Origin of the sequence: Myxococcus sp. AM009 (genome assembly GCF_013372605.1) — a bacterium.
GTDB classification, from domain to species: domain Bacteria; phylum Myxococcota; class Myxococcia; order Myxococcales; family Myxococcaceae; genus Myxococcus; species Myxococcus vastator.
The window spans coordinates 1-55,799 of record NZ_JABXEP010000036.1 but is presented as its reverse complement, the minus strand read 5'-3'; the positions used below and the strand labels follow the sequence as shown (position 1 = coordinate 55,799).

The 55,799-nt window shown below is 70.4% G+C and carries 52 protein-coding genes (1 of these 52 running past the window's edge); 26 read left to right on the top strand and 26 right to left on the bottom strand.

Going from position 1 to position 55,799, the window contains the following annotated elements; translation table 11 throughout:
- From HV824_RS11925 to HV824_RS11895, 7 genes are all read left to right on the top strand, one after another.
- On the top strand, positions 1-636 hold the 3' portion of the coding sequence (locus HV824_RS11925) for a MotA/TolQ/ExbB proton channel family protein (protein ID WP_176423309.1). The gene continues 117 nt to the left of window position 1, outside the view; only the last 636 of its 753 coding nucleotides appear in the window; the start codon falls outside the window, past its left edge; its stop codon occupies positions 634-636.
- On the top strand, positions 620-1,027 hold the full coding sequence (locus HV824_RS11920; RefSeq protein ID WP_163784468.1) for a biopolymer transporter ExbD: 408 nt from the start codon (positions 620-622) through the stop codon (positions 1,025-1,027). Before HV824_RS11925 ends, HV824_RS11920 begins: the two co-directional genes overlap by 17 nt.
- A gap of 11 nt (positions 1,028-1,038) precedes the next feature.
- On the top strand, positions 1,039-1,464 hold the full coding sequence (locus tag HV824_RS11915; protein WP_176423308.1) for a biopolymer transporter ExbD: 426 nt from the start codon (positions 1,039-1,041) through the stop codon (positions 1,462-1,464).
- Positions 1,465-1,541: 77 nt separating this feature from the next.
- Entirely contained in the window at positions 1,542-4,559 is a 3,018-nt protein-coding gene (locus tag HV824_RS11910) for a TonB-dependent receptor (RefSeq protein WP_176423307.1), read from the top strand.
- Positions 4,560-4,579: 20 nt separating this feature from the next.
- Positions 4,580-5,959 carry a hypothetical protein gene (locus tag HV824_RS11905; protein ID WP_176423306.1) on the top strand — a complete coding sequence of 460 codons (1,380 nt, stop codon included), beginning with the start codon at positions 4,580-4,582 and terminating at the stop codon, positions 5,957-5,959.
- Between the two features lie 269 nt (positions 5,960-6,228).
- On the top strand, positions 6,229-7,038 hold the full coding sequence (locus HV824_RS11900; protein WP_176418720.1) for an SRPBCC family protein: 810 nt from the start codon (positions 6,229-6,231) through the stop codon (positions 7,036-7,038).
- An 11-nt stretch (positions 7,039-7,049) separates the two neighbouring features.
- Positions 7,050-8,222 carry a zinc-dependent alcohol dehydrogenase gene (locus HV824_RS11895; protein ID WP_176418719.1) on the top strand — a complete coding sequence of 391 codons (1,173 nt, stop codon included), beginning with the start codon at positions 7,050-7,052 and terminating at the stop codon, positions 8,220-8,222.
- A 69-nt stretch (positions 8,223-8,291) separates the two neighbouring features.
- On the opposite strand, the gene HV824_RS11890 is transcribed toward HV824_RS11895, so the two are convergent.
- The 3 genes from HV824_RS11890 to HV824_RS11880 form a co-directional block, all read right to left on the bottom strand.
- Positions 8,292-8,816 (bottom strand): hypothetical protein, encoded by a 525-nt coding sequence (locus HV824_RS11890; RefSeq protein WP_176410720.1) that lies wholly within the window; start codon positions 8,814-8,816, stop codon positions 8,292-8,294.
- A 97-nt stretch (positions 8,817-8,913) separates the two neighbouring features.
- Positions 8,914-10,026, bottom strand: a complete 1,113-nt coding sequence (locus HV824_RS11885; RefSeq protein WP_176418717.1) for a metallophosphoesterase — start codon at positions 10,024-10,026, stop codon at positions 8,914-8,916.
- Positions 10,026-11,201 carry a hypothetical protein gene (locus HV824_RS11880; protein WP_255207964.1) on the bottom strand — a complete coding sequence of 392 codons (1,176 nt, stop codon included), beginning with the start codon at positions 11,199-11,201 and terminating at the stop codon, positions 10,026-10,028. The genes HV824_RS11885 and HV824_RS11880 overlap by 1 nt, the downstream gene beginning before the upstream one ends.
- Before the next feature lie 211 nt (positions 11,202-11,412).
- Between HV824_RS11880 and HV824_RS11875 the strand changes: the two genes are divergently transcribed.
- Positions 11,413-14,307: a protein kinase gene (locus tag HV824_RS11875; RefSeq protein WP_176423304.1), complete on the top strand. Its 2,895-nt coding sequence runs from the start codon at positions 11,413-11,415 to the stop codon at positions 14,305-14,307.
- 93 nt (positions 14,308-14,400) lie between these two features.
- Here the strand turns inward: HV824_RS11875 and gyrB are convergent, their stop codons facing one another.
- A complete protein-coding gene (gene gyrB, locus HV824_RS11870; protein WP_176418714.1) occupies positions 14,401-16,848 on the bottom strand; it encodes a DNA topoisomerase (ATP-hydrolyzing) subunit B in 2,448 nt (815 codons plus the stop codon).
- Positions 16,849-17,005: 157 nt separating this feature from the next.
- Entirely contained in the window at positions 17,006-17,464 is a 459-nt protein-coding gene (locus HV824_RS11865) for a hypothetical protein (protein WP_176418713.1), read from the bottom strand.
- Positions 17,465-17,565: 101 nt separating this feature from the next.
- Between HV824_RS11865 and HV824_RS11860 the strand changes: the two genes are divergently transcribed.
- Positions 17,566-18,351, top strand: coding sequence for a GNAT family N-acetyltransferase (locus HV824_RS11860; protein WP_217917325.1), 786 nt, complete (start codon positions 17,566-17,568; stop codon positions 18,349-18,351).
- On the opposite strand, the gene HV824_RS11855 is transcribed toward HV824_RS11860, so the two are convergent.
- The 4 genes from HV824_RS11855 to HV824_RS11840 form a co-directional block, all read right to left on the bottom strand.
- Positions 18,329-18,697 carry a response regulator gene (locus HV824_RS11855; protein WP_176418711.1) on the bottom strand — a complete coding sequence of 123 codons (369 nt, stop codon included), beginning with the start codon at positions 18,695-18,697 and terminating at the stop codon, positions 18,329-18,331. The genes HV824_RS11860 and HV824_RS11855 overlap by 23 nt on opposite strands.
- A gap of 207 nt (positions 18,698-18,904) precedes the next feature.
- Positions 18,905-19,516: a DUF2378 family protein gene (locus tag HV824_RS11850; protein WP_176418733.1), complete on the bottom strand. Its 612-nt coding sequence runs from the start codon at positions 19,514-19,516 to the stop codon at positions 18,905-18,907.
- A 212-nt stretch (positions 19,517-19,728) separates the two neighbouring features.
- Positions 19,729-20,889, bottom strand: coding sequence for an alanine--glyoxylate aminotransferase family protein (locus HV824_RS11845; RefSeq protein ID WP_176423302.1), 1,161 nt, complete (start codon positions 20,887-20,889; stop codon positions 19,729-19,731).
- 104 nt (positions 20,890-20,993) lie between these two features.
- Positions 20,994-22,289, bottom strand: coding sequence for a M20/M25/M40 family metallo-hydrolase (locus HV824_RS11840; RefSeq protein ID WP_176418709.1), 1,296 nt, complete (start codon positions 22,287-22,289; stop codon positions 20,994-20,996).
- A 175-nt stretch (positions 22,290-22,464) separates the two neighbouring features.
- Here HV824_RS11840 and HV824_RS11835 point away from each other — a divergent pair, with 175 nt between their 5' ends.
- Complete coding sequence (locus HV824_RS11835; RefSeq protein ID WP_176418708.1) at positions 22,465-22,617, top strand: hypothetical protein; 153 nt, start codon at positions 22,465-22,467, stop codon at positions 22,615-22,617.
- An 8-nt stretch (positions 22,618-22,625) separates the two neighbouring features.
- Entirely contained in the window at positions 22,626-23,567 is a 942-nt protein-coding gene (locus tag HV824_RS11830; protein WP_368738048.1) for a RimK family alpha-L-glutamate ligase, read from the top strand.
- Position 23,568: 1 nt separating this feature from the next.
- Here HV824_RS11830 and HV824_RS11825 read toward each other — a convergent pair whose 3' ends face one another.
- Entirely contained in the window at positions 23,569-24,945 is a 1,377-nt protein-coding gene (locus HV824_RS11825; protein WP_176418707.1) for a glycosyltransferase family 39 protein, read from the bottom strand.
- A 201-nt stretch (positions 24,946-25,146) separates the two neighbouring features.
- On the opposite strand from HV824_RS11825, the gene HV824_RS11820 reads away from it, so the two are divergent.
- On the top strand, positions 25,147-25,875 hold the full coding sequence (locus HV824_RS11820) for a double-CXXCG motif protein (protein ID WP_176418706.1): 729 nt from the start codon (positions 25,147-25,149) through the stop codon (positions 25,873-25,875).
- Here HV824_RS11820 and HV824_RS11815 read toward each other — a convergent pair.
- Genes HV824_RS11815 through HV824_RS11800 form a run of 4 tightly spaced genes read right to left on the bottom strand, consistent with a single transcriptional unit; the run spans position 25,872 to position 29,211 of the window.
- Positions 25,872-27,035 carry an MlaD family protein gene (locus HV824_RS11815; RefSeq protein WP_176418705.1) on the bottom strand — a complete coding sequence of 388 codons (1,164 nt, stop codon included), beginning with the start codon at positions 27,033-27,035 and terminating at the stop codon, positions 25,872-25,874. The genes HV824_RS11820 and HV824_RS11815 overlap by 4 nt on opposite strands.
- Positions 27,032-27,850, bottom strand: coding sequence for an ABC transporter ATP-binding protein (locus HV824_RS11810; protein WP_176423301.1), 819 nt, complete (start codon positions 27,848-27,850; stop codon positions 27,032-27,034). The genes HV824_RS11815 and HV824_RS11810 overlap by 4 nt, the downstream gene beginning before the upstream one ends.
- Before the next feature lie 6 nt (positions 27,851-27,856).
- Entirely contained in the window at positions 27,857-28,666 is an 810-nt protein-coding gene (locus tag HV824_RS11805; RefSeq protein ID WP_163780390.1) for an ABC transporter permease, read from the bottom strand.
- The gene (locus HV824_RS11800) at positions 28,663-29,211 is read right to left on the bottom strand and encodes a hypothetical protein (RefSeq protein WP_255207963.1); all 549 of its coding nucleotides are present in this window, start codon (positions 29,209-29,211) and stop codon (positions 28,663-28,665) included. The genes HV824_RS11805 and HV824_RS11800 overlap by 4 nt, the downstream gene beginning before the upstream one ends.
- A 271-nt stretch (positions 29,212-29,482) precedes the next feature.
- On the opposite strand from HV824_RS11800, the gene HV824_RS11795 reads away from it, so the two are divergent.
- Entirely contained in the window at positions 29,483-29,872 is a 390-nt protein-coding gene (locus tag HV824_RS11795) for a hypothetical protein (protein ID WP_176418702.1), read from the top strand.
- Position 29,873: 1 nt separating this feature from the next.
- On the opposite strand, the gene HV824_RS11790 is transcribed toward HV824_RS11795, so the two are convergent.
- Both HV824_RS11790 and HV824_RS11785 read right to left on the bottom strand, forming a co-directional pair.
- Positions 29,874-31,016 carry a DNA replication/repair protein RecF gene (locus HV824_RS11790; RefSeq protein WP_176418701.1) on the bottom strand — a complete coding sequence of 381 codons (1,143 nt, stop codon included), beginning with the start codon at positions 31,014-31,016 and terminating at the stop codon, positions 29,874-29,876.
- Between the two features lie 40 nt (positions 31,017-31,056).
- Positions 31,057-33,003, bottom strand: coding sequence for a PAS domain-containing sensor histidine kinase (locus HV824_RS11785; protein ID WP_176423300.1), 1,947 nt, complete (start codon positions 33,001-33,003; stop codon positions 31,057-31,059).
- Between the two features lie 167 nt (positions 33,004-33,170).
- Between HV824_RS11785 and HV824_RS11780 the strand changes: the two genes are divergently transcribed.
- Positions 33,171-34,280 carry a DNA alkylation repair protein gene (locus HV824_RS11780; RefSeq protein ID WP_176418699.1) on the top strand — a complete coding sequence of 370 codons (1,110 nt, stop codon included), beginning with the start codon at positions 33,171-33,173 and terminating at the stop codon, positions 34,278-34,280.
- Here the strand turns inward: HV824_RS11780 and HV824_RS11775 are convergent.
- Both HV824_RS11775 and HV824_RS11770 read right to left on the bottom strand, forming a co-directional pair.
- Complete coding sequence (locus HV824_RS11775) at positions 34,270-34,992, bottom strand: double-CXXCG motif protein (RefSeq protein WP_176418698.1); 723 nt, start codon at positions 34,990-34,992, stop codon at positions 34,270-34,272. The two genes, HV824_RS11780 and HV824_RS11775, sit on opposite strands and share 11 nt — an antisense overlap.
- Before the next feature lie 134 nt (positions 34,993-35,126).
- Positions 35,127-35,456 carry a hypothetical protein gene (locus tag HV824_RS11770; protein WP_163781164.1) on the bottom strand — a complete coding sequence of 110 codons (330 nt, stop codon included), beginning with the start codon at positions 35,454-35,456 and terminating at the stop codon, positions 35,127-35,129.
- An 83-nt stretch (positions 35,457-35,539) separates the two neighbouring features.
- On the opposite strand from HV824_RS11770, the gene HV824_RS11765 reads away from it, so the two are divergent.
- Both HV824_RS11765 and HV824_RS11760 read left to right on the top strand, forming a co-directional pair.
- Positions 35,540-36,172 (top strand): DUF1990 family protein, encoded by a 633-nt coding sequence (locus tag HV824_RS11765; protein WP_176418697.1) that lies wholly within the window; start codon positions 35,540-35,542, stop codon positions 36,170-36,172.
- Positions 36,169-37,434 carry a DUF1990 family protein gene (locus tag HV824_RS11760; RefSeq protein WP_176418696.1) on the top strand — a complete coding sequence of 422 codons (1,266 nt, stop codon included), beginning with the start codon at positions 36,169-36,171 and terminating at the stop codon, positions 37,432-37,434. Before HV824_RS11765 ends, HV824_RS11760 begins: the two co-directional genes overlap by 4 nt.
- 113 nt (positions 37,435-37,547) lie before the next feature.
- Here HV824_RS11760 and HV824_RS11755 read toward each other — a convergent pair whose 3' ends face one another.
- Together HV824_RS11755 and dnaN are read right to left on the bottom strand one after the other, a co-directional pair.
- Positions 37,548-38,912, bottom strand: coding sequence for a hypothetical protein (locus HV824_RS11755; RefSeq protein WP_176418695.1), 1,365 nt, complete (start codon positions 38,910-38,912; stop codon positions 37,548-37,550).
- A 100-nt stretch (positions 38,913-39,012) separates the two neighbouring features.
- On the bottom strand, positions 39,013-40,119 hold the full coding sequence (gene dnaN, locus HV824_RS11750) for a DNA polymerase III subunit beta (protein WP_176418694.1): 1,107 nt from the start codon (positions 40,117-40,119) through the stop codon (positions 39,013-39,015).
- A 210-nt stretch (positions 40,120-40,329) separates the two neighbouring features.
- Between dnaN and HV824_RS11745 the strand changes: the two genes are divergently transcribed.
- Positions 40,330-40,791 (top strand): DUF6748 domain-containing protein, encoded by a 462-nt coding sequence (locus HV824_RS11745; protein ID WP_176418693.1) that lies wholly within the window; start codon positions 40,330-40,332, stop codon positions 40,789-40,791.
- A 21-nt stretch (positions 40,792-40,812) separates the two neighbouring features.
- On the opposite strand, the gene HV824_RS11740 is transcribed toward HV824_RS11745, so the two are convergent.
- Genes HV824_RS11740 through HV824_RS11730 form a run of 3 tightly spaced genes read right to left on the bottom strand, consistent with a single transcriptional unit; the run spans position 40,813 to position 42,694 of the window.
- The gene (locus HV824_RS11740) at positions 40,813-41,421 is read right to left on the bottom strand and encodes a peptidase (RefSeq protein ID WP_176418692.1); all 609 of its coding nucleotides are present in this window, start codon (positions 41,419-41,421) and stop codon (positions 40,813-40,815) included.
- Positions 41,421-42,212, bottom strand: coding sequence for an ActD-like protein (locus HV824_RS11735; protein WP_176418691.1), 792 nt, complete (start codon positions 42,210-42,212; stop codon positions 41,421-41,423). The genes HV824_RS11740 and HV824_RS11735 overlap by 1 nt, the downstream gene beginning before the upstream one ends.
- Positions 42,209-42,694 (bottom strand): RNA polymerase sigma factor, encoded by a 486-nt coding sequence (locus tag HV824_RS11730; protein ID WP_163781150.1) that lies wholly within the window; start codon positions 42,692-42,694, stop codon positions 42,209-42,211. Before HV824_RS11730 ends, HV824_RS11735 begins: the two co-directional genes overlap by 4 nt.
- Before the next feature lie 298 nt (positions 42,695-42,992).
- Between HV824_RS11730 and HV824_RS11725 the strand changes: the two genes are divergently transcribed.
- From HV824_RS11725 to HV824_RS11710, 4 genes are read left to right on the top strand one after another with little or no spacing between them, the layout of a single operon-like run.
- Positions 42,993-43,655, top strand: coding sequence for a cobalamin-dependent protein (locus HV824_RS11725; protein WP_176418690.1), 663 nt, complete (start codon positions 42,993-42,995; stop codon positions 43,653-43,655).
- A gap of 7 nt (positions 43,656-43,662) precedes the next feature.
- Positions 43,663-44,367: a hypothetical protein gene (locus HV824_RS11720; RefSeq protein WP_176418689.1), complete on the top strand. Its 705-nt coding sequence runs from the start codon at positions 43,663-43,665 to the stop codon at positions 44,365-44,367.
- Positions 44,364-46,415 carry a hybrid sensor histidine kinase/response regulator gene (locus HV824_RS11715; protein ID WP_176423299.1) on the top strand — a complete coding sequence of 684 codons (2,052 nt, stop codon included), beginning with the start codon at positions 44,364-44,366 and terminating at the stop codon, positions 46,413-46,415. The genes HV824_RS11720 and HV824_RS11715 overlap by 4 nt, the downstream gene beginning before the upstream one ends.
- Positions 46,408-47,934, top strand: coding sequence for a response regulator (locus HV824_RS11710; protein WP_176418687.1), 1,527 nt, complete (start codon positions 46,408-46,410; stop codon positions 47,932-47,934). Before HV824_RS11715 ends, HV824_RS11710 begins: the two co-directional genes overlap by 8 nt.
- Before the next feature lie 19 nt (positions 47,935-47,953).
- On the opposite strand, the gene HV824_RS11705 is transcribed toward HV824_RS11710, so the two are convergent.
- A complete protein-coding gene (locus tag HV824_RS11705) occupies positions 47,954-48,322 on the bottom strand; it encodes a helix-turn-helix transcriptional regulator (RefSeq protein ID WP_176418686.1) in 369 nt (122 codons plus the stop codon).
- Between the two features lie 483 nt (positions 48,323-48,805).
- Here HV824_RS11705 and HV824_RS37955 point away from each other — a divergent pair, with 483 nt between their 5' ends.
- The 4 genes from HV824_RS37955 to HV824_RS11685 all read left to right on the top strand — a co-directional run bounded on the left by HV824_RS37955 (position 48,806) and on the right by HV824_RS11685 (position 51,986).
- Positions 48,806-50,437: a methyl-accepting chemotaxis protein gene (locus HV824_RS37955; protein ID WP_217917324.1), complete on the top strand. Its 1,632-nt coding sequence runs from the start codon at positions 48,806-48,808 to the stop codon at positions 50,435-50,437.
- 102 nt (positions 50,438-50,539) lie between these two features.
- Positions 50,540-51,112, top strand: a complete 573-nt coding sequence (locus tag HV824_RS11695; protein ID WP_255207962.1) for a hypothetical protein — start codon at positions 50,540-50,542, stop codon at positions 51,110-51,112.
- On the top strand, positions 51,109-51,522 hold the full coding sequence (locus tag HV824_RS11690; RefSeq protein WP_255207961.1) for a hypothetical protein: 414 nt from the start codon (positions 51,109-51,111) through the stop codon (positions 51,520-51,522). Before HV824_RS11695 ends, HV824_RS11690 begins: the two co-directional genes overlap by 4 nt.
- A gap of 137 nt (positions 51,523-51,659) precedes the next feature.
- Positions 51,660-51,986: a hypothetical protein gene (locus HV824_RS11685; protein ID WP_255207960.1), complete on the top strand. Its 327-nt coding sequence runs from the start codon at positions 51,660-51,662 to the stop codon at positions 51,984-51,986.
- Positions 51,987-52,094: 108 nt separating this feature from the next.
- Here HV824_RS11685 and HV824_RS11680 read toward each other — a convergent pair whose 3' ends face one another.
- Positions 52,095-53,612, bottom strand: coding sequence for a long-chain fatty acid--CoA ligase (locus HV824_RS11680; protein WP_176423297.1), 1,518 nt, complete (start codon positions 53,610-53,612; stop codon positions 52,095-52,097).
- A 215-nt stretch (positions 53,613-53,827) separates the two neighbouring features.
- Here HV824_RS11680 and HV824_RS11675 point away from each other — a divergent pair, with 215 nt between their 5' ends.
- On the top strand, positions 53,828-55,252 hold the full coding sequence (locus HV824_RS11675) for a serine hydrolase (RefSeq protein WP_255207959.1): 1,425 nt from the start codon (positions 53,828-53,830) through the stop codon (positions 55,250-55,252).
- Between the two features lie 33 nt (positions 55,253-55,285).
- Here HV824_RS11675 and HV824_RS11670 read toward each other — a convergent pair.
- Positions 55,286-55,799, bottom strand: a 514-nt coding sequence (locus tag HV824_RS11670) for a zinc-binding dehydrogenase (RefSeq protein ID WP_176423296.1), incomplete at its 5' end; no start/stop codon positions are given.

Genomic DNA, 55,799 nt, shown 5'->3' with positions numbered 1-55,799 from the left:
GTCTTCTTCCGCTCGCGCTCCATCTCCAAGCGCTTCGCGTCCCGCGCCGGTCCGCTCCTCACCCAGCACCAGCATGAGGCGCTGGTGCAGGAGGCGGAGGCCACCAAGGGCAGCCACCTGGCCATGCTGCTGGGCGGCGGCATGAAGCACTTCCTCGCGAAGTCTCGCGCGCCGGCCGGCAAGCTGGGCCCGGTGGAGCTCACGCGCCGTGAGCTGGTGCGCATCAACGAGCGCGTCAGCGCGGACGTGCGCCGCGGCATGTCCGTGCTCGCCACCGTCGGCTCGGTGGCGCCCTTCGTCGGTCTGCTCGGCACGGTGGTGGGCATCATCGAGGCCTTCTCCGGCATCGCCAAGGAAGGCTCCGGCGGCCTGGGCGCGGTGTCCGCCGGTATCGCCGAGGCGCTCGTCGTCACGGCGCTGGGCCTGCTCGTCGCCATCCCCGCGGTGCTGATGTTCAACTTCCTCTCCACCCGCGCCGACTCGCTCCAGCTCTCCCTGGACGCCGCGCGGAGCGAGTTCATGGACTACCTGGAGGACCTGGGGCCGCAGAAGCCCGCCGCCACCAACGGCGCCGCGGTGGCCACGGGCCCGGAGCTGGCTGCTCGCAAGGAGTCCCGCGATGTCCACCCCGCGTAGGAGCCTGACGCCGGAGATGAACGTGACGCCCCTGGTGGACGTCGTGCTCGTCCTCCTCATCATCTTCATGGTCGTCACGCCCCAGATTGAGTCCGGCGCCGCGGTGGAGCTGCCCACCGCGACGAACCCGGACAAGGAGAACAAGGAGCTGACGCCCACCACGGTGAGCCTGTCCGCCACCGGGGCCTTCTACCTGGACCGCAAGGAGCTCAAGCGCGACGCGCTCATGGCCGAGCTGAAGGCCGTGCGCGCGAAGGACCCGGACTCGCCCGTGGTGCTCAAGGCCGACCGGGGCGTGCGCTACTCCGAGGTGCGCGGCCTCTTCAAGGCGATGCAGGAGCTGGGCTTCCCCGGCATCAACCTGCAGGTCGTCGACAAGCAGAAGAACTAGGAGCGCACGCCATGGCATTCGACCTCGGAGGCGGGAAGGGCGGCATCCGCCCGGCGATGAACGTGACGCCCCTGGTGGACGTGGTGCTCGTCCTCCTCATCATCTTCATGGTCGTCACCCCGCTGATGACGAAGCAGATGTGGATGACGGTGCCCGCCAAGGGTGATGACCCGGAGGCTGCGGCCCCTCCTCCCGACGCAAAGCCACCCGTGGTGCTCACGGTGGACAAGTCCGGCGTGCTGCGCATCAACCGGGAAGAAGTGCCCCGCGACCAGGTCGTGGCCCGGCTCCAGCGCATGCTCAACGCGCGCCCGGACAAGATTGTGTTCTTCGACGCCAGCGATGATGTGCCGTACGGCGCCGCCATGGACGTGCTGGACCTCGCGCGAGGCGGGGACATCACTGTCGGCGTGCTGCCGGACAAGCTCGCGGATTGATGCAGCGCCGCGGCGGACCGTGACACCGAGTTTGCGGTCCGCCGCCTGAATCGTCACAGCCCCTTCATCCAGATGCCATGCGTGTCGCGTTCTCTACGCGCACCTCGGCAAGGAGTGTCGTGTTGTCTCGCACTGCCCCCCTGCGCGCCTTCTTGGCCGCGCTTGTCATGACAGCTACGCCCGTGTTCGCACAGGCGCCCGGCGTTCCGGGCTCGGCTCCCGCGGTCGACCCCGTCACGCAACCGCTCCCCCAACCCGAGGAATCCCAACCGTCGCAGCCGAAGGACACCGCGACGCAGCCGTCTGGGATTGCCGCTCCGCCCACCGCGGCTGACCCTTCCGCGCAGCAGCCCGCAGATGAGGCCATGGAGGGAATGAGCGACGAGGCGATGCTGGCCGAGTCCGCCGTCCCGCCCCCGGGCTTCACCGGCATCCACGGCCGCGTGACGGACGAAGCCAACGGTGAGGGCCTCATCGAGGCCACCGTGAAGGTCGTGACGGGCGCCCAGAAGCAGGTGCTCACCGACCTGGACGGCTTCTACCGGGTCGCGCTGCCGCCCGGAAAGTACGACCTGCGCGTCTTCTATGACGTGTACCAGGGCCGCCGCGTCACCGGCGTCGTGGTGTCGAAGGGCAAGGCGACGAAGCTGGACATCGCGCTCGGCGCGGACGAAGGCGCGGTGCAGGAGGTCGTCGTCGAGGCCCGCGCGGACCGCCGGGCCGAGGGCGCGCTGCTCCAGGAGCGCAAGAAGGCCGCCGCCGTTTCGGACGCCATCAGCGCGCAGGAAATCGCGCGCACGCCGGACTCCAGCGCCTCCGACGCGGTGAAGCGCGTGGTGAGCGCCACCGTGGTGGACGGCCGCTACGTGCTGCTGCGCGGCCTGGGTGGCCGCTACAGCACCACGCTGCTCAACGGCGCGCTGCTGCCCAGCACCGAGCCGGATGAGCCCAGCGTCCCGCTGGACATCTTCCCCACCAGCCTGCTCGCCAACCTCAACGTGGTGAAGAGCTACACGCCGGACCTCCCCGGCACCTTCGGCGGCGGCACGCTGCTCATCGAGACGCACTCCTACCCGAGCGAGTTCGAGCTCAAGCCGCGCATCAGCCTGGCCGGCGACTCCGTGACGACGTTCCGCGAGCGCAACGCCCAGGCCCAGGGCGGCTTCTTCGAGGACCTGGGCTTCCCCAGCGGCAGCCGCCAGCTCCCCAACGCCATTCCGCGCGACAGCGGCCTGGGCATGTCAGGTGAGTCCAGCGACGTGCTGGAGCAGCAGTACCGCAGCTTCCCCAACATCTGGCAGGCGCGCCGCACCACCGCGCTGCCCAACATGGGCCTGGGCGTGTCCATGGGCGACACCCTGCGCTTCGGCAACAGCCGGCTGGGCTACCTGGCCAGCGCCAACTACGGACACCGCGACGGCGTTCAGGAGGGCACCTTCGCCCGCGTCGACCGCGACGAGACAGGCACGCTCAACGCGCGCGACGCGGCCCGCAGCACGCAGGGCTTCGAGACGGCCAGCCTCAGCGGCCTGGGAAGCGTCGGCTTCCAACTGGACCGCGACAACGAGCTCACCTGGTTCGGCCTCTACACCCGCGGCACCGACACCCGCACGTTCACCGCGCGCGGCAGCAACATCGTCCGCGGGGAGAGCTACGAGAGCACGCGCCTGCAGTTCGTCAGCCGGCAGCTCTTCTTCAACCAGCTCCGGGGCTTCCACCGCCTGGGGCTGCTGGGGGACGCGGAGCTGGATTGGCAGGCCAACCTGTCCCGCGTGGACCGCGACGAGCCCGATACCCGCGACACCCTCTACAGCGACAACCTCTCCGCGCCGTCGGGCACGCCCACCTTCCCCAACCAGCCCAACAGCGGAGAGCGCTTCTTCGCCGAGCTGGGCGAGACGTCCACGGGCGGCAGCCTCAACGTCACCGTCCCCCTCTCCGCCGTCCGGCTGAAGGTGGGCGGGCTCACCCAGGTGTCCTTCCGTGACTTCGGCGCGCGCCGCTTCCGCTACCTGCTGGGCAACACCCCGGTGGACCGCACGCTCCCCCCCGAGCAGCTCTTCGCCCCGGAGAACCTGGGCACCGGCATCCGCGTGCGTGAGAACACCCGGCCGGACGATGCCTATGACGCGTACCTGGGCATCTTCGCCGGCTATGCGTCCGCGGACGTCCAGCCGACGGACGCCCTCCGCCTGGTGGGCGGCCTGCGCGTGGAGTCCTCCATCCAGCAGCTCACGCTGAAGGACCCGTTCACCGGCGCCTCCGGCACGGAGAACCGCGCCGAGTACCTGAACCTGCTGCCGGCCTTCAACGCCATCTACGCGCTGACGCCCACCGTGAATGTGCGCGCCGGCTACAGCTACACGCTGGCGCGGCCCACCTTCCGCGAGCTGGCGCCGTTCATCTACTTCGACTTCGTGCGCCGCCGGAACGTGTCCGGCAACCCGGACCTGCTCCAGACGCGCATCCACAACATCGACGCGCGCGTCGAGTGGTTCGCGGGTGAGAACGAGGTCCTGGCCGCCAGCGCCTACTACAAGCGCTTCCAGGACCCCATCGAGCGCGTCATCCGCAACCCCGAGTCGGGGGACCTCAGCTTCGAGAACGCCGCGGGCGCCAACACCTACGGCGTGGAGCTGGAGGCGCGCGCGTCGCTGGCCCGCCTCACCCAGACGCTGAAGGCCGTGCGCGTGGGCGCCAACCTCACGCTCATCCAGTCCGACGTGGACCTGGGTGACCCCAACGTGGTGGGCGCGCAGACGAACCGCAACCGCCCCCTCCAGGGCCAGTCCCCGTACGTCATCAACCTCAACGTCGGCTACTCGCGCCCCGAGAGCGGCACCGAGCTGACCGTCCTCTACAACGTGTCCGGCCGCCGCATCAGCGAAGTGGGCGTCCAGGGCCTGCCGGACATCTACGAGGTGCCCTTCCACCGCGTGGACATCTCGCTGACGCAGCAGCTCGGCGCGGCGCAGCTCAAGCTCACCGCGGCCAACCTCCTCGACTCGAGCGTCACCCTCCGCCAGGAGTCGGTGGACGTGCAGACGTACAAACCCGGCGTCGCCTTCAGCGCGTCCCTGGGCTGGTCCCTCTAACCACAGAAGGAAGCACACCCATGAAGCGCCTCTTTGCCTCCCTCCTGACGCTCTCCGCCCTCTCCCTGACGCCTGCCTGCGGCGACGACAACGACAACACGCCCGACCCCAACCCGCCGCCGACGGACACCACCGAGGACGTGTCCGCCAACATCACCCAGGACACCACCTGGAAGGCGGGCGTCACGTACACGCTGAAGAACTACGTCTTCGTGGAGAGCGGCACGCTCACCATCGAGCCGGGCGCCCGCATCCTGGGCGACCAAGGCAGCGCGCTCATCGTCACCCGCAACGCGAAAATTCACGCGGTGGGCACGGCGCAGGCCCCCATCGTCTTCACCAGCTCGCGGCCCGAGGGCAGCCGCGAGCCCGGTAACTGGGGCGGCGTGGTGCTGCTCGGCAAGGGCCGCCTCAACGTGGCGGGCGGCGAGAACACGGTGGAGGGCTTCTTCGCCTCCGGCAACAACCCGCTGACCCGGTACGGCGGCGGCGCCACCCCGGACGACGCGCACGACTGCGGCACGCTGAACTACGCGCGCATCGAGTTCGCCGGCTTCGAGCTGTCCGAGGACAACGAGCTCAACGGCCTCACCGTGGCCGGCTGCGGCTCGGACACCAACCTGGACTACATCCAGGTCCACATGGGCGCGGATGACGGCGTGGAGTTCTTCGGTGGCTCGGCCAACCTGTCGCACGCCGTCGTCACCCAGGCGGATGACGACTCGCTGGACTACGACCTGGGCTACAGCGGGAAGATTCAGTTCTTCATCGCGCAGCAGAACGCGGTGGTGGGCAACTTCGGCATCGAGGCCTCCGGCAACAAGAACGACAACGCGGCCACGCCGCGGTCCGCGCCGGAAATCTGGAACGCGACCTTCATCGGCTCGGGCCGTCCGGCGGGCACCACCCCCGCGCAGGCAGGCATGGTGTTCAACACCGGCGCGGGCGGGAAGCTGAACAACGTCATCATCGCGAACTTCGCCGACCTGGCGGTGGACGTGAGCGGCACGGCCTCCGCGGCGCTGTGGAACGCGGCCACGCCGGAGCTGTACCTGCGCAACACCCTCTTCTGGAACAACCGCGGCGACAACGCCTCCATCCCCGCGGCGCCGAACCCGACGGTGGACGCTGGCGGCAACGTCACCAACCCGGACTCGTCCAACTTCAACGAGCCGGAGAAGGTGCTGGCCTCCGGCCTGAACAACCGCGTGCAGGATCCGCAGCTCACCGACGCGCTCAACCTGACGGCGCCGAACTTCATGCCGGCGGCCGGCTCGCCCGCGCTCAACCCGGACTCCGCCGCCACGCCGCCGGAGGGCTTCGACACCTCCGCCCGCTTCGTGGGCGCGGTGGGCACCACCAACTGGCTGGCCGGCTGGACGGCCTTCCCGCAGGACTGACGTCCCCACGCTGAGCTGAGCCGGGCCCCTCCACGCGAGCGCAGGTGAGGGGCCCGGTCCCATGGCCCGGTCGAGTGCGGCGCGCGGAGGGGGGCTCCGGCGACGGCACCCGGCCGGGCCGTGGCCTTTGCAGCGCCCGGAGCCTCCTGGCGTCCCTGGGCCCACCGCCCCGCGCGGCCCGTCCTCGCGGGGTTGTCATCCCCGGCGGCTCCCCCAACGTTTCTCCGGTGGCGGGCCCGACTCCTGCCTGCCCAGGAGGAGCCGCCGCCATGCGTGACACGATTCAGCAGCCAGGAGCCCGCTCTCCCGCTGTGCCTCCACGCGGCGGAAGCCAGCGGCGGAGCCCATTTGGCCGCGACGGCCAGCGCACCTCGGAGGAGCGCCTCCCGCAGCTCGTCTCCGCGCTCGCGGGCGGCGCCCTGCTCACCCTGGGCCTCCGGCGCGGAAGGCTGGGCGGCGTGGCACTGGCACTGGCCGGTGGCGGCCTGCTCTTCCGCGGCACCCGGACCGAGCAGGAGCCCTACGTCCGCAGGCACGGCGTCGTCGTCCGGAAGCTCCGCCGACAACGCGGCCGGGACGCCACCGTCGAGCTGACGGTGCTCCAGCGCTCCATCACCATTCAAGGCACGCCGGAGGCGCTGCATCGCCGCTGGCTCGACGCGGAGACGCTCAGCCAGGTGATGGGACACTTCGCCGACGTCACGTCCTCCGGCGAGGGCCTGCAACACTGGAAGGTGCCGGGCGTGCTCGGCAGGGAGTTCGAATGGGACGCCCAGGTGGTGGAGGAGCGCCCCGGTGAGCTGCTGCGCTGGCAGGCCGTGGGGGACACGGCCCTGCCCAACGAAGGCTGGGTGCGCTTCCGCCCCGCGCCGCGGGACTGGGGCACGGAGGTGACGCTCCGCTTCGTCTTCGACCCGCCGGGCGGCGTCTTGGGCGAAAAGGCCGTGCAACTGTTCGGCGCCGTGCCCGCCGCGCTCGCGCTCAAGGCCCTCAAGCGCTTCAAGAGCCTCGTCGAGTCAGGCGAGATTCCCACCACCCGACCCAACCCCGCCGCTCGCGAGGGCGGCTACGCCTCCTGAGGAACCTGCCCATGCGCGCACTCTGCTGGAACGGCATCAACGACCTGGGCGTGGAGACGGTGGGGGACCCTCGCATCGTCAACCCGCACGACGTCATCCTCCAGGTGAGGATGTCCACCACCTGCGGCTCCGACCTCCACTTCATCGACGGCGACATCCCGACGATGCGCAAGGGAGACGTCATCGGCCACGAGTTCATGGGCACCGTCGTGGAGAAGGGCCCCGCGGTGAAGAAGGTCCAGGTGGGAGACCGCGTCGTCGTCCCGTCCTTCATCTGCTGCGGCGGCTGCTGGTACTGCCAGCACGACCTCTGGTCCCTCTGCGACAACACCAACCCCAAGGGCGAATTGCAGGAGCCCCTGTTCGGCTACCAGACGGCCGGCATCTATGGATACACCCACGCCTTCGGCGGCTACGCGGGCGCGCATGCGCAGTTCGTCCGCGTCCCTCACGCGGACAACGACTGCTTCCGAGTGCCCGAAGGCGTAACGGATGAACAAGCGCTGTTCCTCTCCGACGCCGTCCCCACCGGCTACATGGGCGCGGAGTTCTGCGACCTCCAACCCGGCCAGACGGTGGCCGTGTGGGGCTGCGGCGGCGTGGGGTTGATGGCGCAGAAGGCCGCGTTCCTCCTCGGCGCCGAGCGGGTGATTGGCATCGACCGCTTCCCCGAACGGCTGAAGCTGGCGCGGGAGAAGGTGGGCGCGGAGACCATCAGCTACGAGGAGGTCGACAGCGTCCAGGACGTGCTCAAGGAGCTCACCGGCGGCCGAGGCCCCGACGCCTGCATCGACGCGGTGGGCATGGAGGCGCACGGCACCGGCGTGGGCGCCGCGTATGAGCGCGCGAAGCAGGCGCTGCACCTGCAGACGGACCGGGGCCAGGCGCTGCGGCAGGCCATCCTCGCGTGCCGCAAGGGCGGCATCCTGTCCGTGCTGGGCGTCTACGGCTTCATGGACGCGTTCCCCATGGGCGCCATCATGAACAAGGGCCTCACGGTCCGCGCCGCCCAGCAGCACGGACAGAAGTACCTGCCGCGCCTGCTGGAGCACGTGGTGAAGGGCGAGCTGGACCCGTCCTTCCTCGCCACCCACCGGTTCTCCCTGGAGGACGCGCCGAAGGGGTACGAGCTCTTCAAGAAGAAGCAGGACGGCTGCGTCCGGGCGGTGTTCCTGCCCAACTGACGCGCCAGTCCTCGCGAGGCCGTCCGGTGGCCGCGACACACCGGGCGGCTTCGTTTATCCGCGGCCCGCTCAGGCCTCGGACAGCATGCCGTTGCCGGTGTGGTGCGCCGCCGCGGCGAGCGCCTCCGGCGTGGACCCGTCCGCGAACAGGGAGGCCCCCGCGGCGGCGCGGGCCTTGGGCGGACGGCCCCGGCGGCGGGGCGCGTTCTCATCGCTCCCCTGCGCCGCGCTCGCGGGGTCCGCCGCCGCGCCGTCAGCCCGGGCGCCCTTGCGCGCGGCACGCGGCAGGTGGATGCCGTCCAGCTTCGCGCTCAGCTCCACGTTCTCCTCGGAGAAGACCCGCGCGTATGCCAGCGCCCGCTGGCCCTTCTGGAGCAGCGCCTCCTGGCTCTCGTGCAGCGCCTGCCGCGCGGACTCCAGCGCCGCCTGCGCGCGCGCCACGGCCTCCGCCTGCTCCCGCACCTGTTCGGCCGCGGCGTCCAGCACCTCGCCGTTCATGTCCGGGAAGCGGACCTCCGCCAGCTCCGTGGTGAACAGCTCGAGCAGCGCACGCAGCGCCGGGGAAATGGGGTCGTTCTCGTTCGAGTCGAACATGCGCGGGCCTCCTGGCTCCTTGCGGGAAGGTGGCCCCTATCTGCCCAGATGTTCAGTGTCAGATCAAGAGGGTAGGCTAAAACAGCACACCTACTGATCAATCCACGCGCACCAGCGCCGCCTGCTGCAAGCCGTCGTCCGCGCTCACCTCCACGGACAGGTAGTGCCGGCCCACCCCGTCGAACGTCTCCGGAATGGCGCCTCCGCCGCCGACGATGAAGGCGGGGATGCCCCCGTTGGTGAACGAATAATAGGAGTGGATGTGCCCGTAGAGCGTGAGGTCCACGCCCGCGCGCGCCAGCTTCCCCATCAGGCCCGCGGCCTCGCCCCGGTTGGCGAAGCCGCCGCCGCGCAGGCCCACCGGGTCCTGCGGAGGAACGTGCATGGCCACCACGTGCGTGCCGTCCCGCGAGGCCGCCAGCCACCCCTCCAGTTGCTCCTCCACGCCGGGGTCCAGCGTGCCGTTGCTGGAGTCCACCACCGAGAAGCGCACGCCCTTGAAGACGAAGCTCTGGCTGCCGCGCCCCACCAGCGCGTGGTACTCGGCCGCGTCGCGGGTGAACGTCTCGTGGTTGCCCAGAGTGGCGTACAGCGGGATGCGCGAGCCCGCCTCCAGCCGCTCCTGGAACTCCGTCAGCTCGTCGCGCGTGCCGGACTCCGTGAGGTCGCCCGCGAAGAGGATGAAGCGCGCCGCGTCGTCCCGCCGCATGCGCGCGTAGATGTCCCCCACGCGCGGCAGGGCCTCCTGCACGTCCGCCAGCACGAGGAAGCGGAAGGGCTCTGGCGATTCCGAGTCCGGCGGCGCCACGGACAGCCGCGCCGTCGTCCCCGCGCGCAGCGCCACGCGCCACACCTTCACCGTGGGCAGCGCCTGGGGAAGGGCCTCCTGCGCCAGCGGCGCGCCCCCCTCCTCCTGGGCCACCAGCACCGCGTCCGGCATCGCGTTGCGCACCGTCACCAGCCAGTCGGACGGCGCCTGTGCGCCCACGTCGATGCGGGCGGTGAAGGCCGGCGCGTTGCCCCACAGCACCAGCGAGCCCGGCGCCAATTCGCGCACCGTCGCCAGCCCGTCCGCCACCGACAGCGTCACCCCACCCTGCTGCGCCTGTCCCACCTTGGAATCCGCGACGGCGCGGTTCTCCGCGGGCCGCATGCCACAGCCCGACGACACCAGCGCCGCCAGCACGCCCGCCTTCACACCCACGCGCATCACCGCTCACCTCCCAAGGCATGAATCAATGACAGCCGGCCCACGAGCGCGCCACCTCCCTGCACCTCCGCGGCGACGCCCCAGTCATCCGTCAGCAGCGCCCGGCCCCGCAGGCCAAAGGCGCCCACGATTCCGCCGCCGCGCGAGCGGATGCCGCCCGCGAAGGAGTCCTTGCGGTGGTCGTAATAGAGCATCGCCTCGCCCCGGAAGGGCCCGCCCCGGCCCAGCCACACGCCGTAGCCGAAGGTGAAGAGCAGCTGCTCGTGCAGGTTCCCGTCGCTCACCGCGCCCGGGTACGTGATGGCCTCCGCCGACGTGCCCACGCTGACCTCCGCGAAGGAGCCCGCCATGGCCGGGCTGATGCGCGACATGGCCAGCCGGCCCCGCAGCGCCACCTCTCCGCTGATGAGCGCGAAGCCCTCGGTGGGGTAGCGGTGGAGCTGGCCAAAGGCCTCCACGTCCAGCGCGCTGCCATCCGTGCCCGCCAGCGAGCGCTCCGGCGCGCCCAGCAGCCGCCACGCCCCGCCCAGGCGCACCTGGGTGTTGCCCTCGGACGGGTCCACCCGCAAGGCGCCCAGCAGGCGCAGCGAGTCGAAGCGGGCCTGCGCCCCCACCGTGAGGAAGTGGCGGTAGTCGAAGGCCGCGTCATTCACATACTGGTAGCCCACCTCCAGCTCCAGCGGCGGAAGCAGCGGCGGCGCCACGCCCGGGTCGAACGCCGGCGCCGTCACCGCATACAGGTTGGCCAGCGCGGAGATGCCCAGCACGCTGAAGCCCGCCAGCGTCACCGCGTACAGCGGAGCAATGGTGCGCCGCGACGCGCCCGTCAGGGCGATGGGCACCCCGCCCAGCGCGATGAGCCCCAGGCCCGCGCCCTCCAGCGCGAAGAGCCGCTTCGCCGTCTGGCCGTCCCCCGCCACCAGGGCCCCCAGCCCGTGGAAGAGCAACCCCGGCACCACCGCCACCGGCACCGCCAGCGGCTTGAAGTCGGGGCGCTCCGGGGGCACCTGCCCCAACGTCTGCTGGGAGGGGCCGACCCGCGCCTGGAGGGGCGCATCCACCGCGACCTCCGGGCCGCCATCTCCACCTCGAGCCAGGCCCGGCATCGAGAACAGCAGCACTCCACTCAGACACACGGCGCCCCACCGCGAGCGAAGGGGGAGCTCGGACACCATCGGCGACGCCTCTTTCTCCGTGAGGGACCGGCCGCCCCCGCCCGCCGGCAAGCGCAGGCGAGTCCGCTAGATAACCGCGCCGGGGCCCCGCGCGGCAGGCGCCCTGCGTGAAGAACTGTGAAGCCTCACACCTCGGCAACCCTGAAAAACTTCGCACAGAGTGCAATCTGGAACCGAGATTTTCCCCGGAAGGAAGGTATGCTCCTCCCCCGTGGCGGAAAACAGCCCTCAGCAATTCGGTAAATACGTCCTCCTCTCGAAGATCGCCGCGGGAGGCATGGCTGTCACCTACCGCGCGCGGATGACGGGCGCGGCGGGCGTCACCAAGCCCTGCGTCATCAAGCAGATCCTCCCGCACTTCGTCGACGATGCGGACTTCGTCGAGATGTTCATCGGCGAGGCGCGCGTGGTGGCCAGCATGAGCCACAGCAACATCGCGCAGATCTTCGACTTCGGTGAGGTGGACGGGCAGTACTTCATCGCCATGGAGCTGGTGCAGGGCCAGCCCCTGTCCAAGGTGCTGCGCCGCGCCCAGCGGATGGGCATTGGCTTCTTGCCGGAGTCCCTGGCGCTCCATGTGGCCAGCAAGCTCTGTGACGGCCTGGACTACGCGCACCGCCACGTGGGCGACGACGGGCAGACGCTGGGCCTGGTGCACCGCGACGTGTCCCCGGACAACGTCCTCATCTCCTATGAGGGCGAGGTCAAGGTCATCGACTTCGGCATCGCCAAGGTGACGAGCGCGGTGGAGGCGAAGACGTCTCCTGGCACCCTCAAGGGCAAGTACCCGTACTTCTCCCCGGAGCAGGCGCAGGGCCGGCAGGACCTGGACGCGCGCACCGACGTGTACGCCGCGGGCGTCGTCCTCTACGAGATGGTGTGCGGCAAGCGCCCCTATGAAGGGGAGTTCGTCACCGTCCTGCCCCGCATCCTCGTGGGCGACCGCCTGCCGCCGTCCGCGCACAACCCCACCCTCAGCGAGGACGTGGAGACGGTCATCTCCCACGCCCTGGCGCTGGACCGCGAGGCGCGCTACCAGACGGCGAAGGACCTGAGCGAGTCGCTGGTGGAGCTGCTCTACCGCGACAACCCGCGCTTCACCCCCACCCTGCTGTCGCAGCTCATGGCGCACCTCTTCGCGGAGGAGCTGACCGCCGAGGGCCGCCGGGTGGAGGTGTCCCCCGTCTTCCAGGAGCAGCTCGCCGCCTGGCAGACGGGCGTCACGGAAGCGACCCAGGGCCGCGCGCGGCTCCCGTCCAGCAACGCCCAGCGGGGCTCCAGCCCCGGCGTGCGCAGCCGGCCCGGCAGCGACAGCGGCCGCCCTGGCAGCGACAGCGGCCGCCCTGGCAGCGACAGCGGCCGGCCCGGCAGCGACAGCGGACGCCCTGGCAGCGAAGCAGGCCGTCGCCCCGCGAGGAGCAACCCGGGGGTGCGCCGTCCCACGAGCAGCGGCATGCGGCGGGTGACCCAGTCCCAGCTGCCTCGCTCCGAGGGCGGCGCCCGCAGGACGTACACCGCCGAGCGCCCCGGCCCCCCCGTTCCGGAGCTGGGCGACGAGCCGAGCACCGACGCGGGCGAAGCGCCCCTCCCCACCCAGGCCACGCCGCACGACACCCCCATCGAAGTGCCCGCCGCCGAGGCCGAGGAGCCCACCACCCAGGCGCACCCGGTGGGGACCTGGAGTGGCAAGGGCTACCGCACCACCGTGGACGACGCCCGGGACGCGCTTGCGCGCGAAGAGGCCGCGCGCGTGGCGAAGGGGAAGGAGAAGGCGCGCATCGTGACGATGTCCGTCATCTATGCGGCCGCCGCGCTGCTCCTCGTCGGCGTGTTCTACAAGCTCGTCTTCGCGCGCGAGTCCACGTCCGACGACGCGTACGCCTCCACCACCACGCTGTGGCTCGCCTCCAAGCCCGCGGGCGCCACCGTGCGGCTCAACGACCAGGTGCTCAAGGGCGCCACGCCGCTGATGGTGGAGGTCAAGATTGGCGAGGCCAACACGCTGGCCCTGACGCTGCCCGGGCACCTGCCCTGGACGAAGCGCTTCACGCCCACGTCGAGCCTGGTGGAGCCGCTGACGGCGGAGCTGAAGCCCATCGCCGCGCCGCCACCGCCGCCGCCCGTCGAGGTGGCCGTGGCGGCGGCGCAGGAGGACGCGGGCGCCGCGCTGGTGGCGGACGCTCTGGAGGACGGTGGCGCGGGCGCCCCGGACGAGGACGCGGGCGCCGCGCTGGTGGCGGAGGCTGGCGGCGCCCCCCTGGAGGACGGTGGCGCTGGCGCCCCGGAGGAGGACGCGGGCGCGGCAACGGACGTAGCCGTCACCCAGGGCGGGGCCGAGGAGGAGGACACGCCGCAGCGGACGATGCAGGAGGTGGACTACCCCACGCGCGTGTTGGTGCTGCGCCCCCGGTACAACGCCGTCCCCCTACCCGAATACAACACCGCCAGCATCGAGCTGAACCCCGGCACGACCTACTCGGTGTGGACGCAGGGCAACGCGTCCATGGCCGAAGGCCGACGCACCGCCTCCGGCACGCTGGCCTACCTCATCGAGGGCGACGGGCCGGTGGACAGCAGCTTCGGCCTGCTCGGTACGTCGACGCGCACCATCAAGGGCGCCCGCAAGCTCCACGTCTTCGCGCTGGATGACGGCGGGCCGGACGACAACAGCGGCTCCATCCGCATCAACGTCCGCCAGTCCGCCTACGTGCCGCCGCGCTCATTCACCTTCGACGCGAAGGAGCACGCGGTGCAACTGAAGCCCGAGCACCAAATCGTGCTGCGCGGCCTCAACCCGCGCTCCACCTACCTGCTCACCGTGCGTGACGACTTCGCGGAGCTGCGCCCCGGTGCCAACGGCCGCGTCCGCCAGGTGCTGTGCATGGAGCGCGGGCCGGCGCCCGAATCCGTGCGCGCCACCCACCGCGTCCTCGAGACCGGCAAGCGCTACCAGGTGAAGAACACGGAGGACCTGCACTGCACCTTCCCCGACCTCCAGGTGAGCGACAACAAGGGTGCCTTCGAGGTGGACATCGTCGACGTGACGGCCATGAGCCGCAAGGAGCGCGCGGAGGCCCTGAGGGGCTCAGGCCGCTCGGAGCGGTAGCGGCGCGGAGACCCGGCTCGACAAGGACGGGAAAGGCACGTGGGCGCGGGGCCTGGGGGGCACCGGGCCCACGCGTCTTTCCTCGGGACGGACTCAGATGTCCAGGTTCTGCACGTCCAGGGCGTTGCGCTCGATGAACTCGCGCCGCGGCTCCACCGCCTCGCCCATCAGCAGCGAGAAGATTTCGTCGCTCTCCACCGCGTCCTCCACCCGCACCTGGAGCAGCGTGCGCGTGGCCGGGTTCATCGTCGTGTCCCAGAGCTGCTCCGGGTTCATCTCACCCAGGCCCTTGTAGCGCTGCAGGCCCAGGCCGCGCTGCGCGTCCTTGCGGACGGCGGCGAGCACCTCCTGCACGGAGAAGACGGTGATTTCTCCCGCATCCACGCGGACCTTGTACGGCGGCTTGCCCAGCGCCACGAAGGCGTCGCGCAGCGCCGTCAGCTCCACGTACTCCGGCGACGACAGGAAGGCGTGGTCGAGCACCGTCTCCCGCATGGCGCCATTCACGTCGGTGTGGAACACCAGCTTCTTGGTGTGGTGCTCGGGGTCCTGCACCAGCTCGTGGCGCACGCGGCCCAGCACGTCCGGCATGCGGCGCTCGAAGGTGTCGTAGGCGGCCTTCACCACCGTCTCCAGGGCCGCCTCGTCCGTCAGCGTCTCCGCCGACAGCCGCGCGCCCTGCACCAGCGCGTCCACCACGCGCGCGTCCCGGCGCTTGGCCTGCTTCTCCAGGCGCTCCTCGTACGTAATCACCTTCTCCAGCAGCGCCTTCAGCTCCGCGCCGCCCAGCTCGCCCTCGGGCGTCAGCACCCGCGCGTGCTCGGAGGCAATCTTGAGCAGGTACTCGTTCAGCGCGGCCTCGTCCTTGACGTACTGGTCCTTCTTGTTGCGCGTGACTTTGTAGAGCGGCGGCTGCGCGATGTAGAGGTAGCCCTTCTGCAAGAGCTCCGGCATCTGCCGGAAGAAGAAGGTGAGCAGCAGCGTGCGGATGTGGCTGCCGTCCACGTCTGCGTCCGTCATCAGGATGATGCGGTGGTAGCGCGCCTTCTCCGGGTCGTAGTCCTCCGCGCCGATGCCCGTGCCCAGGGCCGTAATCAGCGTCACGATTTCGGCGCTGGTGAGCATCTTCTCGAAGCGGGCCTTCTCCACGTTGAGAATCTTGCCGCGCAGCGGAAGGATGGCCTGGTTGCGCCGGTCCCGGCCCTGCTTGGCGGAGCCACCTGCGGAGTCACCCTCCACGATGTAGAGCTCGCTCTCGTTCGGGTCGCGGCTCTGACAGTCCGCCAGCTTCCCGGGGAGCCCGCCGCCGTCCAGCACGCCCTTGCGGCGCACCGTCTCACGCGCCTTGCGCGCGGCAAGCCGCGCCCGGCAGGCGTCGCCAATCTTCGCCACGACCTTCTTGGCGACCATGGGCGTCTCTTCCAGGAAGGAGCCGAGCTGGTCGTTCACCATCTGCTCGACCAGGCCCTTCACCTCGCTGTTGCCCAGCTTCGTCTTCGTCTGCCCCTCGAACTGGGGGTTGGTCAGCTTGATGGAGATGACGGCGGACAGGCCCTCACGCGCGTCCTCGCCGGTGGGCGTCTCCTTGAGGTCCTTCCAGAGGCTGCCCTTCTCCGCGTAGCTGTTGAGCGTGCGCGTCAGCGCCGCCTTGAAGCCGGACAGGTGGCTGCCACCCTCGTGGGTGTTGATGTTGTTCGCGAAGGTGTAGATGCGCTCGTCGTAGCCGTCATTCCACTGCATCGCGATGTCGAGCGCGACGCCCTCGCGCTCCGTGCTGAAGGCGATGGGCTTGTCGTGGAGCGTCTGCTTCGACTTGTTGAGGTACTCCACGAACGAGGAGATGCCTCCGTCGAACTTGAAGTCGTGCTCCTTGTTCGTGCGCTCGTCGCGGACGGTGATGTGCAGTCCGGCGTTGAGGAAGGCCAGCTCGCGCAGCCGCTGGCTGAGCGTGTCGAAGCTGAACTCCACCAACTCCATCACCGTCGCGTCCGGCTTGAAGGCGATGTACGTGCCGCGCTTGTCGGTGGTGCCCACCTCGCGCGGCGGCGAGTCCGGGATGCCCTGCGCGTACGACTGCTCGTAGACCGTGCCGTTGCGCTGGACGCGGACCTTGAACCACTCCGAGAGGAAGTTGACGCAGGTGACGCCCACGCCGTGGAGGCCGCCGGAGACCTTGTACGCGCCGTTGCCGAACTTGCTGCCGGCGTGCAGCTCCGTGAGGACGACCTCCAGGGTGTCCTTGTTGGGGAACTTGGGGTGCGGGCCCACGGGGATGCCGCGCCCGTTGTCCTGCACGCTCAAGGAGCCATCCACGTGGATGACGACCTCGATGTCGGTGCAGTGCCCGGCCAGAGACTCGTCCACCGCGTTGTCGACGACCTCGTACACGAGCTTGTGGAGCCCGTAGGTCATCGTGTCGCCGATGTACATGCCGGGGCGCTTCCGGACCGCCTCGCGGCCCTCGAGCTTGGTGATGCTGTCCGTCCCATACTCCACGGGCGGCGGAGCAACCGCCGAGCCGGTAGCGGGGGTCTTTTCCATGTGAAGCTGTCCTTGGGAAAAGGAGCCTTGCAACAGGTCCGTGCGTACCACTTCAAGGCACGTCGAACAAGGTTAACGAGGACTCGCAAGGCTGCGTAAACATTCGTGAAATCCGCCTGGCCGCCTGCCTGGGAGGCGGCCCCCGGAGACGGGGTGTTCAGGCGTCGAAGCGGGGCGGCGGGAGGCGGTCCTCCAGCGCCGCGAACAGCTCGTCGAAAACAGCCTTGCGGGCGAAGAGATGCCGGGTGACGAGCACCCGCCCTTCCTCCTTGAGGAACAGGGCGAGCACGCTCCCCTTCCGGCCAATCCGGCGCACGTGGTCAATCTGCCCCCAGTGCAGGTCCAGCTCCTTCTTGCTGAAGGGCCGGGCCACGCGCACGCCCCGCGCGTCCACCGTGACGCCCCAGCCCGTGCGAGGCCGCAGGCGGTGGAAGGACACCAGGAACGTCAACATCAGCCCCGCGGACACGCCAGCGCGGGCCACGGCCTGGACACCCCCTGCGTCACGGGCCTCCGCCAGGGCCCAGGCGGTGAGGACGGCCAGCACGCAGGCCCCCACGAACAGGGCGATGCGGGTGGCGCGAGGGTCGAAGGCGTAGAAGCGCGGGCTGCTCATGAGTGCCCCCGCACCCTAATCCTCCCAGCGCGCGGGTGCGCGGTTTTGAGCGCCGCGTCTGTTCTCCGCCGGGCGGAGCGTGCCCTACGCTCCTGAGCCCCATGACGAATGCCGAGCTGTCCGCGCGCCTGCTGTCGAACGTCATCGCCTTCAAGCACCTTCAGCGGGAGCGGGGCACGCTGCGGCACCTGGGCCTGCCGGGCGTGGACGCCTTCTGCCTGCCGGAGCACCCGGAGCACGCGCGGGCCCAGCAGGCCTTCTTCCACGACGCGGGGGCGCTGCGCGACGCCCTTCCCGCCCTGACGGACTTCTACCGGCGCCTGGACCTGCCCGGCTGGCGCGTGGTGCTGCCGCCCGGAGACGCCGAGGCCCGGCGGGTGCTGGAGGCCGCCGGCTTCGGCCCCGACGCGGTCCGGATGGACGCCTTGGGCCTGGCGCTGGGGGACGTGCCCGACGCCCCTCCGGACATCTCCCTGGAGGTCTCCGAGACGCAGGACGACATGGTCGCCATCAACAAGCGCACGTGGGGCCAGCTGGGGCGCCAGCTCGACGTCTGGCTGCGGCCGCCACGGCTGCCCGTGCACACGCTGGTCGCGAAGGCGGCGGGCGTTCCCCTCGCATGTGGCCTGGCCCGGGACGTGGGTGACACCGCGGGCATCTACATGGTGGCCACGGTGCCCGAGGCCCGGGGCCAGGGGCTGGCCGCGCAGGTAATGCGCGGGCTGCACCACCAGGCGCGCGCACGGGGGATGACGGCCGCGGTGCTCCAGGCGACGCCGGAGGCGAAGCCCCTGTACCAGCGCCTGGGCTACCGGGATTTGGGCGCGTGGGAGACCTGGGGCCGCCTGGGCCCTCCTGCCTGCTTCACATCGTCAGATGGCGGCTGACGGCTTCCAGGAGCGTGTCCACGTCCACGGGTTTGCGCAGGTGGCCGCAAGCGCCAATCTCATCCGCGACCTGGCGCGCGTTCGCTGACGCGGAGAAGACGAGCACCGGGATGTCCCGCCAGGGGGGCACCTGACGCATGGCCCGCGCGAACGCGCCGCCGTCCATGACGGGCATCATCATGTCCAGCAGGACGAGCCCCGGCAGCTCCGTGGCCGCGCCCAGCACCTCCAAGGCATGCTTGCCATTGCTGGCCCCCAGCACCGTGTAGCCCGCGTCACGAAGCACCTCTTCCAGGGCCTCGCGAAGATCCGCGTCGTCATCCACCACCAGCAACGGCCGACTCACTCACGCCTCTCCTTCTCCAACGGCCCATCCAGGGGAGCGCGCGCCGTTGTCCCGGGCACAGTAACGGCCATCGCACTCCCCCGACGTCGCGAAAAACACGCTGCGCCCTCCCGAGCGCTGGCTGGTGAACGTCCGGGCATTGCCGAGCAGGTTTTCCAGGCCCCCACGGAGCAGACGAGCCCCCGCGCCATCATCCCCGGGGCAAGCCTACTTCCAGGACAGCTCGTACTCGCTGTCGAGCAGGCCGACCTGGCGGCCGTGGACCCGGACCTCGCGCGCGCCCACCGCCTCCAGCACGCCGTACAGCACGCCCTCGTGGTAGGCGGCGGGCATGAAGTCGCGCCGCATGATGAAGCGGGCGCTGGTCTCCCCCGTCCACAGCGGGTAGCGCTCACCGTAGGTCACCGCGGCGAGGTAGGCCTCTCCCAGCGACTGCAACAGCAGCCGCGGCTTGCCGCTGGCCGTGCGCATCAGCTCCCGTCCGAAGACGGACGCCACGAAGTCCACCGTGGCCTGCGTTCCCATGCGCCGCAGCACGCCCTCGAAGCCCTCCAGCTGCGGGGCGAGCAGCCGCGCCGCCGTGGACGACATCCGGAGGAACCGGGTGATGGGGTACATGTGGAGGAGGTTGATTTCCCAGATGCCGGCCACGCCCTTGCAGCGGGCCACGGCGCCTTCGCCTCCCAGGAAACCCACGACGTCCAGCGTGCCCTGGAAGAACATTCCACGCGCCATGTCGTCGTCAGTGGCCGCCAGACGCCGCAACTCCAGCTCCCAGGCCGCGCCACCACCCGCGCTCGATTCGTAACCCGCGTACATGCTCATCTCCCCGAGGGGCCCTTCCAGGGCGCCCGGGGAACACACCGCCACCTCACCTCGCGGATGTTTCCGGGCTCACAGGATTCCCCCCACTTCCGGGAAGCCAACAGTCGCATATTTTTCCGGTACTGTCGAATCAAACCCGGTTCGCCCCGCGGGCCGAGAGGACCATCCGCCAGCCAACGAATGGGGACGGATGGCCCCAGCCGGGCTCAGCCCGCAATCAGGGAGGTCTGGGCGGCGGCCACGGCGGCGCCGGGCTCCGAGCGGTGGCCGGCGGCGATGAGCGCGCGCTCCAAGGCGCCCACCGTGGCGAGGACGTCCGCGGGCCCCACGCGGTTCATGTGGCCCACGCGGAAGTAGCGCGTCTTCAGGTCCGGGTGGAGGCCACCGGCGACGACGACGCCCTGCCCCTTCACGCCGCCCACCAGGGCCGCGTCCACGCCGTCCGGGTAGTACACGGCGCTCAGCGTGTTGGCGGCGACGGCGTCGGAGGTGGGCAGCAGGCGCAGGCCCATGGCCTTCCACGCCGCGCGGAAGGCGCGCGCCATGCGCTGGTGCCGGGCGAAGCGGGCGTCCATGCCCTCGGCCAGAATCTGTCCCAGGCTCACGTCCAGCGCGGCGACGAGGTTCACCGGCGGGGTGGCGAAGTAGGCCGGCCTGCCCGCCTCGTAGGCCTCCATGATGGGCAGCCACTCCGCGAAGTCCGCGTAGACGCTGGCCACCGGCGCCTTGCGCTCGCGCCACGCCGCCATGGCTCGCGGGCCCACGGTGAGCAGCGCCAGGCCGGGAGGAACACCCACCGCCTTCTGGCTGGCCGTGAGGTACACGTCCGCCTCCCACGCGTCCTGGCGGAAGGGCTCCGCCGCGGTGGCGCACACGCCGTCCACCACCGACAGCACGCCGTGCTTGCGCGCGGCCCGCACCAGCGCCTCCGCGGGGGCGAGCACGCCGGTGGACGTGTCCACATGGGTGATGGACAGCACCTTGAAGCCGACCTTCGACAGGTGCGTCTCCACCTCGTCCAGGGAGGGCACGTCTCCCGGCGCGGCGCGCACGTGCGTCACCTGGGCGCCGTGGCGCTCGAGAATCTTCGCCATCCGGTCGCTGAAATAGCCGGTGTTCACCACCAGGGCCGCGTCCCCGGGCTCCACCAGGTTGGCCACCGCCAGCTCCATGGCCAGCGTGCCGGAGCCGGACACCACGAAGGGCTGCGCGGAGGGCGCCAGGCACACCTCCCGAAGCCGCTTCAGGGCCCGGCCGAAGACGGCGATGAAGGCGGGGTCCGTGTGGCTGAGGGTGGGAGCGCCCAGCGCCTGGAGCACCTCGGGCTCGAACTCCACCGGCCCCGGAATCATCAGCAAGTCTCTCACGGCGTCACCGCTCCTCTCGCGCAGCCGGCGCGAGCAGAGGTGCCCGCGGCCCGGGCCGACTGTGGCGGTCCCCGGCCGCGCTGTCCACGCGCATGTGCTCCGACTCAGAGGCGGACGAGCAGCTCGCGGAGAATGGCGAAGCCCTGCCGGAAGTCCTCCAAGCGGGCCTGCTCGTTGGGAGCGTGGTAGTACTGCATGTCCCCAAAGCCCGTAATCTGCACGTCGCAGCCCTGGCGTTGCAGGTCCCTCACGAGCGGCAGCGAGCCGGTGAGCGAGAAGGGCGTGGCCGCCGCACCGCGCACCACCTGCATGGCCTCCTTCAGCGCGCGCAGGCCCTCCGAGTCCAGCCGGCAGGCGATGCCCTCCGTCCCCTCTCCCTGGAAGCGAAACGCCAGCTCACCGCGCTTGCCGCCCGCCGTGCGCGTGCGCGGGAAGTGCGCGGGGGCGTCGTCGCGCGCCAGCCGGGCGTCGAGCTCCGCCATGAAGTCCGTCACCGCCTTGCGCACCTCCGCCAAATCGTAGAAGGGCGTGAGGCGGAGGTCGCCGCGCAGGACGACGTCGGCGGGCACCTTCGTCTCCTTGGTGTTGGGTGCCTCCACCACGGTGGCCTTGAGGCTGGAGGACGACAGGAAGCCCCAGCGCTGCTCGTCCTCCGTGGGCGGGAAGCGCTCGTGGAAGAAGCGCGCCAGCTCCAGCGACGCGGCCATGCCCAGCTCCAGCGCGTTGACGCAGTTCTGCGGCATGCCGGAGTGGCCGCCCACGCCCGTCACCTTCAGCTCCCACAGCGACACGCCCGCGGTGCCCAGCGTGGGGCCGAAGTTGGCGCTGTCCAGCCAGTACACCGGCTGGCCGTCCAGCGGCTTGAGCAGCCCCTGCTCGGCCACGTAGTTGAGGCCCAGGCCCGGCAGCTCCGAGGACTCCTCGTTGGAGATGAGCACCACCTTCAGCGTGCGGCTGGGGCGCACCTTGCGCTCGGCCAGCTGGGCCAGCAGGTCCGTGAGCACGGCGACGTGTCCCAGGCAGTCGGTGACGCCGCGCCCGTAGAGCACGCCGCCGGGGCCTTGCCACAGCTCGAAGGGGCTGCGCTCCCAGCCCTCCGCCTGTTGGTCCGCCGGGACGACGTCGAAGTGCGCGCCGACGAAGCCGATGGCGCCCTCCCCTTCGCCCGGCACGGTGAGCACCAGGCAGGGACGCGACGCCTGGCCCGGGCCCGCCACGGACTCCGCCTGGATGAAGCCGCTCTCGATGTGCGGCGCCAGGGTGTCCAGCACCACCTGCGCGGCGAGCCGCTCCTCGGGCACCAGCCCCGCGCCAGGGTTGTTCTGCAGCTTCGGAGTCAGGGCGATGAGCCGCCGGAGCACTTCGAGGAAGCGGTCCTCACGCAGGGCAAGAGCTTTCATGAAACGGATTGGAGCCCAGGCGCGCGGTGGAAGTCACCGGAAACGAACAGGCGCCTCGGCCAGGACAGGCGCTGGCGTGGAGCGGTGGACGAAAGGGTCCGCGCAGCCTGGGTGACGCGGCGCTCCATGGCCGGCACTGGTGCGGCGCCGGGTCCGTCCGCATCTTGGAGGCACCATGCCAAAGACATCACCGCCGAGGCCGCCGCGCGCGCTGTTCATCCGGGACTGGGCGCCCGCGTCCCCCGAACCACGGCCCGAGAAGGAAGCGCAGGTGACCACGATGGCGGTGGGTGAGGAGACTGGCGACGGCGGTGAGCTCCAGCGCTGAGGACGCCCGTGACACGGACAGGCACGGTGGTGCTGCTGGGTGCGCGAGACGACGCCCACGTCCAGGAGGTGGCGCGCCGGCTTCGCGCCGAGGACATGGACACGGTGGTGGTGGACACGCGGGCCTTCCCCGAGCAGACGCGGCTGTCGCTCACCGAGTCGCTGGACGGCATCGTCGTGGACGGGCGTGAGGTAGGACGGCCAGCCGCCGTGTACCTGCGCGGCCTGCATGCGCACCCAATGGCCTTCGGGGTGGATGCCCAGGAAGCCATGGACGCGGACTGGCGCACCACGCTCACCGCGTTCCGCGAGAAGAGCGCGCTGCTCCTGGGACTGCTGGGCCGCTGGGAGCGGCTGGGCGTGCCGCTCTACAACCCACCCTCCTCGGACGGGTGCATGCACAAGCCCGCGCAGCTCGCCGCGCTCCAGGCGGTGGGGCTTCCCGTGCCCCAGACGCTGTGGACGAATGACGCGGAGGCGGTGCGCCGCTTCGCCCGGAAAGGGCGCGTGGCCTACAAGCCCATCTCAGGCGGCGCGGCGACGCGGGAGTTGAGTGCAGCGGACCTCACGGACGAACGCCTCGCGGCGCTCGCCGCCGCGCCCGTCACCTTCCAGGAGCTGCTGCCGGGTGAGAGCCTGCGCGTGTACGTGCTGGACGGCGCCGTCATCGCGAGCCTGCGCATCGTCTCGTCGGCGCTGGACTTCCGACAGCACGAGGAGCGCATCGAGCAGGTGCCGCTGCCTCCCGAGGTGGCACGCGACTGCGTGAGGGCGTGCGAGGTGCTGGGCCTGCGCTGGACGGGGATGGACTTGAAGCGTGACGCGGACGGGGTGCCGCGCATCCTGGAGCTGAACGGCTCGGCGATGTTCCTGGGCTTCGACGCGCGAGGCGGCACGGACGTGGCGGGGCACCTGGCGCGCGCGCTGGCGCGGCACGCACGCGGCGGGTAGCTCAGCGGCGGCCGAGGAACTGCGGGTCGGACCAATCCCAGAGCCGCTCCGGGTGGTCGTCCACGTCGAGCGGGAGGCTGTTCCAGCGGTACACCGCGCGCGAGCTGGCGCCGTGGACATGGAGGACCAGGCTCAACACGGCCAGCACCGCGAAGGTGGCCGTCAGGCCGCGCCGGGCCTCGGGGCCCTTCCACTGGAGCGCGCGCACCACGGGGACGAGGAAGAAGACGAGGTAGGGCACCATGTCCGAGAAGAAGCGCGGGCCATACGAGTGCCCTGCCCACCAGTGCGGGAAGGTGGAGATGGCGACCCAGTGCAGCGCCACCACTGAGACCAGCGCGGCATGCAGCCGGGTGAAGGTCCGGGCGCGCACGTCCATCCACAGGCCCCACGCGCTCATGAGGAGCACGGGGGTGAACACGAGCAGCCCGCGCGCGGGGGACACGAGGTTGCCGGCCAGGGCCTCGGCCACGCGAGCGGCGGACAGCTCCAGGCGCTGCGGTTCGTAATAGGGCGCCAGCACGGAGCCGTAGTGGACCAGGTTCACCGTCACCCACGGGATGGCCACGGCGAGCGCGCCCGCGAAGAACCTCCAGGCCTGACGCGGATGGGTCCACAGCACGTAGAGCGACAGCACCAGCACGGAGAGGCTGTTGGTGGGCCGCATGACGTAGGCGAGGGCCAGGGCAACGCCCGCCCAGGTCAGGTGACGCGGGGCCTCGCGCGCGCGGACGAGGCAGAGGAGCACCCCGGTGAGGCACAGCAGCGAAGGGCCGTGCTGCCACAGGGCGCGGCTGGCGGTGGAGAGCAGCGGCGTGCAGAAGACGAAGACGGCGGCGAGCAGCAGCGCGCGTTGGCGGGACAGGTGCAGCGCGGCGCCCAGCACGAACATGACGACGCCAGCGAGCGCGGTCAGCGCGGAGGCGAAGAGGCGCTGCGGGCCATTCCACGCATCCAGGTCGACGCGGCCGGTGGCGTCGTAGATGTGACGCCAGTGCGCCAGGGGCTTCGCCAGGGCCGGATGCAGCTTGCCCACGGGCGTGGCGAGGCGCACGAAGCCATCCACCAGCACGACCATGGGCACCGCGGCCAGGGAGGGCCCCAAGGGGAAGTAGTTGTAGAGGTGGCCGTCACGCTCGTAGAGGCCGTGGCGGTAGGACTCGAAGGTGGGTGCGTATTCGTCCAGGTCGAGGTTCCCTTCACGCAGCAGTGACAGCGTGGTGGGGAGCGTCAGCTTGGAGTCGAAGGGCGTGTAGACGGGGAACGCCGCCAGCGCCGCGAAGAAGCCCACGAAGAGCAGCGCCCGCCCCGCCCAGAGGCGAGACGTGGAGCGCGCGGGCGCGGAAGCCACGGGAGTGGAGACGGCGGGTGAGCTCATCGCGACGGGGCAACCTCGCGCGCCCCGGCGGCGGCGCGTTGGAGGGCCGCCGTCTTAGTGCCTTGGGGACGCGAAAGCCAGGAGCAGGTTCAATGCCAGATGCGTGCATGGACAGCGGATGGACACACCGTACAGCAATCCCAGTATGCACGGGCCCCTACTACTATCTGCGCTGATGACCTGCCGCTGGAGGCGCAGCACATGAGGTTCTTCGAGGTTCTCGAGGATGAAGCCACCCGGCAAACGGGGCGTATCGACGGCGTGAGCCCCTGGTGCATCCCGAGCATCGACTGCACCCTCTGTGGCGGCTACGGCAGCCTCGGAGAGGCCTACCCCACCGTGGACCTTTCGCGTTTCGCACACCGTGCCCTGTTGGAAGAACCGCGGAGTGAACAAGCCTTGTCACTGGAGGCGTACCAGCAACTGTGCGAGCAACTGCGGCCATGGGTCCCCCGGGGTGCCCCCTTGGAGCCCGGCACACAATTGGGGCCTGTCGCCGGCAAGGCCAAGGGCCGTTTTGGAGACTTCTACTTCCAGACGCCCTGGGCTCCGTGGCTCCGAACCTCAGCCCTGGAGAAACTTCACGCGGCCGGCGTGAGGGGCCTGCATGGCGCGCCAGGAGAATTGGGCTACCGCGGCCAACCCGCGCCGCCCCTGCACTGCCTGGAGGTCCTCGTCCACGGAGCGTTGCACCCCATCAGCCACGCTCCGGACTGGCAGGCGCCCTGTCCTCGATGTGGCAGCCACCGGAACGGCTACCCACCCGAGTCCGCCGTGCTGGCCGCGAGCACGCTGCCCGCGGACATCGACCTCTTCCGCCTTCGCGACTTCAAGACGGTCATCGTCGCGAGCGAGCGCTTCGTCGAAGCCGTGAAGCAGCTTCGACTCAGCGACATCGCGTTCCGCGAGCTTTCCGTCCACCCAGACTAAGGGTGCGCCGCGGGCGCCTCTGGCGGCGGCTCCACGCCCTCCACCTTGCCCACCTGGTCCAGGTCCTGCCGGTTGCTCAAGGAGAAGCGCACCAGCGCGCGGAGGATGCGGTTGCGCTTCACGTTGCCGAGCACCTCCCGCAGGTCCTCGTACACCGTCGGGTCGCTGATGAGCCCGCCCACGGTGCCGTCTCCCTTCGCCACGGTCGCCGTAATCTGCTTCAGGTCCGCCGCCGCGCTGCCCAGGTCCGCGAACATGCCGCTCGCGTCGCCGTACACCAATTGGTGCACCGCGCCGTTGGGGCTCTTCTTCGCGTCCTCGATGAGCCCCGCGAGCTGCCCGGCCGCCGCCCCCAGCTCCGTCAGCGCCTTCGCGCCATCCTGGCCGTAGACGAGCGCGTGCGCCGTGCCGTCCCCCGTGCGCACCTCGCGCAGAATCCCCTCCAGCTCGCCCACCGCGCCATCCACCCGCGCCGCCGCGTTGGACGCGTTGGCCAGCAGGCCCCGCACCTCGCGCCCGGCCTGCTTGTCGTAGATGAGCGCGTGCAGCACGCCCTCGCCCTTCTCCACCTCTTCCAGCAGCGCCCGCAGCGCGGCCATGCCGCGCGTCACGTCACTGGCCATCTCCGGGTTGGCGTACGTGTCCACCGCCGCCCGCAGCGACTTGCTGATGGCCACCGAGTTCTCCATCACCTGCGACGCCCCGTTGAGCAGCGCGGACAAGTCACCGCTCGAGGACGACTTGAGCACCCCACCCGCCTCCACCGGCGGCGCCGTGGGGTTGCCCAGGGAGATGTCCACCGCCTTGTCGCCCAGCACCCCCATGCTGGACAGCTGCGCCACCGAGTCCTGCCGCACGCGGTCCGTGTAGCGTGACGACACCTGGAACTGGACCTCCAGCCGCGGGTCCTTCGGGTCGGGAGAGAAGACGATGCCCGTCACCCGCCCCACGTTGAGCCCCCCGAGCCAGACGGGAGACTCATCACTGAGGCCCTGCACGTTGGTGAAGTACGCGCGGTACGTCGTCTTGCGCTCGAACAGGCGCGACTGCTGGCCGATGACCATGACGACCACGCTGGCGACCGCCAGACCGATGGCGACGAACAGGCCCGCGCGCATCGCCAGGCGGCGCTCGGTTCCAACGGGAGAGAACAGGCTCATGGCGCGCCTCCAGGGAACAGCTCCACGCGGCGCGCGTCGAGGAAGGCACGCACCTCCGGGACGGTGGAGTGGAGCATCTCCCGCGGGTTGCCCACCTGCACGATTCTCCGATTGGCCAGCATGGCGATGCGGTCTCCCACGGTGAATGCGCTCACCATGTCGTGGGTCACGACGATGGAGGTGCAACCGAGCCGGGTCTTCATCGAGTTGATCAACACGTTGATGGACTGCGTGGTGACGGGGTCCAGGCCCGTGGTGGGCTCGTCCCAGAGGATGACCTCCGGCTCCGTGGCGATGGCCCGCGCCAACCCCACGCGCTTGCGCATGCCGCCCGACAAGTCGGAGGGCATCAGTCGCTCGGTGTCGGGCAGGTCCACCAGCGCCAGCTTCTCCGCCACGCGGGCGCGGACCTCGTCCGCCGGCATGTCCGGGAAGTGCTCGCGCAACGGGTACGCCACGTTCTCCCCGACGTTCAGTGAGTCGAAGAGCGCCGCGCCCTGGAACACCATGGCCACGTGCCGGCGCACCGGGATGAACTGCTCCTCCGTGAAGCGCGTCAGGTCGTGCCCCTGGAAGAGGATGCGCCCGGTGTCTGGCGACAGCAGCCCGATGAGGCACTTGAGCAGCACGCTCTTGCCCGTGCCCGAGCCGCCCATCACCACCAGCGTCTCGCCGGCGCGCACGTCCAGGTCCATGTCGTCATAGACGTGCTTGGCGCCGAACGCCTTGGTCAGGTGCTCGAAGTAGATGAGCTGCTCCCCCAGCCGGGGCGGCTGGAACGCGAACTCAGAAGCGGGCGAGGACGAGGAGCGCATGGCGCGTCACAGGTTCAGCGTGAGCTGGGTGATGAAGAAGTCGGCCAGGCACACGGAGACGGAGGTGGTCGCCACCGTCTGCGTGGTGGCGCGGCCCACGCCCTCCGTGCCGCCCTCCACGGTGAGCCCGCGGAAGCAGCCCACCAGGCCGATGATGAGCCCGAACACCGCGCCCTTGAACACGCCGGAGGCGAAGTCCGGCATCAGCACCGCGTCCAGCGCGCCCTGGAAGAAGAGGTTGAGCGTAATCGCGTACTGGAAGTTCACCACCAGCCCGCCCGCCACCAGCCCCACGACGTCCGCGAACACGGTGAGCACCGGCATCACAATCAGGCACGCCAGCACGCGAGGCACCACCAGCTTGCGCAGCGGGTCCGCGCCCAGCGCGCGGATGGCGTCCACCTGCTCCGTCACCGTCATGGCGCCCAGCTCCGCGGCGATGCCGCTGCCGATGCGCGCGCCCACGGTGAGCGCGGTGAGCACCGGCGCCAGCTCGCGGAACAGCGTGAGGATGACCACGCGCCCCACGGTGTACTGCACGCCGAAGCGCGACAGGAAGTAGCCGAACTGCAGCGAGATGACGAGCCCCGCGAACATCGCGGTGAGCAGGGCGATGGGCAGCGAGCGCACGCCCAGCGACTCCGTGTGGTACACGAGCCCGCGCCAGTCATACGGCGGACGCACCGCGCGGCTGAACACCTGCCCCGTCATCCGCGACAAGGCGCCCAGCGACTCCAGGCGCTCCTTCGCGCGGTCCATGAGGCTCGGGGGCCCGGAAGCCGCCGCCGCGTCCACCTCGGGCTGCCGCGTCGTCATCCCTTGCGCTCCAATTCGAAGCCGGCCAGCAGCGCGTCGAAGTCCGCCATGCGCTCGTCGGCGAGCCCCGGCGGCGCCACGTAGGTGAAGTCGAACACGCAGTTGTCCTTCTTCAGCACCACCAGCTCCAGTTGCACGGGCACGCCGTCCAGCTTCGCCAGGTAGCGGCTGCGCAGGGCCTCGCGTCCATCCATGGGGATGCGCTGTTCGGAGACTTCCCGCCGGTCCGTGAAGCCCGCCAGCAGGTGCCGCGTGAGCACCTGGAGCGACGGGTCATCATGTCCCTTGCATGTGGCGTTGACGGAGAGCGCACGGCCCGTACCCACCTCGGCGAAGGCGAGGTCGTTGTCCTCCAGCCGCACCTGCCGCCAGTACGCGGGCAGCTCGCCAATGCGGTAGCGCACGGCGGGCTTGGTGAGGACGGAATCCTCGAACGTCGTCCGGTGACAACCCGTCAGGGGCATGACCACCAGCACGCACAGCAACGTCATCCGCAGCATGGCACCGTTCTTCGTGGCTCTCTCCCGGCCCTGCGGCCGAGTCATGCGTCACAAGTGGCGCACCTGCAAGGAATTCCATGCCGCGTGGTAGGGGCCAAACGTCCACTGTCACACCTCTAAATCCCTCCTCGCGCGTCACATTCCCGCCACCCGCGGTGCGCCGGCCGGCCGTCGCGACACCAACCCGTCAGCGCGGGCGTCACTTCGCGGGCAGTGCCCAGCCACCACCCCCAACCCCAGCTTTGACCCGACGCACGCAAGCCGCCCGGCTCGGAGAGCAGCGCCGCGCGCGCGACACACGGACAAGGAGGACCCCATGGACGGTGGACTCGCGATATTCGGCCTCGGCCTCTTCCTGCTCGGAATCGCCAACCTGTACGTGCGGCACAGCTACTGGCTGGCCGTCCCCGTGCTGCTCCTTGCAGTGGTGTCCATGGGGCTGGCCTTCAGCGAGTCCAAGCGGCTGCGTGAGGTGTCGCTGGGCGTGGGCGTCGCGCTGCTGCTGCTCACCATCGTCGCGCTCGCCGTGGGCACGTCCTGGTGGCTGCCGCTGGCCACCTTCCTCTTCGCCGTGGCGTATGGCGTGCTCTGGGCGGAGTACCGCTTCCCCTTCTTCCAGCACGTGGCCCCAGGCGACGTCCCGCGCCATTCGGAGCGGCGCTTCCACGTCCACTGGCCCTGGCACCGCCGGCGCGTGACGCCGTGACTCAGGCGGCCGGCGGCGGCTCGGCGTCCGCGCGCACCGCCACCTGCCCGCCGTGCACGTCCAGCCAGAGCGTGTCGTCCGCCGCCGCGCCCCGCACCAGCGAGCCGTCCGTGGTGGTGAGCACCACCTGCGCGCCGCTCTGGGCCAGGTAGCCCATCAGGTAGGCGTTGCGCTCGGGGTCCAGCTCGCTCGACACGTCGTCCAGCAGCAGCAGCGGCAGGAAGCCCATCGCGGCCTCCAGGTTCTCGATTTCGGCGATCTTCCAGCCGAGCACCAGCGCCCGCTGCTGTCCCTGGCTCGCGTAGGCCCTCGCGCTGCGGGCCCCCAGCGTCACCGAGACGTCATCCGCGTGCGGCCCCACCGAGGTGAAGCCCCGCTCCATGTCCCGGCGCAGGCGCGCGGCGAGGCTCTCCCGCAGCATGGCCGCCAGCGCCGGCTCGTCCGCGGCGGCGAAGTCGCCCTCCAGATGCGCGGGCCGGTAGTGGTACACGGCCGGGTCCACCGTGCGGCCAATGGAGGCGAAGGTCGCCTGCGCCCTGGGCGCCAGCTCCGCCATCAGCGCGCGCCGCCGTGAATAGATGCGCGCGCCGGCCTTCGCCAGCGTCTCGTCGTAGGCCTCCAGGTACACCGCGTCCACGGTGTGCCCTTCGCGCAGCAGGCGGTTGCGGTTCTTCAAGGCCCGCGCGTACTCGCGGCTCTCGCGCAGGAAGGCGGGGAAGCGGTTGAACACCGCCCTGTCCAGGAAGCCGCGCCGCGAGTCTGGCCCGCCCTTCACCACCTCCAAATCATCCGGCGTGAAGGCCACCACGGACACGCCGCCGAAGTAGTCCTCCAGGCTGGAGGCCTTCTTCCCATCCACGAAGGCCTGCCGCGTGCCGCCGCCCACCTCCACGGCGATTTCACGCTCGGCGCCCTTGAGGAGGAAGCGGCCCGTCACCCGCGCGCCTTGCGCGCCCCAGCGCACCAGCTCCGACAGGCGCCCCGCGCGCAGGGGCTTGAGCGTGGCCAGGAAGTAGAGGGCCTCCAGCAGGTTCGTCTTGCCCTGCCCGTTCTGCCCCACCGCGATGGTGGCGTGGGCGCTGGGCGCGAGCTGGACCTGGGGGAGGTTCCGGAAGTCGTGGACGTGAAGCGCGAGGAGGCGCACGGCCCCCTCCGTATCACCTCTCCGCCCTCCGGCGGGGGACCTATCTGGCGGACCGCAGCGGCAGCTCCACCACGAAGGTGGCGCCCTCGCCGGGCCGGCTGTCCACCTGGATGGTGCCGCCCAGGGCCTCCACCAGCGTGCGCGTCACGTACAGCCCCAGGCCCATGCCGCCGTAGTTCCGCTCGGACACGGCGCGCTCGAACTTCTGGAAGATGCGCGCGTGGGCCTCCGGGTCGATGCCAATGCCCCCGTCCTTCACCCACAGCCGGGCGCCCGTCCCAACAGGCGCCACGTCGATGTGCACGGGCGCGCCCGCGCCGTACTTGAGCGCGTTGGACAGCAGGTTGGAGACCACCTGCTCCAGCCGCAGCCGGTCCCACGCCCCCTCGAGTCCTTCGGCCCGCGTGACGTGCAGCTCGCAGCCGGCGCGCGCCGCCTCCAGCTCGAAGCGCGCGGCCACCTCGCGCACGAGCGAGGGCAGGTCCACCGGCTCGACCCGGAGCTTCAGCCGGCCGGTGCTGATGCGCGACACGTCGAGCAGCCCGTCCACGAGCTCGGCCAGGCGTGTCACCTGCCGGCGCATGGCGTCCACCTCGCGCCCGTAACGCTGGGCCAGCGCGGACGCCGGGTCCGCGTGGATGGCGCGCGCGAAGGACTGGAGCCGCAGCCCCAGCGACGTCAGCGGCGTCTTGAGCTCGTGGCTGGCCACGGACAGGAACTCGTCACGGGCGCGCACGGCCTCCTTGAGGTGCTGCTCCACCGTCTTCAGGCGGGTGATGTCCAGGAAGGGAATCACCACCACGGACGGGTGGCCGTGCATGGCGGGCAGTATCTCCGACGAGATGCTGAGGGCGTAATGGCCCGCGGGCGTGTGCCACTGGACCTCCAGCCCGTCCAGCCGCTCGCCCCGGGCCGCGCGGGTGGAGGGGATTTCATCCACGCTCAGCCGCCGGCCCGCCAGGTCCGTGACGTGGAAGTGCTCGCCATACGCGGTGGCGGGCACGTCCTTGGGAATGTTCAGGCCGTAGAGCCGGTCCGCCGCGGCGTTGGAGAAGTTGAGGTCGCCGCTGGCCGGGTCCGCCATCACCACCGGCATGGGCATCAAATCCAGAACGGCCTCCAGCCACTTCTGCTGGCTCTCCACGGCCTGGCGCGCGAGCACCTGCTCGGTGACGTCGAAGGCGAAGGTCACCAGCCCGTCCACGAGCCCGCGCTCGTCGCGCAGGGGCTCGAAGATGATGTTCCAGAACTTCGTCTCGACGTGGCCCGCGCCCTCGTAGTCGATGGTGACGGGGTACTCCCGCGCGATGGCGCGCTCGCCCGTCTCCAGCACGCCCCGGTGGAGGCTCAGCAGCTCCGGGGACAAATCCGGAATGGCCTCCTCCTGGGTGCGCCCGTTGAGCTCGCGTCCGCCCATGAGCTTCTGGAGCAGCGGGTTGGCGAACTCGTAGCGTAGCTCGTGGCCGCGCAGCACGTTGATGGCCACGGGGGCCTGGGTGAAGACCTGGAGCAGGTTGCGCCGCTCCACCTGCGCCGCCTCGCGGGCCGCCAGCTCCGCCGTCATGTCCTGGTAGGCCACTGCGATGTGCGTGACGCCGCCGCTGGAGGCGACCAGGGGGAAGCAGGTGCACGAGATGGCGATGCGCCGCGCCTCGGCGGGGGCGCGGATGTGCTCCAGCTCCTTCACGTCGTACCAGAACACCGGCGTCTGGACGCGCTCGCCCGACACGGCCCGCTGGAGCAGCTTCGCGTAGCCCAGCCGCGCGAGCAGCTCATCCTTGAAGAGGCTGTACTCGGGCGGCGGCGCCGCGCCGAACATCGCCAGGAAGGCGGGGTTGGTGAGCAGGCAGTGACCGTCCGAGGTGAAGACGGCGTAGGGCACCGGCGAATGGGTGAACAAGCCTTCGAGCAGCGCGAGCGAGTCAGGCACCTCGGCGAGCTGCTCGCGCAAGGAGCGGGGCTCCGTCGCCGAGGGCCCGCTGCGCATGTCCTGACTCCAGTGCTGGCCCGTTCGCGTCGCCACGGGCCCAGGGCCTAGCAGAGCCACCCGGGGGCTGCCCAGTCTCCACCGTGTCCGTCCGCCTGCCCACCGCTGCCCCCTGGCACGCACATTGTGATGGTGCACCGGGGAGCCCATGCCAGGATGCACGCACCATGGCGGACTCCCTCAAGACCTTCTTTGACGCGCGGCTCGTCGAACGCCTCGCCGCGTCACTCCACGCCGCGGCGCCGACCTTCCCTCGCGCGGCCTTCATCCGGGAGGCGGCGAAGGGCCTGGATGGCCATGAGCTGATGGACCGGGCGCGTCATATCGCTGGCGCGCTGCACCGTGCGCTGCCCAGCGACTACCCGGAGGCCGTGGAGGTGCTGCTGCGCTCGCTCGGCCCCCGGACGGAGGCCACGGAGGGCGGGGCCATGGCCTCCTTCTTCTACCTGCCCCACACGATGTACGTGGCGGAGCACGGCCTGGCGCACTTCGAGCCGTCCATGCGCGCGCAGCACGCGCTCACCCAGCGCTTCACCGCGGAGTTCTCCATCCGGCCCTACCTGGAGCGGCACACCGCCCGGACGTTGGCCCGGCTGCGTGAGTGGACGGAAGATTCGAGCGAGCATGTCCGGCGGCTCGTGTCGGAGGGCACGCGCACGCGCCTGCCGTGGGCCTCGCGGCTGCGCGAGTTCCAGAAGGACCCCTCGCCCGTGCTCGCGCTGCTGGAGCGGCTGAAAGACGACCCGGCGCTGTACGTGCGCCGCTCGGTGGCCAACAACCTGAACGACATCGGCAAGGACCACCCCGGCCTGCTGGTGCAGGTGGCGACGGCGTGGATGAAGGACGCCACGCCGGAGCGGGAGTGGTTGGTGCGTCATGCGCTGCGCTCGTCCATCAAGCGCGGCGAGCCGGCGGCGCTGGCGGTGGTGGGCGCGCGGCCTCCGTCGGGCATCGAGGCCCGGGTGACGAAGCTGCCCCGCCGCGCGGCCCTGGGTGACACGGTGGAGGTCCACTTCGAGGTGGCCAATCGCTCGAAGCAGCCACAGACGCTGGTGGTGGACCTGGCCGTGCATTTCCAGAAGGCGAACGGCGAGGCGCGGCCCAAGGTGTTCAAGGTGCGTGAGCTGCTGCTCGGCCCGGGACAGGCGGAGACGGTGAGCAAGCGCGTCTCCTTCGCGCAGCTCACCACGCGCAAGCACTACGCAGGACCGCACCGCTTCGAGGCCCTGGTGAATGGACAGGGCTTGCCGCTGGGCGTGGTTCAGGTCAGCGGGTAGGAAGCTCCTGGCAGGCGATTCCCTCCAGTCCGAGGCGCCTCACCGCATCCACGAACCGCTCGGTCCCGATGAGCATCGTCGCGAAGTTCGCGAGCCGGAACACGTCTACGTCCGCCGGGAGCGAAGCCGCGGCAAGGATGGGTTCGTCGGGTCGAGCAAAGGCGCGCCGCCCACAAATCGGACAGGGCGGAGGTCCATCGGATGGAATGCACTCCGGATGCAGCAGACCGCGTGGCCCCAGCTGAAGGTCCAGCAACTCTAGCGGTTCCTTCTTGCGGAATCTCAGTTCCGTCCGGCCACCGAGCAGTCCGCGAACACCTTCAACTCGCAGCCGCTCCACCGCATCGCGACGCACGAGCAAGAGCGCGGTTCCCTCCCAGGTGAATGGACCGAATTCGCCAGACGCCGTGCCCACCAATGGGCCGAAGGCCGCGCCAGGTGGTAGTTCCACGTCCCGGGGAGCGAAGGGGCGCACCCGTTCGCGAAGGCGAGAGAACTCCGTAAACGACTCAGGTCGGGCCTTCTCGAATTCGACATGCTCCGGCAGGTGCGACAGGTCCACGAGCGGATAGTGGTTCCCCCAGGAGCTCCAGGTCGTGCCGCAGGTCGAGCACTTCACGCCGGGGAGACTCCACTTATGCGCGGCGTTGAAGCTGCTACTGAAGGCGGCCGTCGCCGCTTCGTCTTCGTGCAGCCAGAAGAATCGGGTCATCGCTTTCCGCCGCGCGCTCCCCTCTCGCTAGACAATGACCCAAGCCAGGATGGGTGCGCATGCCGGCGACCCTATCCTGCCTGGAGCGGCTCCTCAGCGACCGTGTCCTCTCCACTTCAGACAACGCGGACCTCTCACCGTGGCCCGAAAATCTTCACCAGCTTGTTGTAGACGCCCATCACCAGCAGGGGCGCCACCCACTGGCCAATGAAGCGACTGGGGCGCGAGCGGCCCGTCACTTCCAGGATGAAGGACGAGGCCATCGCGGCGAGGCTCGCCACCAGGAACACGTGTGAGGGCACCTTCGCCGTCTGCTGCTCAATCAACCGTGTCAGTGACGGCTCGGCGTGCTCGGCCCGCACCACTGGGGGCACGTCCCTGTAGTCCTGCTCCGACGCCCGGCTCGCCGGGTTGACGTCCGTCTCCATGCTCCCTCCCAGGGCGGGCAGGCAGGCCCGCCGCATGCAGCGCTCTTCCGCCAGGCGGCGCCATGCAGCCCGGTGGAGAGGTCCCCATCATGGTGTGACCGATGGAGGAAAAGGGCGAGATGGCGAACGAGTCCATGCACACAGACGCCGGCCAGTCAGGCGACCTTCAGCTCCCTGAAGAGGGCGCGGGCCCCCTGCTCCAGCGTGACTACTGGGCGGTCATCCAGCGCTGCCGGGTCTCCCCCGAGGAGATCATGCGCTGGGTGGCCGTGCGCTTCGCCGAGTTCGCGCCCGCCGAGCTCTGCGTCTTCGAGCGCAAACAACAGGAGCGCGAAGGCCAGCCGCTGGCGCTGAACGAAGAGCTGACGGTGAAGATTCAGGGCGCGGGCACCTTCGCCGTGCGCGTCATCCACCAGGACGCCCAGAGCTTCACGCTCGGCACGCTCCACGGGCACCCGGAGGCGGGCCGCATCACCTTCGGCGCTTACCGGAACGCGCGCGGCGATGTCATCTTCCACATCCGCAGCCGGGCGCGCTCCGGCTCGACGCTCCACTACCTCGGCTTCGTCACCGCCGGAGACGCCATGCAGACCAACACCTGGACCGAGTTCGTCCTGCGCGCCGCGCTGACGGCCGGCACCGGAGTGCATGGCGTCATTCACGCGGACACCACCGAGCTGGAGGACGAACCGCCCGGCGGCGACACCGTCCACGGGCCCACCTTCGTGGCGCGAGGAGACGGAAGACAATGATTGAGTGGCGCTGGTTCTCCGGCTGGACGGAAGCGGAAATGGTGCCCCGGCTGGCGCGGGCTCGCACGCTGGAGCGCAACTTCCCGGAGGTCTCCGGGGAGATGACGCTGCAGGGCGGGTGGAGCCAGGTCCGCTCGGAGAGCGTGCTCGGCCGCGAGCCACCAGGGCGCCCTGTCCCGGGCGGCCTCTTCGAGCGCGCCCAGCAGGTGCTGGAGACCTTCGACTTCTCCGACCCGCGCATCGTCGCCTGGCACTTCTCCGACGAGGAGCCGATGCAGGGCCGCACGGTGCTGCTGGAGCTGCGCTCGCTGGGCCAGCAGCTGCGCTACCTGTGCGGCGTGCGGGTGGGCGGCGCGCGCGAGGAGCATGGCGAGGTGTGCAGCATCTTCGGCTTCAGCTTCGAGACGCTCCAGGGCCACATCGAGGCCGGGCGCGAGTGGTTCCTGCTCAAGAAGGACCACGCGAGCGGCGAGGTACGCTTCCACATCGAGGCGGCCTGGCGTCCCGGCCAGTTCCCCAACTGGTGGAGCCGGCTGGGCTTCACCCTGGTGGCCCCGCGCTACCAGCGCGCGTGGCACCGGCTGACACACGTGCGGGTGCGCGAGCTGGCGCTGAAGCACCCGGAGCTCGTCGGCCAGCACGCGAGCCACGGCCAGTTGGCGCACTCCGGCCATGCGCTGGGGACGGCCCCGGTGCAGTTCTTCGCGCAGCGGGCGCCAGGACGGCGAGAAACGCAGTTGGAGGAGGAGATAGAGGCCATGAATCGAGGACACGGGTTGAGGGCCCTGGGATTGGGCGTGCTGGCGGGGATGCGGAGCATGAGCGCGCCGACGCTGGCGAGCCGCTGGCTGATGAAGACGCAGCCTGACAGCGCGGACCGGCTCACCCGGGCCCTGGCGCATCGCTGGACGCCGCGCGTGCTGGGGCTGCTCGCCGTGGGTGAGCTCATCGCGGACAAGCTGCCGATGACCCCCGCGCGCATTACCGCCGTGCCGTTGACGGGCCGGATGTTGTCGGGCGCCCTGGCCGCGGCCTCGGTGACGACGGAGCATCGGCGCGGCATGCGGCTCGCCGCGGCGGCCCTGGGCGCCGTGGCAGCGCTGGCGTCGAGCTGGGCCTGCTATTCGCTGCGGCGCGCCGCGACGAAGAAGCTGGGCGTGCCGGACGTGGCCGTGGCCCTGACGGAGGACGCCCTCCTCGCGGGCCTGGCCTCGCGGCTGCTGCCCATCCGCGAGCATCAGGCCACGCTGTCACCCGCGTGACGGCCCCGCGCGGGCCACGGACGCCAACGTCAGCGAGCTCCACGCGGCCAATACCGGCCGCGGCCCAGGGATGTCGCCAAAAGTTCCCGAATGCAGGACGCGGAGCGACGTCCTCACCGCCCGCGCCACGCCGCCGCGCGGGCCGCGTGCACCAGCGCGGGCAGGTCCTTCACGGCCGAGCCCGCGTCGGCCCCGGCCTCCGCCGTGGGCACGCGCGCCCGCTCGGGCGAGAACAGACGCGCGGGTGTCTGGCCCTGGCCACGCAGGAGGATGAACAGCCGCAGCGCGTCCCGCAGCCGCTCCACGTCCTCGCCCTGCTCGCCTCGAGCCCGCTGCGCCGCGTTCCACAGCCGCGCCCACGCGGTCTCCTCGTTCCAGGCGTCCACGGGACGTTCGCGGGACAGCAAGGCCAACTGCGCGGCCAGTTCGAAGAGCCCCGCGCGCCCCTCGCCGAAAGCCTCGCAGGCCGAAAGCCGCACCTCCTCGGCCACATCCACGCCCGCGCCGCCCGACTCCTCTGGACGGCTGGCGCTCGCGTGCCCCACGGGCCAGCCCATCCGCGAATCGTCGCCCCTGCGCCCCCCCGTGGGTGGCTGCGGGCCAGGCGCCGCGGACGGCCCAGGCCCGCCAGTCCGCGGCTCCGCGCCGCGCCCCTCGCGCGCAGCCAGCCACACCAGCAGCGACGGCACCTCGGCGTCCGTGGGCACCACCGGCGCCAGCCGCTCCGCCAGCACGCCGCGCAGCCGCGCCCAGGCCACGCCCCGCCAGAAGGCCGCGTGCAGCAGCAGCTCCGGCCCGCTGCGCGGCACCCGCCGCGGCGCCCGCGAAACCCGGGCCAGCAGGAAGCGCTTCACCTGCCCGCGCGTATCGAAGTGCGCCAGCCGCTGCCACAGCGCCGCCAGCGAGACCTCCGCCAGCGGCAGGGCCCGCTGGAGCGCCTCCGCCTCCTCCACCGTGAAGGGCAGCCCCCCGTCCGGCGCGGGCCGCTTGAAGACGTGCTCGAACACCTCCGCGGCGGCGCACGCGGCGCGCAGCTCCGGCAGGTTGCGCGGCAGCAGCTCCACCGCCCGCGCCCAGCTGTGCCGCCCCAGGAGCGGCCCCGCCTCCAGCACCGTCTCTTCCAGCTTCAGCAGCGCCTCGCCCAGCGTCGCGGGCCGCCCTTGCGCGGGCAGCCGCTTGAAGGCCACGCGTTGCACGCCCTCCCGCAGGCGCTCCACCTCGCGCATCAGCTTCATGGGCGCGGCGCTCGCCGGCCACCCCTCCGCGGCGGCGCGGCGCTTCAGCGCGGCCAGGGTGGCGTCCACCTCCGGCTGCGCGCGCGCCACCTCCAGCAGCAGCTCGAACTGCGAGCGCACCCGCTCCTTCCAGAAGAAGGACGCCAGCATGCCGCGCAGGGCGCGATAGCGCAGCCGCGTGGCCTCCAGGAGGTCCGCGCGGTCTTCCAGCCGGGCGCGCAGGTGGTCCGGGTGCGTGGCCATGCCCTCACCATAGGAAGGCGCCGGCCGGGTGTCAGGCCCCCACGGGGCCCAACGCGTCACGAGTGAACGGAGCGGGCCCCCTCAAGGGCCCCTGGCCGACTCACACGCGCATGGGCATGACGACGGCGGTGAAGCTCCGGTCGCCAGGGGCGTGGAGCACGCCCGGGCTGTGCTCGTCACCCAGCTCGAAGGAGACCTCGTCCGTCTCGGTGACGGCGAGCACATCCATCAGGTAGCGCGCGTTGAAGCCGATGGTGATGCTGTTGCCGCGGTAGGCCAGCTCCAGCACGTCCTTGGCCTCGCCCAGGTCCGGGTTGCTCGCGGTGATGATGAGCTGGTTCTCCTCCAGGCCGATGCGGACCGCGTTGCTCTTGTCCGCCGACAGCAGGGCGATGCGCTTGAGGCTCTCCAGCAGGCGCACCTTGGGCACCAGGACGACCTTCTCCCCTTCCTTGGGGATGACGCGCTGGTACTCCGGGAACTGGCCGTCGATGAGGCGCATCACCATGGTGAGGCCCGGCTTCTTGAACAGCGCCGAGTTCTCCGCGAAGCCCAGGTGGCACTCCGCGTCCGGCGCCTCGTCCAGCAGGCGCTTGAGCTCCATCAGGCCCTTGCGGGGGATGATGACGCCGCTCTTGAGCTTGAAGTCACCCGGCAGCTCGCGCTCCACCAGCGCCAGCCGGTGGCCGTCGGTGGCCACCATGCGGACCTTCCCGGTGGCCTGGGGCTCGAAGAAGACGCCGTTGAGGATGTAGCGCGTCTCGTCGCTGGAGATGGCGAACTGCGTCTTCTTGATCATCTCCAGCAGCGTGTTGCCCCCCACCTGCACCAGGGGCGCGTTCTCTTCCTTCGGCAGCTTGGGGTACTCCTCGGCCGCCATGCCCACGATTTTGAAGTGGGCCGAGCCGCTGGAGATGTCCACGTAGTTGTTGGCCAGCTTCTTCAGCGTGACCTGCGCGTCCGGGAGGTTCTGGACGATGTCGAAGACGTACTTGGCGCTCAGCGTGACGGCGCCCGTCTTGAGGACCTCGGCCGGGTGCTCGGACACCACGCCGATGTCCAGATCGAACGCGGTGACGGTGATGCCGCCCTTGTTCGCGGTGACGAGCACGTTCGCCAGGATGGGCATCGTCGTCTTGCGCTCCACGATGCCCTGGGCGCGGTAGAGGGCCTTCTTCAGCTCGTCGGCGGCGATGCGGAATTCCATCGGAGGGCGTCCTTACGGGTCTCGGCCGCGAAGGCCGATCTACGAGGCCGGATGTAGCCCCTGCACTCCAGTCCGTCAACGAACCCGGAGCGACGCTGGAGCATCCATGTCCGCCTGCAACTGACCGCCAGTCATCAATTCGCGAGACAGACTGGCTCCTGGCGGCGAGCCGGAGCACACTGGCGCCCCTTTCCTCCCCTGGAGCCCGTCATGAACAGCCGCTCGCTGGTGCTCGCCGCCCTTGTCCTTGGCTTCGTCTCCGGATGTAACAAGCCGCCCGCCGCGACGTCCTCGCCAGCGGCGAGCGAGAAGGCCCCCCCCTCCAGCGAGAACGGAACGCCCCCCATGAACTCACCGACCCGCGATGACTCCCCGCCCAAGCAGGGTGAGAGCACTGTCTACATCGTCAAGGACAGCGGCGTGCGCTGCTTCGCCCCGCCCTGCCCCACCTACAACGCCTTCCCGGTGGACACGCCGGACGCGGAGCCCATCCCCGTGCACGAGCTGGAGCTGTCAGCGGTGACGAAGGGCTCGGACGCGCAGACGGAGGCGTTGATCCGCAAGACGCTGGACGGCACGGGGCTCAAGGTCCAGGGCACCCTGGAGACGCGGCCCAACGCGGGCCCGGCGGGCGCTGCCACGGTCCTGCGCGCCAGCAAGGTCGAAAACTGAAACCACCCTTCCGGGCGGGCCTCAGATGTGGAGGCCCACCTGGATGCCGGGCCAGTGCTGGAGGCGTTGATCCGGCTCCGGATGGTTCTCCCGGAAGGAGAACCGGGTGATGGCGTCGAAGTCCGACTCGCCCCAGGAGAACCACGCGTTGTACGTGGGCCCGGCGAACACGGCCAGACGCGACAGGAACTGGAAGCCCAGCATCAACCGGGCCTGCCCCAGCACGTTGCCACCGTCACCCTCCAGCGGGTTGCGCACCGGCTGGACGGCGCCGCCCGTCACGTCCAGGTCCACCCAGAGCCGCTGGGACAGCGTCATGTGCCCGCCCACGCCCGCCGCGAAGCTGAAGCGCGCGTCGCGGCCCGGCTCCAGGCCCGCCATCAGCGTGAAGTAGACAGCGCCGCCGCCCAGCTTCACGCCCATGTTGGAGACCTGGATGTCGCTCACCCAGAACTCCATGTGCGTGGACCCCCGGCGCAGCCCCCGTGAGGCCGGCTCGGGGACGTCCTCGCCCACCTGTTGGGCGAAGGCGCCCCGCTCGCCCATCAGTGAAAGGCGGGGGGCGTACCGGGAATTGGCGGCGGCTGTCCCCGCCCACAGCCCGAATGCGAGGAGCGCAAAGGATTTCATCACTCCTGCTTTTCCAGCGTGAGGGAGGCCTGCGTCAAGTTCCCGGGCAAGGACAGCGGTGCCGAGGAAGCGTCGGGATTTCCAGACAACGCCTCCGCGGCGGCCAGCACCACCTCGACGTCGAAGGGCGCGTCGGACGAAACGAAGAAGAAGCGCTCGAAGCCCGGGGCGTCATCCAGCTCGTAGGCGCGCGGCAGCACCTGTGTTCCCGACGGAACCAGGGCCATGGCCTGGGGGCCCTCCTCCGGCGCATGGAGGGTGACGGCGCCGTGGCCGTCCAGGGAGACGATGACGCCATGCGAGCGGCCCGAGGCGATGTACGCCACCTGCACCACGTCCCCCGCGGCGGCGGCGGCCCCGTCGGCGAGCCGCTCCGGGCGGGCGGTGGACTGCCGGTGGATGACCAGCTGCGGCGCCAGCCCCTTGATGCGCGTCACCTCCCGGGTGTCCCCCGGGGCCGTGCCCTGCCCTGTTTCGGAGGAAGGCAGGGCCACCATGACCAGCGCCACCGCGGCGAGCGCCGGCACCAGGCCCCACGCGGGCGACAGGCGGAAGGCCGGGCGGGGCGTGTCCCGCCGGGCCACGCGCGCCTCCACTTCGCGGGCCACCCGGGCGGGCGGCAGCGTCTCCAGCGTGGCGCGCGTGTCGGCCTCCAGCGCGGCGAGCCGGGACAGGCCCTCCGGCTCCGAGGCCAACCGGGCGCGAGCGGCTTCCAGCTCCGCGGGCGGCAGCTCGCCCAGGGCGATTCGTTCCAGCAACCAATCTGGGGTGCGGTGGTGGGCGGATGTCATGCGGCCTCCAGCTCCAGCTCCTGCAGCACTGCCGACAGCGCCCGCAGGCGCTTGCGCACGCCGGACACGGACAGCCCCACTTCGCGGGCCGTCTCCTCCAGCGTCATCCCATCCACCAGGTGCAGCACGGCGATGTCCTGACTGGACGCGGGCACCCGGCCGAAGAGCCTGTCCAACAGGCCGCGCGCGGCGGCGCGGGACTCGGGGTCCTCGGCGGAGGCAATCTGCAGCACCAGCTCGTCCTCCCGGTCCTCCGGGCGCCGCTTCGCGCCGCGCAGCCTGTTGAGGCACACCGTGGTGGCAATGCGGTGCAGCAGGCTCGACGGCGCCGCGTCCTTCAGCGCGCCCTGGTAGCGAAGCAACTGCACGAACACGTCGTGCATGGCGTCCACGGCCTTCTCCTCGTCACGCAAGAGGAAGCGGCAGCGCCGGAGCACCTGGGGGCCATAGCGCCGGTAGTAGGCCTCCACATCGATTGACACCGCTCGCTCGCCTCCCTCGGTTGCCGCGGACAGGGAAACACCGCGGCCTCGGTGAACTGTCACCCGGACTTTTCAGTCCCGTGTTTCCCGGGGGCTTCCCTGGAATCAGCGCAGTGTCCATGTACCCAGGTACAATGCCGCCCCTTCGATTCGGTAAAAGCTACAAGCAAGCAGGCACACGAGCGCGAGCAAGAAGGGCCGAGCAGTGTCAGGTTGGCGATGAAATCGAGGCGGGTTCGCTGTAACTGAGAAACACAACCCCGATACTTGCCCCCTCGACCTGCCCTCCACCGCGCCCGTGCTCACCTCCAACGACTCCGCCCTGACCGGCCTGCTGAACGCGTATCTCTCAGCGCAGCTCGCCGGGAACCGGCGTGAGGCGTTGCGGCTGCTCGTGGACGAGGGACTGCTCCGAGGCATCCCCCTCCAGACGCTGCACCTGGAGGTCATCCAGCCCGCCCAATATGAAATCGGCCGGCTGTGGCAGGAGAACCGCATCTCCGTGGCGCAGGAGCACCTGGCGACCGCCGTCTCGCAGCTCGCGCTCGCGCACCTGTACCGGCACCTGCCCAGGGACCCGTTCAACGGCAAGGTCGTCCTCGTCTCCTGCGTCCGGGGCGAGCTGCATGAAATGGGCGCGCGCATGGCCAGCGACTTCATGGAGATGGCCGGCTTCGACGTGCGCTTCCTGGGCGCCAACGTTCCACCGGAGCACCTGGCCCGAATGGCGGCCGAGCTTCGCCCGGACCTGGTCGCCCTCTCCGTGACGATGACGTACCACCTGCCCGCGCTCCGCGAAGCCGTGGCGCACGTGCGCAAGACACTCCCCGATGTCCCCATCGCCGTGGGCGGCCTGGCCTTCAACTGGGCACGCGGACTGGAGGAAGAGCTGGGCGTGAACTTCTTCGGCAAGGACGCGCGGGAGTTCGTCGCGTCCGCCTGCCGGGTCCTGGGAGTCTGAAGGCACCATGGAGAGCGTGAGCAAGAGCGTGGAAGCACAGGCGGACCGGCTGGCCACCGCCTCTCAGGAGGCCCTCTATCTGGACCCCTTCTGGGCCGCCCGCTACGGCCTGGAGCGCGCGCGGCGCTTCGGTGACGAGGACGCGCGCTTCCACGTCCGCTACCTGGTGCAGGCCCTGGACGAGCACCGCGTCTCCGTCCTGGAGGGCTACGCCCGCTGGCTGCGCACCCTGCTGGTGTCGCGTGGCATGTGCTCGCGCCACCTGGACCAGCACTTCGCCGGGCTGGCCGCCGCGCTGGCCACGGCAGGGTGGGGCCCTGGCAGCGCCCCCCACGACTACGTGAGCGCCGCGCGACAGGCCCTCCGCTACCTGGAAGGTCCGGCCCAGCCGCTGGAAGAGGAGGCGCCCGAGCTCGCCCGCGCCGCCGCGGCGCGCCTCACGCTCTACATCATCCCCGAGGACCGGCCCCGCCTGGAGGAAGAGCTCCAGTTGCAGCTGTCCTACGTGGCTGACGCGCTCGCCGCCGGGAAGTCCGACCTGCTGGGCGACCATGTGCGCTGGTACGCCGGCTTCTGGCCCCGGCGCGGTTTTGGCCTCCTGGCATTTCCCAGCGTGCTGGGCATGTTGAAGTCCGTGCTGGGCTCACGTCACCCCGAAGCACGAATGCTCCTCGCCGAGGCGGGAGTGTCCTGGGAGGAGACCCGTTCATGAGGCAACTCGCCCCCACCGAGCCACTGTTCTTCGACGACCTCAGCCGCGAGGTCGCCCTGGCCTGTGACACGGGAGGCACCCTCACCTGGGTGGACGCCCGCGCCCGGAACGTCCTGGCCGCCGAGCCCGGGAAGTCCCTGCGCGCCCTGGCGGCCCAGGGCACCGAGGAGAAGGTGGACCGGCTGCTGGTCCAGGCGCGCGACGAGAAGGTGGAGGGCTGGGAGCTCATCCTCTGCCGCGACCAGACGCCCTCCACCTTCGCCTTCCGCGCCCGGCCCCATGACGGGGGCGTGCTGCTGGTGGGCAGCCTGGTGCCGGAGGACTACGGCAGCGCGCTAGAGCGGGTGAGCACCACCCTGAGCGAGGTGTCCACGCTCCACCGGGAGACGGAGCGCCAGCAGCGCGAGCTCAAGCGCCGCGCGGACGAGCTGGCCCGCCTCAACGGCGAGCTGGAGGAGTCCAACCGCGGCGTGCGCAGCCTCCACGCCGCGCTGGATGAGAAGGCTGAAAGCCTCCAGCTGGCCGCGGAAATCAAGAGCCGCGTGGTGACCAACGTCAGCCACGAGTTCCGCACCCCGCTGCACTCCATCCTCGGCCTGTCGAAGGTGCTGCTCAACCCCATCAATGGCCCCCTCAGCGACGAGCAGGAGAAGCAGGTCCAGTTCATCCGCAACTCCGCGGAGGCCCTCTTCGAGCTGGTGAATGACCTCCTGGACCTCTCCAAGATGGAGGCCGGCAAGGCGGCGCTGCGCCACAGCCGCTTCGTGGTGCACGACGTGCTCAGCGCGCTGCGCGGCATGATGAAGCCGCTCCTGCCGCCAGACGCGCCGGTGGAGCTGCGCCTGGTGGAGCCGGACGCGCCGCTGGAGCTGGAGACGGACGAGTCCCGGCTGAGCCAGGTGCTGCGAAACCTGGTGTCCAACGCGCTGAAGTTCACCGAGTCCGGCCACGTCACCGTCTCCGCCGCGCCTGGCCCCCGGGACACGGTGGTGTTCACCGTGCAGGACACGGGCATCGGCATCGCGCCGGAGCACCACGAGCGCATCTTCGAGGAGTTCTCGCAGGTGGAGAGCCACCTGCAACGCAAGGCGAAGGGCACCGGCCTGGGCCTGCCGCTGGCACGCAGGCTGACGGAGCTTTTGGGCGGCACGCTCACCCTGAAGAGCGCGCTGGGTCAGGGCGCCACCTTCACCATCACCCTGCCGCGCGTCCACATGGAGGTCACGGAGATGACCGGCCTGACGGCGCGCAGCGAGCACCTGGACCCCAGCCGGGCCCCGGTGCTGGTGCTGGAGGATGACCGGCAGACGCTCTTCCTCTACGAGAAGTACCTGGCGCGCTCCGGCTTCCAGGTGCTGCCGGTGCGCAGCACGGAGGAGGCGCGGCGCGTGCTGGAGCGCGTGCGCCCCGCCGCCATGGTGCTGGACGTCATGCTGGAGGGCGAGACGAGCTGGAGCTTCCTGGCGGACATGAAGAACAACGAGGCCACCCGCGACATCCCCATCCTCGTGGTGACGGTGACGGACCGCGAGCAGAAGGCCCGCGCGCTGGGCGCCGACGAGTTCTGGCTCAAGCCGGTGGACGAGGCGCAGCTGCTGCGCAAGCTGCAGGCCATGGCCCGCACCGGGCCGGTGGAGCGCATCCTCATCATCGACGACGATGACGTGCACCGCTACCTGCTCAAGCAGCTCCTCAAGGACATGCCCTACGTCCTGCTGGAGGCCGCTGGCGGCAAGGAAGGCGTCCAGCTGGCGCGGGACAAGTCTCCGCACCTCATCTTCCTGGACTTCGTGCTGCCGGACATCACCGCCTTCGACGTGCTGGACGAGCTGAAGGCGGACCCGCGCACGCGGGAGGTCCCCGTCATCCTCCACACCTCGCACGAGCTGAAGGAGGACGAGCGCACGCGGCTGGCGAAGGAGACGGCCGCCATCCTGTCCAAGCACACGCTGAGCCGCGAGGTGGCCATCACCCGCATCCGGGACGCGCTGTCCAAGGCGGGCCTGGGCTCCCAGGCGCTGCTGCAGGAGGCAAGCCGCCGTGGTTGAGCCCCGCCAGGCCACCGTCCTCAACGTCAACGACGACGACGCCAATCGCTACCTCGTCAACCGCCTGCTGTCGCTGGCGGGCTACAACGTGCTGGAGGCGGCCACCGGCATGGCCGCGCTGCTGCTGGCGCAGCAACACCGCCCGGACGTCGTCATCCTCGACGTGAAGCTGCCGGACATCAGCGGCTACGAGGTCTGCGAGCGGCTGCGCGCCGACCCGCACACCGCCTCCATGGCGGTGCTGCACACCTCCGCCACCTTCGTCACCTCCGACAAGAAGGTGCGCGGCCTGGAGGGCGGCGCGGACGCCTACCTCACGCAGCCCTTCGAGGGCGCGGAGCTCGTCGCCACGGTGAAGTCGCTGCTCCGCCTGCGCCACGCGGAGCAGGTGGCGCGCCACCGCGCCAACGAGCTGGCGGAGATGGACCGCCGCAAGGACGAGTTCCTGGCCATGCTGGGGCACGAGCTGCGCAACCCGCTGGCCGCCATCATGACGGCCATTGGCATCCTGGAGCGCAGGCCCGCCGGCGATGACAAGGACGCGCGCATGCGCGGCATCATCCAACGCCAGGCGACCCACCTGGCGCGGCTGGTGGATGACCTGCTCGACGTCAGCCGCATCACCCGCGACAAGGTGGAGCTGCGCCCAGGCCGCGTGGACCTGGTGCCCGTGCTGCGGCAGGTGCTCCAGGTCATGCAGCCCCTGGCGGAGTCGCGCGGGCTGGGCCTGGACGTCACCCTGCCCTCCGGCCCGCTCTGGCTGCGGGCGGATGCCACGCGGCTGGAGCAGATCTTCACCAACCTGCTCGACAATGCCCTCAAGTACACCGACGCGGGCCGCGTCCGCCTGCACGTGGAACAGGAAGGCGTGGACGGCTCGGCCCAGGCGGTGGTGCGGGTGCAGGACTCTGGCATCGGCATCCCGCCGGAGGTCCTGCCGCACATCTTCGAGCTGTTCGCGCAGGCGGACACCTCGCTGGAGCGCACCCGCGGTGGCCTGGGCATTGGCCTGACGCTGGTGCGCAAGCTGGTCCAGCTCCACGGCGGCGAGGTGACGGCGCGCAGCGACGGCCCCGGCCACGGCAGCGAGTTCGTGGTGAAGCTGCCGCTGGACCCCACGCTGGGCGCGCCCGCGCCCGCGCGCAACGCGGTGGACCTCCGCCGCGCCCGGCGCGTCCTGGTGGTGGAGGACAACCCGGACGCGCGTCAGGCCATGCGCGACCTGCTGGAGCTGTGGGGCCACCAGGTGACGGTGGCGCCGGACGGCCTCCAGGGCGTGGCGCTCGCGGTGTCGCAGCCACCCGAGCTGGCGCTGGTGGACATCGGCCTGCCAGGGTTGGACGGCTACCGGGTGGCGCAGACGCTGCGCGCCCAGGTGGGCAACGGCATCCGGCTGGTGGCCATGACGGGCTACGGCGACCCGGAGGGGCGGGACCAGGCGCTGCGCGCCGGGTTCGACCGGCATCTCATCAAGCCCGTGAAGCCTGACGAGCTGGACAGAATCCTCTCCGAGCTGTGAGGGATTGAAGCGACAGGGGTCAGCGGCGGTTCAACGCGTTGGCCACCAGTCCCAGCAGCTTCACCTTCGCGGGCTCCAGCGGACGCACGGTGCGCAGCAGGCGCCGCACCTCGGGGCGCTCCTGTGGAGCGGTGGACGCCTCGCCAGGGCGCGCGACACCGTTGACGGCGTTCGCCGAGAGCCCCAGGAGCTCATCCGCGGAGACGTGCAGTTCGTGGCACAGCTTCAGCAGCGTCTGCACGCTGGGAAGCATTCCGCCGCGTTCCAGGCGCCCGTAGACCTCGGTGGCCACATCGATACGCTCGGCCACGTCCGCCTGGGTGAGCTCCAGGCGGGTGCGAGCAACGCGCGCAGCAGCTCCGATGGTGGTTGCGAGTTTCTTGTCCATGCCTTACCGACCCGAAACGTTTGGCCGCTGGCATAGGACGTATGGGGGCAGACAGACAGAACTTGCCGGGTCAGCCTCCAATTGTCCACCCATAGGGTTGCTGTGCACGAGGTGGACTCGCGGAGTCCATCCACGACGCGCGGCGAGGGCCTTTTCTCGACGGAGAACGTCGGGTGAGGGGCCTCCGCGAGCCTCCCGAACCCACGCGGTCTCCGGGCTGGCGGGAGAACCTGCTGCGTTGTGCGGCGACTTTCCTACGGTTCCGTCGAGTCCTGCACGCTGTCCCGCCCTCTAGGGTTGGTTCATGTTTTCAGCGTGCGCATAAGCGGTTCGCCACGCCTCATATCTATCCGGAAATACAGGACTTGATGAAGGACGGGAGACCCCACCGGGTGTGCGAATCCTTGGTGGGCTGATACCGGGGGTGTTTCCAGACTCAGGTGAACGAGCGCGGTGGCGAGCCGGCGGGTACGCTGGGGGCCGATGGCGGTCGGCCGGAATCTGCTGGTGAAGCTGTGCGTGGCGATGGGCGTGGTGGCGCTGCCGCTGCTCGTCGTCATCCTGGGGTTCGTCCTGCCGCAGCTGCGGGAGCAGCTTCGCGAGGACCGCATCCTGGGACTGCGGCAGGCGGTGGAGACGGCCTACGGCGTGCTGGAGGTCCATGAGGCCCGGGAGCGGTCGGGCGCGCTGACGCGGCAGGAGGCGCAGGCGCAGGCGGCGGCGCTGCTGGAGCAGCTGCGCTACTCGCGGGTGGAGTACTTCTGGGTCAACGACCTGGACACGCGGCTCGTGATGCATCCGCACCTGCCGGACATGCTGGGCAGGGACTTGAAGGGCTACCGCGACGTGCGCGGCAAGCCGGTGTTCGTGGACATCGTCACGCTGGCGCGAGCGCAGGGCGAAGGCGCGGTGTCCTACGAAGCGACGCGGCCGGGCTCGCCGGAGGCCATTCCGAAGGAGAGCTACGTGAAGCTCTTCGCGCCCTGGGGCTGGGTGCTGGGCACGGGCGTGTACGTGGAGGACCTCGAGCGCGAGGTGGCGGCGGTGCGCCAGCGCATCCTCCTGGCGGTGGGCGGCGCGCTGGTGCTCGCGCTGCTGGCCGGCGCCTACCTGTCGCGCCGGGTGGTGCGGCCGGTGCGTGAGCTGGCGCAGGCGGCGCACCGGGTGGCGCGCGGGGATTTGGAGACCCGGGTGGAGGTGCGCTCCTCGGATGAGGTGGGCCAGCTGGCGGCGGCCTTCAACACCATGGTGGCGGGGCTGCGCGAGGTGGTGGCGGCGCTGGTGGATGCGGCGGGCGCCACGGCGGCGGACGCGGAGCGCATCCGAACCTCCGCGGAGGCGTTGTCGGCGACGACGCGGGAGCAGTCGGACTCGCTCCAGCACGCGGCGCGGACGGTGCAGGACATGAGCGCGCGCGTCTCCCAGGGAGCGGAGGCGGCGCGCACGGCGGCGAAGACGGCGGCGGACAATGGACAGGTGGCGCGCGAGGGTGGCGCGGCGGTGGGCCAGGCGCGGCGGAAGATGGCGCAAATCGTGGAGGTGGTGGAGGAGGCGGCGCGGACGGTGGAGCGATTGCAGACCTCCGGCCGGGTGACGGCGGAGATGTTGCGGCTCATCCAGCAGGTGGCGGAGGAGACGCAGTTGCTGGCGGTGAACACCGCGATTGAAGCGGCGCGCGCGGGCCAGCACGGCAAGGGCTTCGCGGTGGTGGCCGGCGAGGTGCGCAAGCTGGCGCACCGGACGCGGGATGCGGCGGGGCAGGTGCAGACGCTGCTGGGCCGGAGCGAGGCGGACACGCGGGCGGCGGCGGACCTGATGCGCCAGGGCACCACGGCGGTGCACGAAGGACTGGGCCTGTCCTCGGCGGCGGGAGACGCGCTGTCGCGGCTGCTCGCCGGCGTGAATGAGATTGGCGGCAAGGTGGAGCGGATGGCGGACGAGAACACGCGCCAGTCCGAGTCAGGGGAGCGCATCGCCGGGAGCATCCAGGCGCTCTCGGTGCGCTCGACGGAGTCGGTGGCCGGCGTGCAGCAGATTGCCCGCTCCGTGGAGGATTTGCGGGCGCGGGCCTCCAAGCTGAAGGAGCTGGCCGGGCGCTTCACGGCGCGGGGGTGAATGGTGCGCGGTACGCTTGGTCGCTATCCTTTAAGGAATGCGCCACGAACGGTGCTTGCTCTTCGCCACCCTCTGGTTCGCCGCGTGCGCTGGCACCCCTGGATGCCCCGTGAAGCCGAGCACTATGGCTTCGCGAACGCTACCAGCCGGCGTGTCTGGGTCCGAGGGCCCTGGGAGGCCATTTCCCCTTCCGATGACATTGACGTGGTCATCGACCAACTCTGCCCCGCCATCATGCGGCTACCGGGCGCGACGGACGGCGACTATGGCCAGGAGTACTGCGGGGCGCTCTATACCCTGGGCGATGGCATCTACCACGCGAGCTTCCCGTCCCCACTGGGTACGAAACGCCCGGTGGGCCCCAGCAGGCGAACGACCTGCTACGCGCCCATGAGCGTCCAGGACACACGCGGCCGGGCATCAGTCATCGCCGACTATCACAGCCACCCCTGGTCACCGTCCCCCATGTCGGAAGAGGACCGCAGGGCGAACACCCAGCGGTACTTCATCCGCATCCAGTTTGATGCCCGGTGCATCGTCCATAAGCTCGTCCCCCATGCGAATGAGGCCCGGCCTAGCGAACTATACGTCCGGGAGGCTCAGCAATGGAGGCTCGTTGGACGCATCCTTCCCGAAGACAAGGCCACCGGCCGCATCACCACGGTGACGGAATGAAGTCCAAGCTCCTTGCACTCTGCATGTTGCTGTCCGGATGTGTCCCCCGCTCCGCGACGCTCCCACGCGCCGCACCGGAAGAAGCCGCGTGGTTCAAGTTCCCGGACGCGCTTCCTGCTGACGGCCGACACGCGCTTCCTTCGGCCACGGCGGCCGCCATCCAGTTGGCGATGGATGATTTCCGTCCCAGGCACGTTCGCCTTCCGGGCAACGCCTCCCCCGCGGAGGTCTGTTTGAACCAGCGGCAGTCCTATGACGTGAGGACCTCCCCCATGCCAGAAGGCATCCTCCTCGTTCGTTTCTCCGTCAGCTCAGGTGCCTGCATGCAAGAAGGCCCCGTCACCGACATGGGCGCCACCTATACGGTGGACACTCGCGCGTGGCGCATCCTGGCGGTGCAGCAGCCATGACGCACTCTGGGCCACTTTCGCTCCTCGTGCTCGGAGCCCTGTCGATGGGCTGCGCCACGACCGCGCCGATCCTTCCCCGAGCGACACCCGAAGAAGCAGCGGGGTTCACCTTCCCACTCGAGCTCCCATCGGAAGGGATGCTCCACCTGGAAGGGAACACCGCCGCGGCCATTCAGCTCGCCATGGATGACTTCAGGCCACGCGGTGCAGCCATCCCCCCGGGTGTTCGCCCCGACGAGGCCTGCCTCTACCTGCCTCAGTCCTACGACGTGACTTCCGCACCGGGGCCGGAGGGCGTGGTCTTGGTTGAGTTCCAGCAGAACGACACCGCTTGCCCGCCTTCACTCGCGCTCTCCGTGGAAGCCATCTCCGGCAAGCCGCTTCGGGAGATCACGACCTACGCCGTGGACGTCCGGGCCATGCGCATCCTGGCGGTGGGCGTCCAGACTCGACCCAGGCCCTGACTGACGGCCTCTTCCGTCGGCGGTAGGGTCGCCACTACTACGGGCGGCCCGGCACGAACGGATGCGCAGCCGCCAGTAGCACGGCCTTGGGGAAGACTTGTGGGCAACTCAGGGCGCGCCGTGGGCGGCGCCGAGCGCGCGCCGGTCCACCTTGCCGGCGGAGGTCCTCGGAAGGGCGTCCACGAAGCGAACCAACCTGGGCGTCTTGTAGCGCGCGAGCCGTCCGTCGCAGAAGCGCAGCAGGACCTCCGCCGAAGGCGCGGTGCCCGGCCGGGCGACGACGAGCGCGCGCGGCGTCTCCCCCCACTTCGGGTCCGCCACGCCGATGACGGCGACCTCGGCCACGTCGGGGTGCCCCGCGAGGACGCTCTCCACCTCCGATGGGTAGATGTTCTCACCGCCGGAGATGATGAGGTCCTTGCTGCGACCCACGATGCGGAAGCAGCCCTCCGCGTCCCGCGTGGCCAGGTCGCCAGTGTGCAGCCAGCCGTCCGCGAAGGTGCGGGCGGTGTCCTCGGGCCGACGCCAGTAGCCAGCGCACAGGTGAGGGCCTCGCAAGAGCAGCTCGCCCACGTCGCCCGGCTGCGTCTCACCGTCGATGCGGGCCTCGACGTGGAACAGGGGCACCCCCACCGCGCCCGGCTTGCGGCGCACGTCTTCCGGCGGAAGCCAGAAGTTGTTGGGGCCCGCCTCGGTGAGGCCATACCCCGTCTTGAAGTCCACGCCCCGAGCGAAGAAGCGCTCGAAGACAGGCTCCGGGCAGGGCGCGCCGCCGCTGATGACCAGCTTGAGGCGTGAGAGGTCCACGGCATCGAAGCGCGGGTGGCGCTGCATCTCGATGAACATGGTGGGAACGCCGAAGAAGAGGCTCACCACGCCCCGCTGCACGAGGTCGAACACGCCCTCCACGTCGAAGCTCCGGCACACCACCGATGCGCCGCCGACGTAGGCCAGCGGCGCGGTGAAGACGCTGAGGCCGCCCGCATGGAACAGCGGCGCATTGAGGATGGCCACATCATCGGCGGTCAGTCCCCAGCCCATCACCGTGTTCACCGCGTTGGCGGTGATGGAGCGGTGCGTGAGCACCGCGGCCTTCGGCAGCCCGGTGCTTCCACCTGTGTAGCAGAGCACCCACGGGGCATCCGCCTCCAGCTCCAGCGGAGGAAGAGGCGCGTCCCGCTGCGTGTCGCGCTCGGAGAAGGCGCGCTCGCCCGGCCCTGGAGCCGCGAGGCTGAGCCAGTGACGCACGAAGGACGCGCCAGGCCGCACGGCGTCCACCTGGGCGCGGAACTCCGGCCCGGAGACGAACACGGAAGGCTCTGCATCGGCGAGCAGCCCACCCAACTCCGCGGCGCTCAGCCGCCAGTTGAGCGGCTGAAGGACGGCGCCCAGCTTCGCGCACGCGAAGAAGAGGTCGAGGAACTCGACGCAGTTGTAGGCGAGCACGGCGACCCGGTCCCCTCGTCCCACGCCCAGCCCATGGTGGAGGAAGGCGGCGGTACGCGAAGCCGCATCGTTCCATTCCCGAAAGGAGATGCGCCGCTCGCCATGGTCGGCGTCAATGAGGGCGGTACGCTCAGGGGCCAGCGCGGCACGCCGGGCCAGCCAGTCATGGACGATGGGCATGGTCTCCACGCTAGCTGAGGAGGCCCCGCGGCGCTCCGGTTGGAGGTTTGAATGGAGTTTGAGTCTACCCTCCACTGTGCAAGGTAGACTCAAACTCCCCTCAAACTCGCTGGGTTCACGCATGATGCAAGGCCAAGGAGCCAGGGAAAAGACGCATCGACCTTGTCGCTTCCATTGACGCCTGCCTCCGTCCAAAAGAAGCCGCGCGGCCACTTATGAGTCCCTTCTGGCGGAAGCTGCTCATCGCAATGGCCTTCCTGTTGTGCGCGGAAGCAGGAGCCGCCTCCACACGGCTGCCGCGCGCCGAGCGCACCCGCCGCGCGAAGTCCTCCGCCACCCTGGAACAGTCACTCCTCGCGGCCGTGCGGGACACGGGCTTCGACCAGGTGCTCGACTTCAAGCGCGCCGGTGCGCGCATCGCCCATGTGCCCTACGTCGACGTCGCCGTCATTGAACTGGACGCCCGGAGCCGTCCCACTGCCGCCGCCAACGTGCTGCTGTCTCGCGACTACCCGACTGGCGTCATCGTCCCCATCGACGTCGCAACGCTGGGCACCACGGCGGTGCGCTACTCGGCGTGGAATCTGGACCGCTGGGACAGCGGCGCCCAGGACACCACCCCCACGGAAGCCCTGGTCCCCGGACGAGACAAAGCGCCGCTCCGCTTCATGGCGCCGTACCCCGCCTCGCTCTTCAAGTTGCTCATCGCCTTTCGCGTCCTCCGGTGGGTGGACCAGGGTCACCTCACGCTGGACCAGCCCTGGCGCTTCCTCCGGGACACCGAGGACAAGGGTACGCGCCTGATACGTGACTGGCTGGAGCCGATGGTGACTGAATCGGACAACACCGCCACCGAGGCCCTGGTGAAGCTGCTCCACGCGCAAGGCGCGATGGCGGGCCTCAACGCGGAGCTGGCGGCGCTGGGCCTGGACACACTGCAAATCCACGGCACGTCCCCGGTGACGGGCCGGAGCTGGAACCCCGGCCAGATTCACATGACGGCGCTGGATACCGCGCGGCTGTTGCTGCTCATCGAAGGAGGCCCCGGCGTCCTCTGGCGCACCGCCTCCGGCCGCGAGGTGACGGCGAAGGCGCTCTCTGGCGCGTCCAGGGCCCACCTCCAATCCCTGCTCGCCGACCAGGCCCTGCATGAAGCGCTGTCCTCCACGCTGCTGTGCGGAGACGCCCGCGTGGAGCCAGGCATCCCCGCGGCGGTCCCAACGCGCTGGGTGCACCCCGAGGACGGCACGGTGACAGCGGCGGAGACCGCCTTCGGCCGGGACACGCGCCCCTGCAACGCGACGGCGGAGGTCACCTTCCTCCACAAGACAGGGCTGACGGAGAACTACGGCAGCGACGGCGGCATCATCCGCGCCCTGCCCGGCAAACCCTGGCGCCGATACATCGTCGTGTTCCTGTCCAACCTGGGCTACCGCTACTACGACGCGAAGGTGGCTGACGCGGCTGACTTCGCGAAGGGCGAAGACGGCTTCCCTTACGTCAGCACGTCCATCAGCTACACGCAGCGCATCCCAGCCCTGGGCCGCCGCATCGACGCGATGATGCGGGAGCGCCAGCGAGCCCGGCCTCCGCCCCCGAAGGACGCCGCGCGCCAACAAGCGCCCCGCCCCGCTCGATAGGCAAGGGGGCGCTCGAACAGGGAGCGCACGCCCTCACGGCACCAGCACCAGCTTTCCCACCGTGCCGCCGGACTCCAGGGCCCGGTGCGCGTCCGCCACCGCGTCCAACGGATACGACTTCACCGGTGGCGGCACCAGCTTCCCCTCCTCCAGCCAGCCCAGGAGCCGCGCCATGGACTCCTCCAGCACGGCGCGCTGCTCGAACAGGTACGACAGGTTGAACGCCAGCACGCTGGTGTTGTCATTGGTGAGCGTCAGCGGATCAAACCGCGGCGTCCTCAACCAGTCCCAGGCCAGCTTCGCGTAGTTCGGCCGGCCTCCCGTGCGCGGCAGCATGGAGTGGAAGCCGTAGATGACGAGCTTCCCCGGCGACGCCAGGTGCTTGTAGCTGTCGCGCAGCGTGGACGGCCCGTTCGCGTCCAGCACCACGTCATACCCTCGCGGCGCCGCCCGCTCCGCCGCGGCCCACAAGGCCTCCCGGCTCTTGTCGATGACGACCGCCGCCCCCTGCGCGAGCGCCGTCTCCACCTTGTGCGTCCCACCCACC

Bases quoted from the DNA above. Each gene is read 5' to 3' on its own strand.
- HV824_RS11920 (WP_163784468.1), top strand. From the start codon at position 620: ATGTCCACCCCGCGTAGGAGCCTGACGCCGGAGATGAACGTGACGCCC.
- HV824_RS11915 (WP_176423308.1), top strand. From the start codon at position 1,039: ATGGCATTCGACCTCGGAGGCGGGAAGGGCGGCATCCGCCCGGCGATG.
- HV824_RS11910 (WP_176423307.1), top strand. From the start codon at position 1,542: ATGCGTGTCGCGTTCTCTACGCGCACCTCGGCAAGGAGTGTCGTGTTG.
- HV824_RS11905 (WP_176423306.1), top strand. From the start codon at position 4,580: ATGAAGCGCCTCTTTGCCTCCCTCCTGACGCTCTCCGCCCTCTCCCTG.
- HV824_RS11900 (WP_176418720.1), top strand. From the start codon at position 6,229: ATGCGTGACACGATTCAGCAGCCAGGAGCCCGCTCTCCCGCTGTGCCT.
- HV824_RS11895 (WP_176418719.1), top strand. From the start codon at position 7,050: ATGCGCGCACTCTGCTGGAACGGCATCAACGACCTGGGCGTGGAGACG.
- HV824_RS11890 (WP_176410720.1), bottom strand. From the start codon at position 8,816: ATGTTCGACTCGAACGAGAACGACCCCATTTCCCCGGCGCTGCGTGCG.
- HV824_RS11885 (WP_176418717.1), bottom strand. From the start codon at position 10,026: ATGCGCGTGGGTGTGAAGGCGGGCGTGCTGGCGGCGCTGGTGTCGTCG.
- HV824_RS11880 (WP_255207964.1), bottom strand. From the start codon at position 11,201: ATGGTGTCCGAGCTCCCCCTTCGCTCGCGGTGGGGCGCCGTGTGTCTG.
- gyrB (WP_176418714.1), bottom strand. From the start codon at position 16,848: ATGGAAAAGACCCCCGCTACCGGCTCGGCGGTTGCTCCGCCGCCCGTG.
- HV824_RS11865 (WP_176418713.1), bottom strand. From the start codon at position 17,464: ATGAGCAGCCCGCGCTTCTACGCCTTCGACCCTCGCGCCACCCGCATC.
- HV824_RS11860 (WP_217917325.1), top strand. From the start codon at position 17,566: ATGACGAATGCCGAGCTGTCCGCGCGCCTGCTGTCGAACGTCATCGCC.
- HV824_RS11850 (WP_176418733.1), bottom strand. From the start codon at position 19,516: ATGTACGCGGGTTACGAATCGAGCGCGGGTGGTGGCGCGGCCTGGGAG.
- HV824_RS11840 (WP_176418709.1), bottom strand. From the start codon at position 22,289: ATGAAAGCTCTTGCCCTGCGTGAGGACCGCTTCCTCGAAGTGCTCCGG.
- HV824_RS11835 (WP_176418708.1), top strand. From the start codon at position 22,465: ATGCCAAAGACATCACCGCCGAGGCCGCCGCGCGCGCTGTTCATCCGG.
- HV824_RS11825 (WP_176418707.1), bottom strand. From the start codon at position 24,945: ATGAGCTCACCCGCCGTCTCCACTCCCGTGGCTTCCGCGCCCGCGCGC.
- HV824_RS11820 (WP_176418706.1), top strand. From the start codon at position 25,147: ATGAGGTTCTTCGAGGTTCTCGAGGATGAAGCCACCCGGCAAACGGGG.
- HV824_RS11815 (WP_176418705.1), bottom strand. From the start codon at position 27,035: ATGAGCCTGTTCTCTCCCGTTGGAACCGAGCGCCGCCTGGCGATGCGC.
- HV824_RS11810 (WP_176423301.1), bottom strand. From the start codon at position 27,850: ATGCGCTCCTCGTCCTCGCCCGCTTCTGAGTTCGCGTTCCAGCCGCCC.
- HV824_RS11805 (WP_163780390.1), bottom strand. From the start codon at position 28,666: ATGACGACGCGGCAGCCCGAGGTGGACGCGGCGGCGGCTTCCGGGCCC.
- HV824_RS11800 (WP_255207963.1), bottom strand. From the start codon at position 29,211: ATGACTCGGCCGCAGGGCCGGGAGAGAGCCACGAAGAACGGTGCCATG.
- HV824_RS11795 (WP_176418702.1), top strand. From the start codon at position 29,483: ATGGACGGTGGACTCGCGATATTCGGCCTCGGCCTCTTCCTGCTCGGA.
- HV824_RS11785 (WP_176423300.1), bottom strand. From the start codon at position 33,003: ATGCGCAGCGGGCCCTCGGCGACGGAGCCCCGCTCCTTGCGCGAGCAG.
- HV824_RS11780 (WP_176418699.1), top strand. From the start codon at position 33,171: ATGGCGGACTCCCTCAAGACCTTCTTTGACGCGCGGCTCGTCGAACGC.
- HV824_RS11775 (WP_176418698.1), bottom strand. From the start codon at position 34,992: ATGACCCGATTCTTCTGGCTGCACGAAGACGAAGCGGCGACGGCCGCC.
- HV824_RS11770 (WP_163781164.1), bottom strand. From the start codon at position 35,456: ATGCGGCGGGCCTGCCTGCCCGCCCTGGGAGGGAGCATGGAGACGGAC.
- HV824_RS11765 (WP_176418697.1), top strand. From the start codon at position 35,540: ATGGCGAACGAGTCCATGCACACAGACGCCGGCCAGTCAGGCGACCTT.
- HV824_RS11760 (WP_176418696.1), top strand. From the start codon at position 36,169: ATGATTGAGTGGCGCTGGTTCTCCGGCTGGACGGAAGCGGAAATGGTG.
- HV824_RS11755 (WP_176418695.1), bottom strand. From the start codon at position 38,912: ATGGCCACGCACCCGGACCACCTGCGCGCCCGGCTGGAAGACCGCGCG.
- dnaN (WP_176418694.1), bottom strand. From the start codon at position 40,119: ATGGAATTCCGCATCGCCGCCGACGAGCTGAAGAAGGCCCTCTACCGC.
- HV824_RS11745 (WP_176418693.1), top strand. From the start codon at position 40,330: ATGAACAGCCGCTCGCTGGTGCTCGCCGCCCTTGTCCTTGGCTTCGTC.
- HV824_RS11740 (WP_176418692.1), bottom strand. From the start codon at position 41,421: ATGAAATCCTTTGCGCTCCTCGCATTCGGGCTGTGGGCGGGGACAGCC.
- HV824_RS11735 (WP_176418691.1), bottom strand. From the start codon at position 42,212: ATGACATCCGCCCACCACCGCACCCCAGATTGGTTGCTGGAACGAATC.
- HV824_RS11720 (WP_176418689.1), top strand. From the start codon at position 43,663: ATGGAGAGCGTGAGCAAGAGCGTGGAAGCACAGGCGGACCGGCTGGCC.
- HV824_RS11715 (WP_176423299.1), top strand. From the start codon at position 44,364: ATGAGGCAACTCGCCCCCACCGAGCCACTGTTCTTCGACGACCTCAGC.
- HV824_RS11705 (WP_176418686.1), bottom strand. From the start codon at position 48,322: ATGGACAAGAAACTCGCAACCACCATCGGAGCTGCTGCGCGCGTTGCT.
- HV824_RS37955 (WP_217917324.1), top strand. From the start codon at position 48,806: ATGGCGGTCGGCCGGAATCTGCTGGTGAAGCTGTGCGTGGCGATGGGC.
- HV824_RS11695 (WP_255207962.1), top strand. From the start codon at position 50,540: ATGCCCCGTGAAGCCGAGCACTATGGCTTCGCGAACGCTACCAGCCGG.
- HV824_RS11690 (WP_255207961.1), top strand. From the start codon at position 51,109: ATGAAGTCCAAGCTCCTTGCACTCTGCATGTTGCTGTCCGGATGTGTC.
- HV824_RS11685 (WP_255207960.1), top strand. From the start codon at position 51,660: ATGCTCCACCTGGAAGGGAACACCGCCGCGGCCATTCAGCTCGCCATG.
- HV824_RS11680 (WP_176423297.1), bottom strand. From the start codon at position 53,612: ATGCCCATCGTCCATGACTGGCTGGCCCGGCGTGCCGCGCTGGCCCCT.
- HV824_RS11675 (WP_255207959.1), top strand. From the start codon at position 53,828: ATGAGTCCCTTCTGGCGGAAGCTGCTCATCGCAATGGCCTTCCTGTTG.